Source organism: Chryseobacterium sp. Leaf201 (assembly GCF_001421435.1).
Taxonomy (GTDB): Bacteria; Bacteroidota; Bacteroidia; order Flavobacteriales; family Weeksellaceae; genus Chryseobacterium.
On sequence record NZ_LMKA01000090.1, the window covers coordinates 1 to 57671 of the forward strand.

The 57671-nt window shown below is 36.0% G+C and carries 52 protein-coding genes, 6 tRNA genes, 1 other RNA gene and 1 pseudogene (1 of these 60 running past the window's edge); 45 read left to right on the top strand and 15 right to left on the bottom strand.

The genetic code is table 11. The features are described 5' to 3' along the window. Positions 1-210: 210 nt before the first annotated feature. The 23 genes from ASE55_RS13485 to ASE55_RS13600 all read left to right on the top strand — a co-directional run bounded on the left by ASE55_RS13485 (position 211) and on the right by ASE55_RS13600 (position 22634). Entirely contained in the window at positions 211-735 is a 525-nt protein-coding gene (locus ASE55_RS13485) for a hypothetical protein (protein WP_056220614.1), read from the top strand. Then, complete coding sequence (locus tag ASE55_RS13490) at positions 736-1131, top strand: helix-turn-helix domain-containing protein (protein WP_056220617.1); 396 nt, start codon at positions 736-738, stop codon at positions 1129-1131. Continuing rightward, positions 1103-1579, top strand: a complete 477-nt coding sequence (locus ASE55_RS13495; RefSeq protein WP_056220620.1) for a hypothetical protein — start codon at positions 1103-1105, stop codon at positions 1577-1579. Before ASE55_RS13490 ends, ASE55_RS13495 begins: the two co-directional genes overlap by 29 nt. Positions 1580-2159: 580 nt before the next feature. Continuing rightward, on the top strand, positions 2160-2519 hold the full coding sequence (locus tag ASE55_RS13505) for a hypothetical protein (RefSeq protein ID WP_128414574.1): 360 nt from the start codon (positions 2160-2162) through the stop codon (positions 2517-2519). Positions 2520-2589: 70 nt separating this feature from the next. Beyond that, the gene (locus ASE55_RS13510) at positions 2590-3000 is read left to right on the top strand and encodes a hypothetical protein (RefSeq protein ID WP_128414575.1); all 411 of its coding nucleotides are present in this window, start codon (positions 2590-2592) and stop codon (positions 2998-3000) included. Positions 3001-3347: 347 nt separating this feature from the next. Then, complete coding sequence (locus tag ASE55_RS13515; RefSeq protein ID WP_056013289.1) at positions 3348-4589, top strand: tyrosine-type recombinase/integrase; 1242 nt, start codon at positions 3348-3350, stop codon at positions 4587-4589. Between the two features lie 14 nt (positions 4590-4603). Next, positions 4604-5338, top strand: coding sequence for a hypothetical protein (locus tag ASE55_RS13520; protein ID WP_056220632.1), 735 nt, complete (start codon positions 4604-4606; stop codon positions 5336-5338). 78 nt (positions 5339-5416) lie between these two features. After that, positions 5417-5695, top strand: coding sequence for a helix-turn-helix domain-containing protein (locus ASE55_RS13525; protein ID WP_056220634.1), 279 nt, complete (start codon positions 5417-5419; stop codon positions 5693-5695). A gap of 73 nt (positions 5696-5768) precedes the next feature. Next, on the top strand, positions 5769-7007 hold the full coding sequence (locus ASE55_RS13530; protein WP_056220638.1) for a primase-helicase family protein: 1239 nt from the start codon (positions 5769-5771) through the stop codon (positions 7005-7007). A 295-nt stretch (positions 7008-7302) separates the two neighbouring features. Next, the gene (locus tag ASE55_RS13535; RefSeq protein ID WP_056220641.1) at positions 7303-8151 is read left to right on the top strand and encodes a toprim domain-containing protein; all 849 of its coding nucleotides are present in this window, start codon (positions 7303-7305) and stop codon (positions 8149-8151) included. Between the two features lie 148 nt (positions 8152-8299). Further along, positions 8300-8746, top strand: coding sequence for a plasmid mobilization protein (locus tag ASE55_RS13540; protein ID WP_056220643.1), 447 nt, complete (start codon positions 8300-8302; stop codon positions 8744-8746). After that, positions 8743-9891 (top strand): relaxase/mobilization nuclease domain-containing protein, encoded by a 1149-nt coding sequence (locus ASE55_RS13545; RefSeq protein WP_082474552.1) that lies wholly within the window; start codon positions 8743-8745, stop codon positions 9889-9891. The genes ASE55_RS13540 and ASE55_RS13545 overlap by 4 nt, the downstream gene beginning before the upstream one ends. A 22-nt stretch (positions 9892-9913) precedes the next feature. Then, on the top strand, positions 9914-10525 hold the full coding sequence (locus ASE55_RS13550; protein ID WP_056220646.1) for a hypothetical protein: 612 nt from the start codon (positions 9914-9916) through the stop codon (positions 10523-10525). A 190-nt stretch (positions 10526-10715) separates the two neighbouring features. Continuing rightward, positions 10716-11042, top strand: a complete 327-nt coding sequence (locus ASE55_RS13555) for an ArsR/SmtB family transcription factor (RefSeq protein ID WP_002981116.1) — start codon at positions 10716-10718, stop codon at positions 11040-11042. Between the two features lie 55 nt (positions 11043-11097). Continuing rightward, positions 11098-11571, top strand: coding sequence for a DUF6428 family protein (locus ASE55_RS13560; protein ID WP_027377091.1), 474 nt, complete (start codon positions 11098-11100; stop codon positions 11569-11571). Between the two features lie 10 nt (positions 11572-11581). Continuing rightward, the gene (locus tag ASE55_RS13565; RefSeq protein ID WP_056013483.1) at positions 11582-12073 is read left to right on the top strand and encodes a GNAT family N-acetyltransferase; all 492 of its coding nucleotides are present in this window, start codon (positions 11582-11584) and stop codon (positions 12071-12073) included. Between the two features lie 27 nt (positions 12074-12100). Next, positions 12101-12874 carry a metallophosphoesterase family protein gene (locus tag ASE55_RS13570; protein ID WP_056013307.1) on the top strand — a complete coding sequence of 258 codons (774 nt, stop codon included), beginning with the start codon at positions 12101-12103 and terminating at the stop codon, positions 12872-12874. An 18-nt stretch (positions 12875-12892) separates the two neighbouring features. Beyond that, positions 12893-13270, top strand: coding sequence for a glycine cleavage system protein GcvH (gene gcvH / locus ASE55_RS13575; protein ID WP_056013310.1), 378 nt, complete (start codon positions 12893-12895; stop codon positions 13268-13270). A gap of 3 nt (positions 13271-13273) precedes the next feature. Continuing rightward, positions 13274-14299 carry an ACR3 family arsenite efflux transporter gene (gene arsB, locus ASE55_RS13580; protein ID WP_056013313.1) on the top strand — a complete coding sequence of 342 codons (1026 nt, stop codon included), beginning with the start codon at positions 13274-13276 and terminating at the stop codon, positions 14297-14299. Positions 14300-14473: 174 nt separating this feature from the next. Continuing rightward, positions 14474-14800, top strand: a complete 327-nt coding sequence (locus ASE55_RS20860; RefSeq protein ID WP_082474554.1) for a DUF6660 family protein — start codon at positions 14474-14476, stop codon at positions 14798-14800. A 142-nt stretch (positions 14801-14942) separates the two neighbouring features. Further along, positions 14943-19307, top strand: a complete 4365-nt coding sequence (locus ASE55_RS13590) for a CusA/CzcA family heavy metal efflux RND transporter (RefSeq protein ID WP_082474556.1) — start codon at positions 14943-14945, stop codon at positions 19305-19307. Position 19308: 1 nt separating this feature from the next. Then, entirely contained in the window at positions 19309-20565 is a 1257-nt protein-coding gene (locus ASE55_RS13595) for an efflux RND transporter periplasmic adaptor subunit (RefSeq protein ID WP_056220648.1), read from the top strand. A 17-nt stretch (positions 20566-20582) separates the two neighbouring features. Continuing rightward, on the top strand, positions 20583-22634 hold the full coding sequence (locus ASE55_RS13600) for a heavy metal translocating P-type ATPase (RefSeq protein WP_056220650.1): 2052 nt from the start codon (positions 20583-20585) through the stop codon (positions 22632-22634). Positions 22635-22898: 264 nt separating this feature from the next. Here ASE55_RS13600 and ASE55_RS13605 read toward each other — a convergent pair whose 3' ends face one another. Then, entirely contained in the window at positions 22899-23993 is a 1095-nt protein-coding gene (locus tag ASE55_RS13605) for a hypothetical protein (protein ID WP_056028970.1), read from the bottom strand. A gap of 1 nt (position 23994) precedes the next feature. After that, positions 23995-24810, bottom strand: coding sequence for an RNA polymerase sigma factor (locus tag ASE55_RS13610; RefSeq protein ID WP_056028938.1), 816 nt, complete (start codon positions 24808-24810; stop codon positions 23995-23997). Between the two features lie 387 nt (positions 24811-25197). On the opposite strand from ASE55_RS13610, the gene ASE55_RS13615 reads away from it, so the two are divergent. Beyond that, positions 25198-25431, top strand: coding sequence for a helix-turn-helix domain-containing protein (locus ASE55_RS13615; RefSeq protein WP_056028936.1), 234 nt, complete (start codon positions 25198-25200; stop codon positions 25429-25431). A 362-nt stretch (positions 25432-25793) separates the two neighbouring features. On the opposite strand, the gene ASE55_RS13620 is transcribed toward ASE55_RS13615, so the two are convergent. From ASE55_RS13620 to ASE55_RS13645, 6 genes are all read right to left on the bottom strand, one after another. Next, positions 25794-28343, bottom strand: coding sequence for a multicopper oxidase domain-containing protein (locus ASE55_RS13620; protein WP_117585817.1), 2550 nt, complete (start codon positions 28341-28343; stop codon positions 25794-25796). Between the two features lie 3 nt (positions 28344-28346). Further along, the gene (locus ASE55_RS13625) at positions 28347-30386 is read right to left on the bottom strand and encodes a copper-translocating P-type ATPase (RefSeq protein ID WP_056028934.1); all 2040 of its coding nucleotides are present in this window, start codon (positions 30384-30386) and stop codon (positions 28347-28349) included. 85 nt (positions 30387-30471) lie between these two features. Further along, entirely contained in the window at positions 30472-30942 is a 471-nt protein-coding gene (locus ASE55_RS13630; RefSeq protein ID WP_056028932.1) for a heme-binding domain-containing protein, read from the bottom strand. A gap of 1 nt (position 30943) precedes the next feature. Then, positions 30944-31603 (bottom strand): DUF3347 domain-containing protein, encoded by a 660-nt coding sequence (locus ASE55_RS13635; protein ID WP_056012968.1) that lies wholly within the window; start codon positions 31601-31603, stop codon positions 30944-30946. 39 nt (positions 31604-31642) lie between these two features. After that, positions 31643-32164 carry a DUF305 domain-containing protein gene (locus tag ASE55_RS13640; RefSeq protein WP_056012966.1) on the bottom strand — a complete coding sequence of 174 codons (522 nt, stop codon included), beginning with the start codon at positions 32162-32164 and terminating at the stop codon, positions 31643-31645. A gap of 12 nt (positions 32165-32176) precedes the next feature. Then, positions 32177-33046: a DUF3347 domain-containing protein gene (locus tag ASE55_RS13645; RefSeq protein WP_056028928.1), complete on the bottom strand. Its 870-nt coding sequence runs from the start codon at positions 33044-33046 to the stop codon at positions 32177-32179. Positions 33047-33744: 698 nt separating this feature from the next. Between ASE55_RS13645 and eno the strand changes: the two are divergent. Further along, a pseudogene (gene eno, locus ASE55_RS13655) lies at positions 33745-33942 on the top strand (phosphopyruvate hydratase); the annotation flags it as partial. Continuing rightward, complete coding sequence (locus ASE55_RS13660) at positions 33923-34492, top strand: phosphatase PAP2 family protein (RefSeq protein WP_034762205.1); 570 nt, start codon at positions 33923-33925, stop codon at positions 34490-34492. The pseudogene eno and the gene ASE55_RS13660, both read left to right, overlap by 20 nt. Before the next feature lie 173 nt (positions 34493-34665). Here the strand turns inward: ASE55_RS13660 and ASE55_RS13665 are convergent, their stop codons facing one another. Next, positions 34666-35070, bottom strand: a complete 405-nt coding sequence (locus tag ASE55_RS13665; protein WP_056220819.1) for a helix-turn-helix domain-containing protein — start codon at positions 35068-35070, stop codon at positions 34666-34668. Positions 35071-35248: 178 nt separating this feature from the next. Here ASE55_RS13665 and ASE55_RS13670 point away from each other — a divergent pair, with 178 nt between their 5' ends. The 4 genes from ASE55_RS13670 to ASE55_RS20780 all read left to right on the top strand — a co-directional run bounded on the left by ASE55_RS13670 (position 35249) and on the right by ASE55_RS20780 (position 39141). Beyond that, the gene (locus ASE55_RS13670; RefSeq protein ID WP_128414576.1) at positions 35249-35803 is read left to right on the top strand and encodes a hypothetical protein; all 555 of its coding nucleotides are present in this window, start codon (positions 35249-35251) and stop codon (positions 35801-35803) included. 69 nt (positions 35804-35872) lie between these two features. Next, the gene (locus ASE55_RS13675) at positions 35873-36514 is read left to right on the top strand and encodes a hypothetical protein (RefSeq protein WP_056220659.1); all 642 of its coding nucleotides are present in this window, start codon (positions 35873-35875) and stop codon (positions 36512-36514) included. Between the two features lie 4 nt (positions 36515-36518). Further along, positions 36519-38168 carry a hypothetical protein gene (locus ASE55_RS13680; protein ID WP_128414577.1) on the top strand — a complete coding sequence of 550 codons (1650 nt, stop codon included), beginning with the start codon at positions 36519-36521 and terminating at the stop codon, positions 38166-38168. Positions 38169-39006: 838 nt separating this feature from the next. Beyond that, positions 39007-39141 carry a hypothetical protein gene (locus ASE55_RS20780; RefSeq protein ID WP_262483825.1) on the top strand — a complete coding sequence of 45 codons (135 nt, stop codon included), beginning with the start codon at positions 39007-39009 and terminating at the stop codon, positions 39139-39141. 830 nt (positions 39142-39971) lie between these two features. Here the strand turns inward: ASE55_RS20780 and ASE55_RS13685 are convergent. The 3 genes from ASE55_RS13685 to ASE55_RS13695 form a co-directional block, all read right to left on the bottom strand. Then, positions 39972-40946 carry a YncE family protein gene (locus ASE55_RS13685; protein WP_202967110.1) on the bottom strand — a complete coding sequence of 325 codons (975 nt, stop codon included), beginning with the start codon at positions 40944-40946 and terminating at the stop codon, positions 39972-39974. 12 nt (positions 40947-40958) lie between these two features. After that, positions 40959-41924 carry a YeiH family protein gene (locus tag ASE55_RS13690; RefSeq protein ID WP_027387423.1) on the bottom strand — a complete coding sequence of 322 codons (966 nt, stop codon included), beginning with the start codon at positions 41922-41924 and terminating at the stop codon, positions 40959-40961. 77 nt (positions 41925-42001) lie between these two features. Then, positions 42002-42895, bottom strand: a complete 894-nt coding sequence (locus ASE55_RS13695) for a LysR family transcriptional regulator (protein ID WP_027387422.1) — start codon at positions 42893-42895, stop codon at positions 42002-42004. 388 nt (positions 42896-43283) lie between these two features. Here ASE55_RS13695 and ASE55_RS13700 point away from each other — a divergent pair, with 388 nt between their 5' ends. Next, a complete protein-coding gene (locus ASE55_RS13700; protein ID WP_157844655.1) occupies positions 43284-43502 on the top strand; it encodes a hypothetical protein in 219 nt (72 codons plus the stop codon). 564 nt (positions 43503-44066) lie between these two features. Here ASE55_RS13700 and ssrA read toward each other — a convergent pair. Continuing rightward, positions 44067-44468, bottom strand: a transfer-messenger RNA (tmRNA) gene (gene ssrA / locus ASE55_RS19925). 391 nt (positions 44469-44859) lie between these two features. On the opposite strand from ssrA, the gene rpsU reads away from it, so the two are divergent. From rpsU to ASE55_RS13750, 9 genes are all read left to right on the top strand, one after another. Then, on the top strand, positions 44860-45057 hold the full coding sequence (gene rpsU, locus ASE55_RS13705; protein ID WP_047399333.1) for a 30S ribosomal protein S21: 198 nt from the start codon (positions 44860-44862) through the stop codon (positions 45055-45057). Between the two features lie 81 nt (positions 45058-45138). Continuing rightward, positions 45139-46026, top strand: coding sequence for a tyrosine-type recombinase/integrase (locus tag ASE55_RS13710; protein WP_056220664.1), 888 nt, complete (start codon positions 45139-45141; stop codon positions 46024-46026). Then, on the top strand, positions 46023-46313 hold the full coding sequence (locus ASE55_RS13715; RefSeq protein WP_027387418.1) for an HPF/RaiA family ribosome-associated protein: 291 nt from the start codon (positions 46023-46025) through the stop codon (positions 46311-46313). Before ASE55_RS13710 ends, ASE55_RS13715 begins: the two co-directional genes overlap by 4 nt. Before the next feature lie 106 nt (positions 46314-46419). Beyond that, positions 46420-46493 (top strand) — tRNA-Thr (locus ASE55_RS13720). Positions 46494-46614: 121 nt separating this feature from the next. Beyond that, a tRNA-Tyr gene (locus ASE55_RS13730) sits at positions 46615-46695 on the top strand. 85 nt (positions 46696-46780) lie between these two features. Further along, positions 46781-46853 (top strand) — tRNA-Gly (locus ASE55_RS13735). Positions 46854-46909: 56 nt separating this feature from the next. Beyond that, positions 46910-46990 (top strand) — tRNA-Tyr (locus tag ASE55_RS13740). Positions 46991-47075: 85 nt separating this feature from the next. Further along, positions 47076-47148: transfer RNA gene (locus ASE55_RS13745), tRNA-Gly, on the top strand. Positions 47149-47189: 41 nt separating this feature from the next. Further along, positions 47190-47261 (top strand) — tRNA-Thr (locus ASE55_RS13750). 918 nt (positions 47262-48179) lie between these two features. On the opposite strand, the gene ASE55_RS13760 is transcribed toward ASE55_RS13750, so the two are convergent. Continuing rightward, positions 48180-48995: a hypothetical protein gene (locus tag ASE55_RS13760; protein WP_128414578.1), complete on the bottom strand. Its 816-nt coding sequence runs from the start codon at positions 48993-48995 to the stop codon at positions 48180-48182. Between the two features lie 344 nt (positions 48996-49339). On the opposite strand from ASE55_RS13760, the gene ASE55_RS13765 reads away from it, so the two are divergent. From ASE55_RS13765 to ASE55_RS13785, 5 genes are all read left to right on the top strand, one after another. Next, positions 49340-50020, top strand: coding sequence for a response regulator transcription factor (locus ASE55_RS13765; protein WP_056220673.1), 681 nt, complete (start codon positions 49340-49342; stop codon positions 50018-50020). A 3-nt stretch (positions 50021-50023) separates the two neighbouring features. Then, a complete protein-coding gene (locus tag ASE55_RS13770) occupies positions 50024-51388 on the top strand; it encodes an ATP-binding protein (protein ID WP_056220676.1) in 1365 nt (454 codons plus the stop codon). A gap of 152 nt (positions 51389-51540) precedes the next feature. After that, the gene (locus ASE55_RS13775; RefSeq protein ID WP_185116297.1) at positions 51541-52776 is read left to right on the top strand and encodes a TolC family protein; all 1236 of its coding nucleotides are present in this window, start codon (positions 51541-51543) and stop codon (positions 52774-52776) included. A gap of 1 nt (position 52777) precedes the next feature. Continuing rightward, complete coding sequence (locus ASE55_RS13780; RefSeq protein ID WP_056220680.1) at positions 52778-53866, top strand: efflux RND transporter periplasmic adaptor subunit; 1089 nt, start codon at positions 52778-52780, stop codon at positions 53864-53866. Positions 53867-53935: 69 nt separating this feature from the next. Next, positions 53936-57037 carry an efflux RND transporter permease subunit gene (locus ASE55_RS13785; RefSeq protein WP_056220683.1) on the top strand — a complete coding sequence of 1034 codons (3102 nt, stop codon included), beginning with the start codon at positions 53936-53938 and terminating at the stop codon, positions 57035-57037. A gap of 83 nt (positions 57038-57120) precedes the next feature. Here ASE55_RS13785 and ASE55_RS13790 read toward each other — a convergent pair whose 3' ends face one another. Beyond that, positions 57121-57671 carry the final stretch of a DUF4394 domain-containing protein gene (locus ASE55_RS13790; RefSeq protein WP_056220684.1) on the bottom strand. Its footprint extends 949 nt past the window's final position, so only the last 551 of its 1500 coding nucleotides appear in the window; the start codon falls outside the window, past its right edge; the stop codon is at positions 57121-57123.

Sequence of the window (57671 nt, forward strand, 5' to 3'; positions counted from 1 at the left end):
TCTTCATTGTTCAGGAATTCCTTATACATTTCCTTGCCGTTGGAGGCGTAAAACAGGGTTCCGCTTACCGTGGCATGAATCAGGTAGACCGGCGGGGTTTTCTTGAAAATCCCTTTTTCGATACCGCTTTCCACTATTCTTGAATACATGGAAATAAACCCGATTTTGAATTAACTTTTAAGTTAATTTAATATTGCCGAATTAAAAATAATGAGTAATTTTGCATTAGAAATATTTGATGATGAAGGGTCAAAATGTATTTTTTATACTGTTTTGATTGATGGCGAAGAAAAGTCTGAGGTAGAAAAGTTCTTTATTAAGTTCTATAACATACCAGAAATGAAGATGTATGCTTCTGAATTGGCTAGATTTTTGACAAACACTATAGGTGAAAAAAAAGGTGCAATAGATGCTTACTTTAGAGAAGAAAAAAACGCACACGCAGTTCCTCCATATCCAAGCGTTGAGATTGAAGAAATTAGTATATTAGACTTTTTTCCATTAAGATTATATTGTCTTAGGATATCATCATCTTGTGTTATTTTATTTAATGGTGGTGAGAAAACTAGTCGAACTGCACAAGGAGGTGCAACAAGTATGTCATTTCACGACGCTAATATATTTGCGGAAAAAATTTTAAAAGCTTTTGCAAATAATGAAATAAAATTATGTGAAAAAGAACGAGAGATTTTAGATTACTTTGAAAAAACTAAAATAACAGAAATACTATTCTAAATGAGAAATAAGTTCTTACAAGAAATAATAAACCAGACTCCAAAAGATACTGAAATTTTTGTTGACAAATATTCAGACATAGTTCTAAGAATTAACCAAATTCTGAAAGAGAAGAATATTTCACAAAAGGAATTAGCTGAAAGTATGGGTAAAAATCCTTCAGAAGTGAGTAAATGGTTAAGTGGAAATCATAATCTAACATTAAGATCTTTAGCAAAATTAGAAGCAGAACTTGGAGAAGTAATAATTGAAATTCCATTAAAATGCTATACAATCACTTATAAAGATGAATGGGAACAAACATCTGTTTCTTTCACTATTGAAAAAAAGATTAAAGTAGAAAAGAATATTAATAGAAAAAGTTGGGATGAGTCAAGAAAAATTAAATTCGCGTAATTTCAATCCTCTTAGTTTAAGCTTGATAGAATTTATTATAACTAATGAATCTATAGTTCAACCTGAATATTTTTCTATTGAATCAATTGTAGAGTATGATTCAAAAATTGCTATTGCTGTTGCTTTTAATATTGATGATGAATTAATCAGATTAGAATATGATATAGATTTAGAAACTAATTCTAAAAACAAGAGTGAAGCGAGAGCAAAATTTTCTTTTGTCTTTATTTATGAATATAATGATTTCTCACAGGTTGTAAAGATTGTTGACAATCAAGTAAAAGCTAGTGCCCAACTAGGAAGGGCAATATTTAGTGTCTCACATTCAACTGTTAGAGGAGTTTTATTAATGAAATTGTCTAACACAGTAATACGAGATTTTATTTTACCTGTTACAGATCCTGCAATGGAAAAATTTATGAATAATAATAAGAAAAATAAAGTTTAATAATATTGTACTTCTTAAATAATAATCACCTAATAAATAGGTGATTTTGTTTTTATAAATTTTCAAGGTTAATAGTTGTGTTTTTTTATGTCTTTCAGAACGTTTGACTCGGTAATAAAGAAAGCAGATCTTAACAAAAGAGAAAACGCAACGTTTTCTCTTCTATTTATCAGTGGATTCGAAAGGATTCGAACTCTCGTCTAAACAAGTAATACATAAGCTTTCTACATTATTATTCCGCCATTGGTTTGACATGAGGAACAGGACAGGCACCCAACTTCCAGCTTATCTTCTGAGGTTTCGAGCTTTACCGTTGCAGGTATGAAGCTTGTGAAGTTCTTCATTGTATTATAGCAAACACAGATCTTCATCAAGCAATAGTTTTTTTCCGGATCAAAAATGAATATAACTTTTAAAACAAACAGTTTTTATCTGTTTGTTTTTATTACATTGCTGCATGTTTGGGGTATCCTGTTGAATGGTAAGATCAGAAAACGGTTGTATCAATAGGATCATTTTGATCATTCAAGATTTTATGATTAAGTATGGCAATAAGCAGTAAAAACAACGCAGGGTTTCTGTGGATAATAAGGAATACCTGTGGTGGGTATTCGATGAATATGACCAGACCGAATTTGACGGCATACAGGTAAAGGCGGTCTGCTCTGATCAGACTCATTTTATAAAATATGGATTGCAGCAAGAACCGGATGATCGGAAATTGGTACTGGCATGGGAAAATTACACCAAACTGGTTCACCTGTCATCACCTCCCGTATTTGAAGATAACGAAGGGATAATAAGTACCGCAGGGATTAAGGAAATGATACAATGGTGTAAAAAGAAGGACACCAGATTCAGTATTCATGTGATGGAAATAAGAATGATCTTACCGAAACAGAGCAGCAATTGTTGCTCAAGGAAATACAGGAAAAATTAGGATAAAAGAGATGAAAATATATTTGGTATTCATGCTGGGTTTTTTGCTTTCATGTACAAAAGAACCGGAAATGAAGATAAGGAACGATCCCTGGGAAAAATTACAGGTTAATACTGATTTTCAGAAAATTACCATTGACCGTCATTCTGACAGTGCAGAAGTTGTAAATATAATCTGGAACAAAGAGATTTATAATATTCCGCCCAAATATATTGTTGAAGACACGGTAACAACAAAGATTTATCTGAGCAGGATTGAAAAAGACAGCTTAAAAAATTGGATCAGGTCTTCTATACTCAACCCTCAATTTACTGATTTATATGCTACTGATTATGTAGGAAATGTAGAGTTGAAGTACATTGACAGAGGTACCACTTTGAGCTGTACCTATAATTCTGTTGGAGAATGGGACAAAGTATCAGAAAACACAAAGAAAATTTATAATTTATTGAGTAGCAAAACCAAGTTATCCAGACAGTAAATTAGGTATGCTCTTCGCTGCCAAAAGCATCCATTTGTTCATATCAAGACAAACAAGAAGCAACGAATAAAGCAGATCCGTCTTAACCGGTCACGAGCAAAATGCTCGCGCCAACAGATAAGCTGAATGTAGCAGATAAAAGAATTCAAAAAACAAAAAAGAGAAAACACAATGTTTTCTCTTTTTTGTTCTCAGTGGAGTTGGAGGTTTTCGAACCTTATATATTTTAACATAACTTAAAATATGTAAGTTCTCTATTTATCAGCATTTTAACTATATTTGTATAAACTAATATACTTAGTTTTTATGTCTAAATATAGAAGAAGTAGCACCTAAACTGGCACCTGATGAATTACACTTTTAAACTCAAGCAACCCAATGGTACAAAGGAAACTCTGATTTATTTCCGTTCATTTTTCAACAATGAAAGTAAGAATTTTATCTATTCTACTGGTGAGAAAATAAAACCAACCGAATGGGATTTTGAAGGTAGGCAACCTAATGACCTAAACGGAAGAACTAAAAGGGCAGAGATTCATCGAAGTGTTAAAATGCAGTTGGATAGATATAGTAGTTTTTTTACAGAGATTGTTAATCGATATAAGAACATAAATGAAGAACTTACCGTTGATATTCTTAAACAAAGATTTGATGAAAAATTCAAAAAAATAACAGTTAAAAGTGATTTCTTTAGAATTTATCAGGAGTTTTTAGATGAGAAGGAAAACGACTATACCGGTAATTCGATTTCAAACTCAACTCTAAAGCGTTACAAATGCAATAAGAATTTACTCGAAGATTTTGAAAGCAATAGCAAAGTAAAGATCAGCTTAGGAAAATTTGACAATAAACTTTATAACAAATTTCTAAAATATTGTATTGAAGAAAAGAAACATTCTGCAAATACATTACATAGAAATGTTGGTCTGCTCAAGACTTTTCTTCTTTGGGCTCTAAATAAAAAATATACTTACAATAACAATTTTATTGCTTTCAAGAAACCTGCGAAATTTACAACTGATGAAATAGCTTTGAATTATGAACAAGTTGAACTCATATATAATTACAATCTCAGTGAAAACAAAAGATTAGAAAAGGTTCGTGATCTTTTTGTTTTTGGTTGTACTACCGGAATGAGGTTTGGCAATTACAGTACGATTTCCAGAAGTGATGTTGACGGAAATTTCATACGGGTTATTGATTTAAAAAGTAAATCTAAAAACTTAGCAATTCCTTTAAACAGTATTTCTAAATCAATACTGGAAAAGTATGATTATAATCTGCCAAGTATTACAAATCAAAAGATGAATGAATATATCAAAGAGGTTTTTAAAAAGTTAGAGTTTACTGATGAAATAAAAAAAACTATGAAATATGGTGATGAGCTGGTAGACCAAAAAGCTGAATTTTGGACGAGAATTTCCTCGCATACTGCAAGAAGAAGTTTTATTACTATAATGAAGAACAAACGAGTTCCGGATAAGGTAATTATGAGCTACACCGGTCATACCAGCTTAGAAGTGTTTAATGCCTACTACAGACCAAGCGAAGATGATAAGATCAACTATATGAATGAGGTTTTTAAATAATCACAATTATAATTATGGATCATAAAAAACTTTACGGACGTTGGAATTTTTGGGAGGAATTTGTCGGCTATCCGATGATGCTTTATCATTTGATAAAACGAGAAAAGATTCAGGAGCGGTTTCAAAAGAGAATAGAAAAAGCCAAGCAAAAATCTTCTAAAGTTGTACTCAATGAAAAATTGAGGAATGAGTATTTGATTAGATATGAAAAGTTAGACAACTTCTTCAGTTTTCATTTCAAAGATATTGATACATCACGAAATCATAATTTTGAAGACAAGATTCGCTATTGTTTAGATCATTATAAGAAAGAATCAAACAGCCTGATAAGTTCAAGTAATTTAATGAAGTTGCAAGGCAATTTTCTAAGTGGCGCCGAAACCACGCTTTTTCTATATTTTGCTTTACAAAGCAAAACAAATAGAGAAGTTCGTTTATCAGATATTATGATTGGTGAAGATAGTTCTAAAATTTTCATCGCTTTTTTAAAAGACAAAAAATTCATCGATGAAAATCACAATCTGCTCGTGGATCAGAAATCTTCTTTCATCAGAATCCACCGATTCTTAAAAGACCATCATATTATAAATCCGGATTTTCAAGACACCACTATTATTGAGGTTATGGAAAACGAATATAATTCCAATTTTGACAAAGGAACATTTTCACGGGCAATAACTGTGAAACCTAATGATTTTGAGGAAACTATCTATTACGAATTATCTAAGCTATTTAATATCAAGCATTAAACTTTACGCAATTGAGTAGAATTGCATTATTAGTTATTCTAATCATACAATTTTGTCTGCAAATAAATATCACAGATTATGCAGACAACAAATCCATTCCAAACCATTCTCGACGAATTAGGGGAAGTGAAAGACTTACTCTATTCTCTCAAAAAAGAACCTGAAATTGAGTTGAAAAAGACACTATACTCTATCAAAGAGTGTTCAGAAATTCTAAAACTCGATTATCAAACCGTACGCTCACATATTTTAAAAGGTAACATTAAGGCGGAACAAATAGGAAGATTCTACAGAGTCAACCATTTTGATCTTATGGATGCTTTAAACGAAGTCAAGTCGCTTAAGTATAGAAGATAGATAGAGACTTTTATTTATCAAGCATTCCAATTCACCCTTCCGTATTTCCTGTACGGAATCAAACCTTTAAAATATGAGCGAAAAAATCCCATATCTAAGAGTAGGGACAACCTACTATAAAACTATTGAGAAACCATTAATCTCAGGAGATAAGATCTCAATACTAACTCGATGGAATCGTGAAACCATTATCAGCGATCACGGAAAGATATACGTCTCAAAAGTTCCTAAGTATGACGGTTTCTGTTGTATACCATCCCATTTGCAATACCAACAAATTATCCAAGGATTTTATAATGTTTACAATGAGATTCCTTACCAGCCGATCAAAGAAACACTAGAGCAAACAAGCCTAAAAGAGAAGATTCCATTTTCACTTAGATTTATGGAGCATATTTTCGCAGAACAGTTGGAATTAGGATTGGATTACATCAAGATCTTACTGCAATATCCAACACAGATACTCCCGATTCTTTGTCTTGTAAGTAAAGAAAGATCTACTGGAAAATCCACGTTCATAAAATGGCTGAAATCTATTTTTGGACTTAATATGACCTATATCAAAGGTGACTCATTCAGCAGTCAGTTCAATTCGGATTGGACATCAATGCTAATCGTTGCTATTGATGAAGTATTCTTTGATAAAAAAGAAATTACGGAACGATTAAAATATCTTTCGACGACTGATAAAGACAAGAAGGAGGCAAAAGGAAAAGATCGTGAAGAAGTGGAATTTTTTGGAAAATTCATTCTCTGTTCCAATAATGAAGATAACTTCATTCAGATCGATGAAAATGAGATCCGATTCTGGATTATTAAAGTAAGATCAATCAAAAGCGAGAACACTGAATTTCTCCACAATCTAAACAAGGAGATTCCCTATTTCCTTCGTTACCTAATCCAAAGACCTTTTCACAGCCGTAAGGAGACAAGAATGTGGTTCACTGATTCGCAGATCAGAACAAAAGCCCTTCAGAAATTGGTTTGGAAAAATAACAATAAACTGGAATCTAAGATCATCGAACTTTTATATGAGTTTTTCCAAAGTACCGAAGACAAGATTATTAACTGTATTCCGCAAGATATTTTCAATATGCTTGGTAAAATGTTCAGCAAACAATATTGGACAGTAAACGATATACGGAAACTGCTGAAAGAAATCTGGAAGCTCGAGCCTCAAAACAATTCATTAGCCTATATCAAATACGACCTAGATTATGGCTTAAGTTTTTTTCAACAGAATAAAACAGGGCGGTATTTTACAATAGAAAGGAATTTTATTCTCCAAAAATTTGATGAAATGATGAATTAATAGATAATAAAAAGAAAATCAATGTGTTATCTCTCATCAAAAGCCTCATCAAACTTTTAAACCTTGATTTTTGATGAGAGGATGATGAGAAGAATATTTCCACTTTGATGAGGTGATGAGACTTTGATGAGAGTTTAAATTATTGTTAATCAATTTTTTAAAAGGCTTTCTCATCAATTCATCAAACATTAGACAAAACTAAATCCGTCTACTTTACCCATCAAAATTCATACGCTTATTACTAAAAACATTAAAAAGTACAACAATGAACTGCAAACAATTCAACAGCATATCGTTGGAAGAAGTCCTCCTTTCTCTCGGACACCTTCCAACGAAACAAAATGAAAAAGAAGCTTGGTATCTCAACCCTTTTGCCAACGAATCCCAAGCCTCTTTTAAAATCAATAAAAGTCTAAACTATTGGTATTTATTTTCAGAAGGGATCGGAGGAACGAATACCGACTTTATGAAGAAATACCTGAACGCTTCGGTCAATGAAGTTTTAGTATGGGCAGAAAATCAAAATTTTTCTTCATTTCATCAGCAAAGTATTTCAAATCAGAAAGCAGAAAATTTATCTAAACACTATGAGATCATTGAAATTAAAAACGTTCAGCATCCTGCACTTTTGGAATATTTAAGAGAAAGAAAAGTTGGAAATCAAACTCAGTTCTTAGACGAAATTCATTACCGAATGAAAGATAAAAACTATTTTGGAATTGGCTTCAAGAACTATTCTGGCGGTTATGAAATCCGCAATAAATATTCGAAAATTTGTTTGGGCAAAAAAGATATTTCAACCATAAAAAACGGATCAGAATCGCTTCGGATTTTCGAGGGCTTTTTCGATTTTCTTTCCTTTAAAAATGTAGAGAACTTTTTAGAAAAAGAACCTGTCGATTATCTCGTTTTGAATTCCGTTTCGATGATTTCTAAGATTAAAAATTCACTTGAAAATTATAAAAATATTGAGCTTTATTTTGATAATGACGAAGCAGGAAATCGTGCCGTTGAAATGATTAAAAATGAAAACAAAAACGCAGAAGATTGTCGGGTTTTATATTCAGATTTTAAAGATTTAAATGATTGGATGATTCACAAAAATCCATCACCTGAAAGGCAAGTGAAGCAAAGACGAAGGTGAGTAAAATAAATACAGGTAAAATATGGTGGTATGTTAGTGCAAAAAGTACCCAAAGTTTACAATAAGCGTACCCGCTGATTGCAAAATTGGGATTTTTGATTTCTTCCTATCGTCAGAAATGTTTTTTAAATGCAATAAAATTTACACAATGGAAAAAGACTTTTTACAAGAATTTATAAACCAAGCCACCAAAGAAAATGAAGTCAAAATTGCTCAGGAAAAGAGAAAAAAATATTTTCAGGAATTAGGTCGTAAAGGTGGTTTAAAAACCAAAGAAAATAAAAAATTGGACAAAGTTATTTCAATACGAATGACCAATGCTGAATATGAAATTCTACTTAAAAAACAAGAAAAACATCCGCTGAAATTGTCCACTTATATTCGGAATGTTTTGTTCGAAAAGGAACTTAAAATTAATGAATTCCAAACTGATGAAGTGTTGCTTCAATATGGAAATCATTTCAAAAAAATCACTAATCTTTTAAGAAATCGGGAATGGAATGTTTTTGAAAACAAGAAAGATATTTTAGTAAAAATTGAAAATCTGATCCAATTAATTCATCAATATTTATATTCTAAAAACTCAGAAAAATGAATAATTCGGCAACCACAAGAACCATTACAAAAATTGCTTTGGAATACAATGCAAACGATAAAGGAACAGCAGAAATGGTGGCTTCGAATTATCTTTTGAGTGACACTGCTGAAGGTCAATTTAACGAAATGAAGACCGTAGCTGAAAGAAATCTCAAAGTGAAGAAATGGGCATTGACGGGTTATATTTCTCAACCAGACGAGATAGGCAGAGTATTAAAAGATGAGGAATTAAAACAGATTGCGATGGAAACTCTTGCAAAAGTTGGTGTGACAAACAAAAATCAGTACCGACTGGATATTCACAATAGTACGAAACATAAGCATATTCATTTTATCGTGAACAGGATTGATATTTCGGGAAAGTGCACCGTGAAATCACACGATATCGGAAAGAGATTTGGTGAAGCTGTCAGAGAAGTTTGTAAAGAGAAAGGATTATTAACCGATGTTGAAATTGGAGTGCAAAAAAAAGCCGAGATGTTGAAAATCTTGACCGAAACTATCAGGGCAGAAGATAATTTTGATGATCTGATCTTATCAATGAAGAAAAAAGGTTACGAAGTTCAATTGTCTTCAAATGTCAAAGACGGGATTTCGGGAATGCGAATTGTGATGGAAAAAGACAAAAATTTTCAAACTGAAAGGATTTATATAGCTGGTTACAAATTGTCTGAAATTTCAAATCAATTGAAAATCTCTGAAATAAAATCTTTGTTTGAAGTTAAAACTGCGGTTAAGGAAGTACAAAAATACGCTAGCAACTTAAAGGAATTTCGGGAAAATATACAACAAAAAGGATTTTCTGTAAAGATGCAATACAATGGAGAATTTAAAGCCAATCAAAAAAATGAAATTCAAGGTATATGGATCAATAAAGTTGATAGTAATCAACAGAAAAGCGGATTCTTCTTCCTTAAAAATGTCGGATTCTCTCTGTCGGCAATAGATCCTGGTCTTGATGATCTGGTAAAATCATTAAGTCAAAATAGTGTAAATAATGATGCAAGTAATCATCTGAAATCAGACCCAAATGAAAGCTTAATAGATATTGCAGGCGAGTTAATAGGCGACTTCCTTAATCCAACCTATGTTTCTCAGGACGAAGATGAACTCTGGAAAAAGAAGCGAAAATTAAGAAGATAATTAAAAATATAAAACAATAAATATGGATAGTGAAAATAAAGAATCTAAAAGTAACGCAATGGAACTTTTAGAAAACGTGATCAAATCAAATATGGAAAATATTGAACAAAATATCAAACTTCAGTTTGCCATTGAAGATCATACGACTCTATTGAATGATTTAAAGATCTGCTTGGAAGACGGACAGTCACTCAATAATGAAACTGTGGTCTTTTTCAAATTAATGCAAGCCAAAATAACTGAATTTCTTGCCAGTATTCCTACCCAGACAGAAATGGTTCTTTCAAAAGAAACTAAAGATTATTTGGAGGGTTTAGGAAAGGATATACGATTGAAGAAGAAATTTATTTGGAGCGGAATTGGAGTTTTTGTCTTTGCGGTTTTAGTACTGATCGCCTCCATTAATTTCTCAACCAATTGGTACAAAGAAAGCATCAAAGCTAAAAGTGAACTACGCCAAGATATTTTAAATGAAATTGCTGATGAAGGAAAAAAAATCTACGATGAAAATGAGATAACAATTTTGAGAGAAAACACTCAAATAATGCAATTATGGATTAAAAATAATCCTAAAAAAGCGGAAGATTTTCTGAGGTTTAAAGATGGATATAACGCAAGTAAGGAAAATCATTAAAGAATTATCAATCAGCTGGAAAATTACTTTGGAGGTGAAAATTAAGGTAAAAACCTTCGGTGAATATATTTTCTACTATTTGAATTCTTTTTGAATTGGATCCCTAAGCTTCTCTTTAGACAATTTATTAAAAAATATTTTGCGAAGTAAATATTATATCGTAATATTGCGATATAATATTTTTGGAATTATGGGAGCTACTAAAACAGAACATTTTACAGACAAACAAAATCAAATTGCAACTATTGCAAAAGCATTGGGGCATCCTGCCAGAATAGCTATTATTGAGTATTTGATGAAAGTTAATGAGTGTATTTGTGGTGACATCGTGAATGAATTACCATTAGCTCAACCAACAGTTTCCCAACATTTGAAAGAATTGAAAAACGCAGGGATTATAAAAGGTAACATTTCCGGAAACGCTATCTGCTATTGTATAGACGAAAAGACTATCGAAATTTTAAACACTTATTTTTCCGCAATAGTACAAACCGTTACCAAATCAAAATGCTGTTAGCATTTTTTTATCAAAATATATCGTAATATTGCATTTAAACTATAAAGATTCAATTATGAAATTATCAGAAGTCAAACAAATTTTGCCAACATTAGAAAATGTTGAATTCCAATTAGAGAATGGTGCTTTTGTTCCTGAACATTTTCACGTTACGGAAGTAGGAATGATCAATAAAAACTTTATTGATTGTGGCGGTGTCATCCGTTCAGAGAAGGTTGTCAATTTTCAGCTTTGGAATGCAGACGATTTTGAACATCGTTTAAAACCTAACAAATTACTCAACATTATCAAACTTTCTGAAGATAAATTAGGAATAGAAGATTTTGATATTGAAGTTGAATATCAAAGTGAGACAATCGGTAAATATGATCTGGAATTTAACGGGAAAACATTTATTCTAAAAAATAAGACTACAGCTTGTTTAGCACAGGACGCTTGTGGAATTCCATCAGAAAAAGAAAAGAAAAACTTATCTGAACTTAATGTAAATCAAAACAATTCTTGCACACCAGGTGGCGGATGTTGCTAATTCAGTTGCTATGGAAATAAAGCCTATTACCAAAGAAAATTTTCCAGAGCTGGTAGAAATCTATGGTCAGGGATTAGAAACCAATATTGCCACTTTTCAAAATGATTTGCCAATATGGGAAGATTGGGATAAAGGACACCTTAATTTTTGCAGGATCAGTATTTATGAAAATAAAGAAATGCTTGGTTGGGCTGCATTATCTCCTGTCTCCAGCAGATGTGTTTATTCGGGCGTAGCTGAAGTAAGTGTTTATGTAGCAACAATTGCAAGAGGGAAAGGGATTGGTGAAATGTTGTTGAATGAATTGATTAAACAAAGTGAGTCAAATGAAATATGGACTTTACAATCCGGGATATTTGCAGAAAACCAAAATAGCATAAGATTACACGAGAAATGTGGTTTCAGGATCATCGGCTATAGGGAAAAAATTGGAAGAAAGAATGGGGTTTGGAAAGACACTGTCTTGATGGAATGCAGGAGTAAAATTACTGGAATAGATTAAAAATAAAAATTATAAAATCAACAAAAAATGAAAATTGCATTATTCAGCGACATTCACGCTAATCTTCCTGCATTGGAAGCATTCTTTACAGATGTTGAAAAAAGAAATCCCGACAGCATTTATTGTTTGGGAGATTTAGTAGGTTACAATATCTGGCCAAACGAAGTGGTCAATGAAATCCGTAAAAGAAGAATACCAACTATTGCAGGCAACTACGATTTTGGTATTGGGAGAATGAGCAATGAATGCGGTTGCGCCTACAAAACAGACGCTGAGAAGGACAACGGAAACATTTCCATTTCTTTTACTAATTCTTTGATGAAAGACGACGAACGTGCGTACCTGCGTACACTTCCAGCACATATAAAAGTAGAATTTCAATTGAATGAAGACAAACTAAACCTGCTTTTGGTACACGGGAGTCCGAGAAAAATAAATGAATATCTTTTCGAAGACCGTGAAGAAAAAAGTATGCTCCGCATTATGGAACAGGCCGATGCCGACATTATGTGTTTCGGACATACACACAAACCATATCACAGAGTTTTAAATTCGGGTATTGATGGTCAAGATCATTTTCGTCACGCAGTAAATATCGGTTCGGTTGGGAAGCCGAAAGACAATGATATCAGAGGTGGTTATGTGATGTTGACAGTTGATGAAAACAGTTCTATTTTGAACAAAGAAAGCATCAGTGTAGAATTTATCCGTTTTGACTATGACTTTGAAAAGGCAGCAAAGGCAGTGGAAGACAGCCCTCTTCCAAACGAGTATGCAGAAAATCTAAGACGTGGCTATTAATCTTCAAAAATCTAAAAAATGGAACTTTTAAAAGATTTATATTATTCTAAAGAACATACTTGGGTTCGTATTGAGAACAAAATTGCAACTGTCGGTATTACAGCATTCGCTCAAAAAGAATTGGGAGAAATCGTATACGTTGACTTGCCGAATGTTAATCATAACTTCAAACAAGACGAAGTATTTGGTTCTGTAGAAGCCATTAAAACCGTCAGCGACCTATTTATGCCTCTTTCAGGGAAAATAATTGAAACCAATGAGCAACTTTTAAAAGAGCCAACGATTGTAAATTCTAATCCATTTGATAATGGCTGGATGGTGAAAATTGAAATTGAAGACCTAAGAGAAACTGAAAATTTATTAACAGCGGAACAATACGCTCAACTCAATAATTAGACGATGCAACCAAAATTAAAATTCCTCGACCGCTTTCTTACCTTATGGATTTTTTTAGCAATGCTTTTGGGCGTTGGGTTGGGATATTTCTATCCTAATATCTCTACTGTCACAAATTCTTTGTCTGTCGGAACAACTAATATTCCTTTAGCAATAGGATTGATTTTGATGATGTATCCACCGTTGGCAAAAGTGGATTATACTCTTTTACCAATGGCTTTTAAAGACAAGAAAGTAATGTCGGTATCATTACTTCTAAATTGGATTATCAGCCCTATTTTAATGTTTGTTCTAGCTATCATTTTTCTACGAGATGAGCCGGACTATATGATTGGTCTAATTTTGATTGGTCTGGCAAGATGTATTGCAATGGTCATTGTCTGGAACGATCTGGCAAAAGGTAATCGGGAGTACGCAGCACTGCTAATCGCATTAAACAGTATTTTCCAATTGGTGTTCTATAGTTTTTATGTCTGGCTTTTCATTAATGTACTACCACAAAAACTAGGCTTAGGTAATTTCAATGTTGCTGTACCAATGAAAGACGTTGCCGAGAGTGTATTCATTTATTTAGGGATCCCATTTATTGCAGGATTTTTGAGCCGCTATTTCTTGATTAAATTGAAAGGAAAAGAGTGGTTCAATAGAAAATTCATTCCGGCTATTTCACCTATTACTTTGTATGCTTTGCTGTTTACTATAGTATTGATGTTCAGTTTGAAGGGAGACAAAATTTTAGAGCTACCAATGGACGTTGTTAAAGTTGCTATCCCATTAGTAATTTACTTTGTTCTCACATTCTTCATCAGCTTTTTCATTAGTAAGGCATTGAAGGTGCCTTACGATAAAAACGCATCGATTGCTTTTACGGCAACTGGAAACAATTTTGAACTAGCGATTGCCGTTGCTATAGCAGTTTTTGGAATCCATTCTTCACAAGCATTTGTTGGGGTCATCGGCCCTCTTGTGGAAGTACCTGTTTTAATTTTATTGGTAAGGGTTAGTTTGTGGCTGAAACAAAAATATTAGAATTCATCTTAATTGTAAACAGCTCGTAATACAGAAATAGTTATTTTTACAATTTTGATGATTTTCTAAAGTGTTTATCCATCTCATTTATCCCTTGACATAATGTAGTCCTACGATAATTTTTCGTTACAACCAAAGACACAATAATAAAATTATATTTAATACTTTTGTAAAGTGAAAGTTTTAAGACTCATATTGACATTCTATTTCATCGCATTATTGGTAATGCCTTGCAGTGATATCAATGCAAAGTCTTTATCAAATCATTCTTCCAAAACTTCGATGCAGGCGGAGGATACTCATTCTGACGAAAGTGATGATACCTGTTCTCCTTTCTGTTTTTGTAGCTGTTGCCAAATCACGGTTATTGCATTTAAGGTTGAACCTTTATTAGAAATTCCAACAAAGATTTCCTTCTATTTTTCAAAAAAGATTCTTTTTCACAAGAATAATATTGCCTATCAGGTTTATGACCACATTTGGCAACCTCCCAAAATTTAATTTTTTACCGATTTTTTGAAAGACACTGTAATTGATGCATTGTCTTCAATATTATGTTTGCTGTACTATTATTATTGATATTCGGACAGGTTCTGCCTATTATTCAACAGCAATTTCTATAAAAAGTTAAATTAAAAATTCTGTGTTAGATAAAATCATAAAATTTAGCATCAACAACAAGATTGTTATTGGCGTAATGACCTTGTTGTTGATTATATGGGGCTCGTGGAGTGCAACGAGATTGCCCATTGATGCAGTTCCTGATATTACCAATAATCAGGTTCAGATCATTACAGTTTGCCCGACATTGGCGGGACAGGAAGTAGAGCAGTTGGTAACGTTCCCAATTGAACAGAGCATTGCCAATATTCCCAATATCGAAGAAACCCGAAGTATATCAAGATTCGGTCTATCGGTTATTACCGTTGTATTTAAGGAAAATGTTGATGTCTATTTTGCACGTCAACTCATAACTGAAAAACTGAAGGAAGCTTCCGAAGAAATCCCGAAAGGCGTTGGAACGCCTGAGCTTTCGCCAGTCAGCACTGGTTTAGGGGAAGTGTACCAGTATATTCTCCATCCGAAAAAAGGTAGCGAGAAAAAGTATTCCTCCAAAGAACTGCGAACAATGCAGGATTGGATCGTAAGAAGACAGCTGAACGGAACTCCCGGTGTTGCAGAAGTCAATAGTTTTGGAGGAGAACTGAAACAGTATGAAGTAGCTGTCGATCCCAACCGTCTTAGGGCAATGGGAATCAGCATCACAGACCTTTTCACCGCTTTAGAAAAGAACAATCAGAATACAGGAGGGGCTTATATTGATAAAAAACCAAATGCCTATTTCATTCGTGGAATCGGCGTCGTAACTTCGCTTGAGGATATTAGAAATATTGCCATTGATAATAAAACTGGCAGTGTTCCCATCTTTGTCAAAGATGTTGCGGAAGTCCGTCTCGGCAGTGCAGTTCGCTATGGAGCAATGACCTATAATGGTCAGGTAGATGCTGTTGGTGGTATTGTTATGATGCTGAAAGGAGCAAACAGTAATGAAGTTGTCAATTTAATTAAGGATAAAATTCCGACGATCCAGAAGTCACTCCCAAATGATGTGATTATAGAGCCGTTCCTGGACCGTACAGATCTTGTTGGAAGAGCAATTAATACGGTTGAGAAAAATCTTATTGAAGGTGCACTCATCGTAATTTTTGTACTGGTCGTATTCTTAGGAAATTTCAGAGCAGGATTGATTGTTGCCTCTGCAATCCCACTATCACTCCTTTTTGCATTAGGGATGATGAATGTTTTCGGAGTCAGTGCCAACTTGATGAGTTTAGGCGCGATAGATTTTGGATTGATCGTTGATGGTGCCGTGATCATCGTGGAGGCTACACTCCATCATTTGGGACTTAGAAAATCTACTCAAAGACTGACACAGTCAGAGATGGATGAAGAAGTTTTCCTTTCCGCTTCTAAAATCAGAAACAGTGCTGCATTTGGGGAAATTATTATCTTGATCGTTTATATTCCTATTCTAACTTTGGTGGGTGTTGAAGGTAAGATGTTCACGCCAATGGCAAAAACAGTTGGCTTTGCAATTTTAGGAGCTTTGATACTATCGTTGACCTATATTCCTATGATGAGCGCCTTGTTCTTATCTAAAAAGATTTCGACAAAAGCAAGTTTCTCTGATAAGTTGATGGATAAACTGCAAGGTATCTACCAGCCAATATTGCAAAAAGCGGTAAAAATTAAAGGAGTGATTGTTTCAGTGACTATTGCTTTATTCGCATTGAGCCTAATTATTTTTAGCAGGATGGGAGGAGAATTCATCCCGCAATTACAGGAAGGAGATTTTGCTTTTCACTGCATATTGCCGCAGGGAAGTTCACTGTCGCAAAGTATTGAAACGTCTATGCAGGCATCCCGAATCATCAAAGGTTTTGATGAAGTGAAAATGGTAGTGGGAAAAACAGGGGCTGCCGAAGTTCCCACTGACCCAATGCCTCCGGAAGCGACTGATCTGATCATTGTTTTAAAGCCACAGGATGAGTGGAAGAGTAAAAAGTCTTATGATGAGCTGGCAGATGAAATTTCAGAAAAATTAGAATTGATTCCCGGTGTATTTTTCGAGAAGAACCAGCCTATACAAATGCGCTTTAATGAACTAATGACTGGAATCCGTCAGGATGTGGCGGTGAAAATCTTTGGTGAAAATTTGGATTCCCTTACAATTTACGCAGATCAGGTCGGTAAAGTCATTCAATCTGTTGATGGGGTTACTGCTCCACAAATTGAACGCATCAGCGGGCTACCACAGATCAATGTAGAGTATGACCGCACAAGAATGGCAAACTATGGGTTGAGTATTGAGGATGTTAACAATACTTTAAGTACAGCTTTTGCAGGTAAATCTGCTGGTCAGGTTTTTGAGAACGAAAGACGTTTTGACCTGGTTGTCAGACTCGACAGTCTTCACCGAACCAATATCGATGACGTCAATAATTTGATGATCTCAACTGGTACCGGAAACCAGATCCCACTTTCCCAGGTAGCGAATATCAGCTATAAACTAGGCCCATCTCAGATCAGCCGTGATGAAGGGAAACGTAGAATTGTGATTGGATTTAATGTGAAAGACCGTGATGTTGAAAGTGTAGTAAAAGATATTCAAACTAAGTTGGATAAGCAAGTAAAATTACCTTCAGGGTATTACTTTACTTATGGCGGTCAGTTTGAAAATCTCCAAGCCGCAAGCAAAAGACTGATGATTGCGGTTCCGGTTTCTTTACTCCTGATATTTTTTTTGTTATACTTCACATTCCGCTCATTTAAGCAGGCTGCATTAATTTTTACTGCGATACCGATGAGTGCAATTGGCGGAATTTTCGCATTATTGATAAGAGATATGCCATTTAGTATCAGCGCTGGGATTGGTTTTATCGCTTTGTTTGGCGTTGCCGTTCTTAATGGGATTGTTCTTATCGGAACCTTCAATCAATTGGAAAAAGATGGCGAAACCGATATTCTCAAACGTGTTTTTGAAGGAACCAAAACAAGACTTCGACCAGTCTTAATGACCGCAGCCGTAGCTTCATTTGGTTTTCTTCCGATGGCCATTTCAACAGGAGCCGGAGCGGAAGTTCAGAAACCGTTGGCAACAGTGGTTATAGGTGGCTTGATCACTGCGACTTTCTTGACGTTATTTGTTTTGCCAATGTTGTACATTATTTTCAATACAAAATTCAGAAAGAATCATTTTAAAATGAAATCTTTGACAACGATTGTCGTTGTAGGATTTTTACTTGTAGGGCAAACTTTAAATGCTCAAAATATAAAAACATTATCGGTGGAGCAGGCGACAGAAATGGCTTTGAGTAATAATTATTCAGTAAAAACGAAGGATCTGGATATTAAAGTTTCTGAAGCCTTAAAACCTACAGCCAATGAACTTCCAAAAATGAATTTTAGTGCGCAGCTTGGACAATACAACAGTCCGAAGTTTGACCAGTCGTTTTCCATTTCTCAAAGTATTCCTTTCCCGACTTTGTTTAAGGCAAGAAAGGAACTTATTGCTCAGGAAATCAAAGGGAAACAGATCAGCAGAGAACTAACTGTTAATGAGCTTGCAAAACAGGTCAGAACGTATTTTTATCAGATTGAATATTTACACTACAATCAGAAGAAACTAATGAAACTCGATAGTCTGTATCAGGATTTTATCAGGATTGCAACCGTCAGATTTAATGCAGGTGACATCAAGAAGATAGAAATCAGTACAGCGGAAACGCAGAAAGGTGAGATCAATCTATTATTAAATCAGAATAAAATCTATCTTGATAATGCTTACAAAAATTTGAAAACGCTTTTAAATACAGATGATCAAATCGAGATTCCGCTTAGTGAAAATTATCAGCCACTGAAATTTGAATATATATTGGACAGCACTACAATTGCCAATCATCCAACCGTCAAAGCATTCTATCAGGAAATGGAAATTGCCGAGAAAAATAAAAATGTAGAAAAATCCCAGGGCTTACCTGAATTCAGTTTGGGTTATACGAATCAATCGATCATTGGTTTTCATACCGTGAATGGGCAGGAAAAATATTACAATGCAGGGAACCGTTTTAACGTTGCCAACATTGGGATATCAATACCGTTGACGTTTGGAGCAACCAAAGCAAGAATTCAGTCCTTGGATTATCAAAAGCAAATGGCAAAATCCAATGCGAAACTTCAGCAAAAACAATTGTCCGCCCAACTTGAAAACGTATTGAACCAATACAAACAGGATATTCTGCAATATGAATATTATGTCGGTCAGGCTTTGCCAAATGCCGAAAAAATTGTGAAAGCTGGTCAGCTCGGTTATAAAACAGGAGAAATCTCCTACGTTGAATACCTTTTTGCATTGCAGACCGCAACCAATATTCAGCTCAAATATCTGGAATCAATTCAGCAGGTCAATCAGTCTGTGATCAACATTAACTCTTTAATCAATAAATAATATGAAACAACATATCATCTACATCGCCTTTGTCTTGGTTTTTTTCGTAGGCTGTGGAAAAAAGGATGCTTCAACTGAAGTGGAGGGCGAAGTGAAAACCGAACAAGCCGAAGAGCACGGCGAAGAAGCCCCACAGACTATCGCTAGCTTGACTGGAGAGCAAATGAAAGCGGTGGGCATCACTCTGGGCAAAATCGAGATGAAAGAACTGACTTCTACCATCAAAGCCAATGGAGCACTTAGAGTTCCGAACAATAATAAAGCGACCGTCACATCAATGTATGGTGGGATTATTAAAACTTTGAATGTGCAGATCGGGGATTTTGTAAGAAAAGGACAGGTAATTGCCTCCATTTCAAATCCGGAATACATTCAGTTGCAAGAGCAATACCTGACTGTGAAAAGTAGGATTGCATTTGCAGAACAGGAATACAGGAGACAGAAGGAATTATTTGATAATGATGCCGGCGCAAAGAAGAACCTTCAAAGTTCAGATGCTGAACTGAAAACCCTGAGAACACAAAGATCTTCTGTGCAGAGACAGCTTCAGATTATGGGCATCAATCCCGCCAATGTCAATAATGGAAATTTGCGATCCGGTTTAGTGATCACATCACCAATCAGTGGAACGGTCAGTACTATTTCTGCACAAATTGGAAGTTACGTTGACATCTCATCACCTGTTGCAGAAATCATAGATAACGGTTCCCTGCATCTCGATTTGCAGGTTTTTGAAAAGGATCTGCCAAAAATGAAAGTTGGGCAAATCGTCCATTTTAAATTAACAAATAATCCTGAAACCGAGTACGATGCAAAAATCTACAGCATTGGTTCATCCTTTGAAAACGACAGCAAAACAATTTCGGTTCACTGTTCTGTAACCGGAAACAAATCCGGACTGATCGACGGAATGAATATCACAGGAATTGTCAGCCTGGATAAAAGTACAACACCCGCAGTTCCAAACGAAGCCATTGTAGAAGCCGACAGCAAATATTTCATTTTTGTCAGAACAGACAAAAAAGCTGAAGAACATCACGAAGAGGCGGAAGGTGAACATTTAGATGAGAAGAAGATACCTGAGAAAGAAGAAAAAATGACAAATTTTGAAAAAATAGAAGTTGTAAAAGGTTCTTCCGATATGGGATATACTGCAATTACAACCGTTAATGAAATTTCTGCAAATGTGGAAGTTGTTATTAAAGGTGCATTTTTTGTCAATGCTAAACTGAGTAATTCCGGGGAACACGAACATTAATTTTAAAATCTACAACAATGGAACACAAACATATTTACGACAAGGAAGGAAATCAGCTTTGCTGCACACCTCAGGAAGGCAAGATCTACAATGATGCTGGAGCCAAAAAATTACTTGAGGATGACAAATGCTGTTCTACCAAGAATAACAAAGCTGAAGCGCACAGCGAGGACCACGGACACGACCACGACCATAGCACTGGTGAGAAAAATACATTTCAAATGTTTTTACCAGCAATTGTTTCTCTGGTTATTCTGTTGATAGGCATCGTACTGGATAACTTTTTTCCGCAGGAGTGGTTTCAAGGCTGGGTACGGATCGTATGGTATGCGGTGGCTTATTTGCCTGTGGGTCTACCCGTTCTAAAAGAAGCGTATGAAAGCATTGCCAAAGGTGACGTTTTTTCGGAATTTTTTCTAATGGGCATTGCTACTGTAGGCGCATTTGCAATCGGTGAATATCCGGAAGGGGTTGCTGTTATGTTATTCTACAGTGTAGGAGAGGTTTTCCAGACACTTGCTGTTTCGAGAGCAAAGAATAATATCAAAGCATTGTTGGATCAGCGTCCAGATGAGGTGACCATTCTTGAAGGTAACCAACCAAAGACCATCCCTGCCAAACAGGCGAAAATTGGAGATATTGTACAGCTAAAATCAGGAGAGAAGCTGGCTCTGGACGGAGAGTTGGTAAGTGAATCCGCATCGTTCAATACTGCTGCATTAACTGGTGAGAGTAAGCCTGATAACAAAAACAAAGGTGAGAGCGTGCTTGCCGGAATGATCAATCTACAGACTATTGCTCAGGTAAAAGTGACAACTGCTTACGAAGACAGTAAGTTGAGCAAAATTCTGGAATTGGTACAAAATGCGACGGCTCAGAAGGCACCTACTGAACTTTTTATCCGAAAATTCGCAAGGATTTATACACCCATTGTCGTCGGACTCGCAGTACTGATATGCCTACTACCATATCTGTTCGTGGAAAATTATGTTTTCCGTGACTGGCTTTACAGAGCATTAGTGTTCTTAGTTATCTCTTGTCCTTGCGCTTTGGTTATTAGCATTCCTCTAGGTTATTTCGGCGGAATTGGCGCAGCTTCAAAGAACGGTATACTGTTTAAAGGAAGTAATTTTTTAGACATTATCGCCAATATTAAAAATGTGGTAATGGACAAGACCGGAACAATGACCGAGGGCGTCTTTAAAGTTCAGGAAGTTACTTTAAAATCTGAATTTAATAAAGATGAAATTCTGAAGATGTTAAATGCTTTAGAAAGCAAGAGTACCCATCCGGTCGCTACGGCAATCCATCAATATGTCGGCGAAATCGACCATTCTATACAATTAGAAAATACAGAAGAAATTGCTGGGCGCGGATTGAAAGCCAGTATCAACGGAAAAGATCTACTTGTGGGAAATTTTAAATTGATGGATAAGTTCAATATCAAATATGATCTTGACCCTACTCAGATCGTTTATACAATAATTGCAATTGCATATGACGGAAAATTTGCAGGCTACATTACTATTGCAGACAGTATAAAAGCGGATGCACAGCTGAGCATTGATAAACTTAAAGCCTTAGGTGTAAAAACCACGATGTTAAGTGGAGACAAGAGCACTGTTGTACAATTTGTTGCAGATCAACTGGGAATTACTAACGCCTTTGGCGATCTGCTACCGGAAGATAAGGTCAACAAAGTAAAAGAGATCAAATCACAAAATGAAACAGTTGCCTTTGTAGGAGACGGCGTCAATGATGCTCCTGTTGTTGCCTTGAGTGATGTAGGTATTGCAATGGGTGGATTGGGAAGTGATGCAACCATTGAGACCGCAGATGTAGTTATCCAGGATGATAAGCCAAGCAAAATACCGATGGCGATCAATATCGGAAAGCAAACCCGCAAGATCGTTTGGCAAAATATTTTTTTAGCATTTGCTGTAAAAGCGATTGTACTGGTATTGGGAGCTGGTGGATTAGCAACAATGTGGGAAGCAGTTTTTGCGGACGTAGGAGTTGCTCTATTAGCTATATTAAATGCTGTCAGAATTCAAAGAATGACTTTTTAATAATGCTATTTATAAGTATTTAAAAAACAGAGATGCTGTAAAAGTACATTTGTAATTCATATTTAAGGCTCAACTAGATGGTTGAGCCTTAAATATAAAAGTTATTACCCTGAAGTAATCGTTTAATTTATTAATGAGCGTTTGAAGTATTTTAAAACATAAGTAAAAAAAAGAGCCCACGCCGTTGTATATACTCACTGAGTATTTAGTGAGTGTTCAACACCTCACCCTGCGGGTGTACAAGCACCCTCGTTATTTTTTTAGCTATCCAATGATCAATTCAATTCCTGCTTTTTCTGCTTTGTATTTTATTTTGGTCTGCAATTCATAATAACTCCAGTTGCGAAGCACAAATTCCTGTTCTCTTGCAATGCCTATTTTATCTTCCTGATTTTTAAGAATCAATGTGCCTGCCTGTTGCTGGATACAGAAATCGATAAGTTTACGGCTATAAAGGTGAAGCCGATGACTTACATATCTGCTTTCCAGATTCTCTGTCTTATACAATGCTTTCTGTTTGCGTTTAACTCCATTTCCTGAACGGGTATAGGCGATACCGTCTTGAATCCTTTTCTGACTTGCCTGAATAGCAAGCCTGCGATACAGGAACTCCTCTTTCGAGCCAATATTGATTCGCACATTGTTGGTCTTTACCACTATCGGGTGTTCCAAAGACAGGGAAGCCTCTGCAATGATTTCGGGTTTTAATTTATGTTCTTCTTTTTCAAATTCAAATACTGCAAGCCAATAGATCTTTCCGGCTTTCAGCTGGATCTGCGATGTGCAAAGCTTTATCTCTTCTCTTAAGAGGCGTTCCATTATCACTCGCTTATCAGAGTAGTCGTTTCCCAAATACGTTTTAACAGGAATAGCAAACATATTGAAGCTATATGCTTTCTTTTCGGGATCATACTTCATTTTGCTGATGCATTTGACCGGAAGCGGAATTGGAATATCTTTCTTAAAGTTTCGCAATGATTTTGTTCCCTGCCAATAGTCGGCTTTAGTTTTAGAGAAGGTTGATTGAATCGTATTGTTCAGGCTTCCCAGAATATCTGTAGGAATTTCTCCTTTGAAGCGATCAAAAACCATACGTGCAGTTGTGTGTGTTTTCGAACGGGTGAATATTCCCATTTTATCTTTGTTTTCATCAGCAAGTTTGTATTGGATATCTTCTGTGAGGTAAAAGAAATCTTTGATCATTTCCTGAACATACAGATGGGAAACAATAAAATTAGCAGCTCTGAAACAGCGGTTCTGATACCGGTAGAGTTTTTCCCACATCTCTTTTTGTTCATTTGCAGGAAGATCAATCAGTAGCTGAATTCTTCGGGTCAATGTCATCGTGGATTTTTCCATTTTAAAGAGGTATTTCAGAAGTGTTTTGATTTTGTAAATGTTGATATGCATACAGAAATTCCCGATGTACTTCCTTTTCAGGTAATTTGAGTTCTTGGGCAATAACTGCAAATGAAGATTTCTGCTCAAACCTTCTTTTCAAAATATCGAGTTGTTGACTACTGAGTTTTTCTGACTGCTTTTTATTATCGAGAGCTTTTCCCTTTGGCTGCTCAGAAGAACTTCTATTAAGAATTTTCCGAAGGTCATTTATAGCTCTGCTCACCTCATTGCTGATATCTTTCACACTGCTTCCCATTGCTTCTGCGATTGGTTTGTGCTGAAAGCCATATTCCAAGCAAAGTTCAATCAGGTGTTTTCTTTTGGGATCCAGAACGGGTAAAACCTTTTTAACTTCATCGAAATTTTTCTGATCGGATTCCTGACTGAGAAGATACTCTTTATCTTTTAGCGGGTCATAACCTGCAAGATAATCCTGATAATTCTCAAAACTGTCAAGAGAAGCCATTAAGCGGTTGAATTTATTTCTTGGAGCAGTAACATACGATATACAATCCCTTTTCATTACAAACCGTAAAAATCCTGTAATATGATCAGGCGTTTCAATGGTGTCGCGGTGCAGCCACAATTTGAGGAAGGTATCCTGAACAATAGTGTCCACTACAAAATCATCTTTAAGCACCTGCCATCCAACCCAAAAAAGAAGTCTTTTGTAACGCAGATGAAGATGTTCCAAAGCGGTCGGATTGCTTTTTTTTAGCAGTTCATACAACTGAAGATTGGTCAACTTTCGGGGCAAAGAGTTTGTTCTTTTCATAAACAGCGAATTTTAATTAAATTATTGCTGAAGGAATTGTTTAGATCTTTATATGAATTATCTGCAACATTCAAACATTATCTCACTACATATTGCCAAAAAGAATGCGTGGAACTCAACTTACCGACTGGTGGTACTGGCATACCGAGCAACGATAAGTGAGCCCTTGCCGAGGTCGTGGGCACATTTACTTAATAACTCGTTGCTTTTTGAAAAGTGCCAGTTTTCCAGTCGAGAATCTAAAGCAATAGCTTCTATATTTCTTTGACTATCACAAAATTACCTTTATAACTAATTTGTTCAAATATAAGAAATTTCCAATTTGTTACAAGAACTTGTAACAAAATTTGCAAATAAAATTACGCCCTTTGTATAAAATGTTAGCAAATGGATGTTTTAAAAGATGAAATACTAAAAAAATTTGGTGAACACGTTAAAGATTTAAGAATTAAATCAGGACTTACCCAAGACGAGGTTGTGCTAAATAGTAGTAAAATTACTAAAGGTACAGTAAGTGATATTGAAAATGGGAAAAGAAATTTTGCTTTTACTACTTTAATCGACTTAGCTAAAGGTTTAAATGTGTCTCCTAAAGATTTGCTGAACTTTAAAATTGACTAAAAAATTCTGAATAGTTGTAATTTCTCTAAAGGAAATTTTTAATTTTGACGAAAAGAGGATAGAAAAATTACTCTCGAACAATTTTTTAAACTATAAATGAATAAAATACCGATTATCATCGGTATTTTTTATTAGTGAAATTCTGGACTAAGTTCTTTCTTTATTTAGATTATCATGGTTTCATCACCGCATCACGCATTTGAAAAAGAAGAGTTAATCTAAAGTAAAGAAAGGAGGGATTGTTAATGATTGCTGTAAATTATAGCAACAAAATCCATCTCAAAAAGATGGATTTTGTTTTAACGTAAAATAAAGGTGTGCTAATATCTTTACATTACAGCATAACTCGCCGTAATTAGTAATTAATAATTAATCGAAATACCAAATCCCCATCCCATATCACTGTCATAATGTGTACGAATGCCCACATTTTTATTAATAATATATTTTAGTTCTGTCATATATTCCATATCGGTGTTGACCATAAAACCTGCTCTCAATCTTTTTGTAATGGGGATGTCTTCACGCATTAAGGAAAGACGTACAATACCATCGTGATAGACTTCCGCCTGAAAGTTTACTAGCATTGGCAAAGTGTACATCAAACCTAAACTTATGGCTCTACGTGTATCTTTTTCATTTTTCTGTCCAAATAAATTGGTTTCGTGTTCATCCATACCCATTTTACGATACCTCCAGTCAAAACCGATGAATGGCATAAACCATTGCATTTTACCAATATATCGTCCTAAATGAGTTTCTACTTCATAACCATGCATATCATTATAACCTAAACGCCATTCTGTACCTAAGCTCCATCTTGCATTCTGAAACATTGCATCACCATCATTTCCATTGGTAGCAAAATCGTTCTGAGCCATAAAGTGTGGCATATTGCTTTCTCTTTGCAACATATTATATGCTTGCCTTTTATCAGGCAAATTTGGATTTTGATAATCGTCAACTGCAAATACCCTATTCATTCCTGACATCATGTGATAAAGGATATGACAGTGGAAAAACCAATCTCCTTCTTCGTTTGCTAAAAACTCAATAGTGTCAGTTTCCATCGGCATTATATCTAAAACATTTTTAAGGGGAGATTTTTCACCTTTGCCATTAATAACTCTAAAATCGAAGCCGTGTAGGTGCATTGGATGTCTCATCATTGAGTTATTGTACATTGTGATGCGTAAAATTTCTCCTTTCTTAACAGGGATTTTATCAACTTCTGATAGGATTTTGTTATCCATACTCCACACATAGCGGTTCATATTTCCTGTAAGCGTAAATTTTAATTCTTTTACAGGTGCATCTTTAGGAAGTGAAGTACTATTCGGTGATTGTAACATTGCATAGTTAAGGGTTTTGATTTCTCCCAAAGCATTTGCATTATAACGGTTGGGATCATTTTCCATATTCATATTCATATTCATATTGTGTTGGCTATGGTCTTCTTTCTGCTTACTATCTCCTGTGATTTCAGGATACATTACTACGTTCATATCCATTTGGTTCAAGCTCATTTTCATTCCCATATCATCCAGATCTCCGTTCATCTTCATCATATCATTCATCATCTTCATCCCCTCAAAATATTTCAATCTAGGGAGCGGGGAAATTAACTGCTTTATGCCGTTGCCTACAAAATAACTTGCGGATTGTGTCCGGTCTTCGGTTGTAGCTAAAAATTCATAAGCAACACCATCTTCAGGAATTGTGACAACAATATCGTAAGTTTCGGAAACTGCAATGATTAATCTATCGACCTCTACTGGTTCTACATCATTACCATCATTGGCTACTACAGTAATTTTACCACCCGCATAACGCAACCAAAAGTAAGAAGATGCCCCACCATTTGATATTCGCAACCGCACTTTATCGCCTGCTTTCAGTGTTTTTCCATCAACTGTTTTTAAGTCGGTAGCATTATTTCCGTTGATTAATATTTTATCGTAATACACATCGCTAACATCCATTGCCAGCATACGTTTCCATTCGTTGGTTACTTTTGTTTTGAAATGACCTTCTTTGATAGCTTCTGCGTAAGATTGTGTAGCATTTTTTTTGATAGCCGCCCAATCATTGGCGTTGTGCAACATCCTGTTAATGTTATCAGGATTAAGGTTTGTCCACTCACTTAAAATGATGGGTTCGGTTGGCAAATCATCAATTCCTTCTCTAAAATTTTTATCATCCTCACGCTTTTTCATTACAAAACTGCCATACATACCGATCTGCTCCTGCAAACCCGAATGTGAGTGGTACCAATGCGTGCCATGTTGGATAATCGGAAAACGATAGGTATAAGTGTCGCCCGCCTTAATTGGCTTTTGTGTAAGCCAAGGCACACCATCCTCTTTATTGGGCAAGAACACACCATGCCAATGCAGTGATGTACTTTCTTTTAATTGGTTATGTACGACAATTTCGGCTGTATCGCCTTCAGTAAATGTCAACGTGGGCATAGGTATTTGACCATTTACGGCAATGGCTCTCTTTTCTTTACCTGCATAGTTTACTAGTGTATCTGTTACATATAATTCGTATCGAACTGTTTTTGGAGGTTTTGTGTTTACAATTCTTTTTACGGTTTGAGGCTTTTCTTTTGGCATAGACATATTGTTCATTTTGTCCACCTTTTTCGGCTGCTCTTTTGGAGGTATCTGCATTTCATCATTTTTTTTGTTTGATGACTGCTTTACCGTTTTAGCCTTTTCTTTTATCAATTTCATACCACACTTTGGGCAGTTGCCTGGTTTTGTGGCGTGGATTTCGGGATGCATCGAGCAAGTATAAGTTGCCTGTTGAACCTGTTCTTTTTTACTCATATCCATACCTTTCATATCCTGTGCTTGTGCAAAGGTGTACGTTGCAACGATGAATATTATTAATGTTATCTTTTTCATTTTTTATTTTTTTACTTTTAAAAAACTTGCATTGATTGCAACTACAACTGTGCTAACCGTCATTAAAACCGCACCTGCGGCTGGGCTTAACAATATGCCTTGCTTGTACAAAACACCTGCTGCCAAAGGCAATGAGATTACATTGTAACCCGTAGCCCAAATTAAATTCTGTATCATTTTACGATAGGTGGCTTTGCCAAATAAAATAAGATTTACAACATCCTTAGGGTTACTGTTTACTAAAACAATACCTGCGGTTTCGGCTGCAATATCACTACCGCTTCCAACTGCAATACCAACATCTGCAATTGCCAATGCTGGTGCATCGTTTACGCCATCACCTGTCATAGCTACGAATTCGCCATTGCTTTGCAGGTCTTTTATCTTTTCTAATTTTTGATGTGGTAATACTTCGGCAATAAAACTATCCATGCCCAACGTATCGCTTACACTTTTTGCTACCTTGTTATTATCACCGGTAAGTAAAATAGATTTGATATTATTTTCTTTCAAGGTCTTTATTGCTTCGGCAGCTTCAGGTCGAATTTCATCTGACAAAGCAATATAACCTGCCAACTCATTATTTACGATTACAAACACAACCGTTTCTGTGTCTTTGGCATTAAAGCCTTCGGGAATTGCTAAATTATTTTCTTTTAAATATCCCGGACTGACTATCAATATTTTTTCGCCTTCAACCATTGCTTCAACTCCTTTGCCTGTTATGGCATTAAAGTTTTCCGTTTCAGGAATGGTGATCGATAGGGCTTTTGCTTTTTGCAAAATGCCTGTTGCAATAGGATGTTCTGATTTTTGTTCTAATGCAGACGCAAGACGAATGATTTCATTTTCATTGAACTCTTTTTGCAGCGATACAATTTTTGACACTTCAAATCTTCCAACAGTTAATGTTCCTGTCTTGTCAAAAACGATAGTGGTTATTTTTCTTGAATTTTCAAACACTGTACGATTTTTAATAAGTAAACCATTCTTAGCTGATAATGCTGTTGATTTTGCAACAACCAATGGTACTGCCAAACCCAAAGCATGAGGGCAGCAAATAACAATTACGGTTACCATTCTTTCCATTGCAAAGGCCAATGATTGGCCTGTGAGATACCAATATAAAAATGTGGCCACGCCTGTAACCAATGCAATGATGGTTAACCACCTTGCCGCTTTGTCTGCCAGTAGCTGCGTTTGTGATTTAGATTTTTGTGCATCATCAACCAACTTTATAACCTGCGATAAATAAGAGTCTTTTGCAGCATGAGAAACGGTAACCTTTATTGAGCCATTACCGTTGATCGCACCTGCAATTACTTTATCGCCTTTTACTTTTTGTACAGGTTTGCTCTCGCCTGTAAGCATACTTTCATTCAGATAACTTTCGCCTTCTAATATTATTCCATCTGCTGCTACTTTTTCACCCGGCTTTACTAAAATAATATCATTCTTTTTTAATGTGTCGGTCTTCACATCATGCACCATGTTTGGCATTACCATGTGTGCATCGGCTGGCATTAACTGCACCAATAATTCTAATTCTTTTGAAGCTCCTGCAACGGATTTCATTTCTATCCAATGCCCCAAAAGCATTATGAGTATTAGGGTTGCCAATTCCCAAAAGAAATCCATACCCTGTAACCCAAACACAATTGCAACGCTGTAGATGTAAGCAACTGTTATGGCGAAGCCGATTAAAAACATCATGCCGGGGTTCTTTGCTTTTACTTCGTCAACCAATCCTTTTAAAAATGGAAAGCCGCCATAAAAAAACACAACGGTTGACAATGCAAAGAGTATGTATTGCGAACCTGCAAACTGCCAATCAACTTTCATAAAATGTTGTATCATGGTTGATAGCAACATGATTGGAATGGTTAGGATGAGCACAACATAAAACCTTTTTTTAAAATCGGCAATCATCATGGCATGGTGGTTATGTCCTGCCATGCCCATTGATGGGTTTGCTCCATGCTGCATATTGCTCATGTCATGCCCTGTATGGATTTCTTTATTTTCTGTATGTTGATGTTCCATATAAATAATTTTATTTGCAACAATCCTTTTTGCGAATATAGATTGTTTTAAGAATGGTGATTAATATTTTTTTTGTCCACTGCTTTTAATTTTCTATTGAAAGGCTGTCTGCTTTTTTGTTCATCCAATCCATTATCAAACTTTTTTGCTCTTTTGAGAGCTTTGCGTAGCTGTGCATTATTTTATATGAAGCTAAAGGCATTTCATCGTCTTTAATTTGGTTTGCTATTCCTTTCAATTTACTTATTTGCCTTCGACTACTAATACTGCCAAACTCACTAAAGTTTAATTTTTCTTTGCCATTATCAATATGCCTTTTCATCATCCACGCCATAGGCTGTATGTTGGAATACCACGTATTTTTGGTATTATTGCTATGACAATCGTAACAGGCATTTTGTAAAATGTTTTGCACATTTTCCGGAACGGTATAAACTTTTGCAAAATCGGTTTTGTCAACCTGCCCCTTATTTACATTGAGGGCAGGCTGATATAATTGTATAGCAATAAAAAAAAACAGTACTATTGCCAAAATTATCTTTATTACTTTTTTCATTTTATAAATCCTTTTTCACAGAACCGCAGGTAAGCATTTGGCTACCGTAATAAGGATTTTTAATTGCCTTAGCTTCGCTAATCCAAATAGCACCTTTGCCGTCATTGTACATTGGGCAGAAGTCCTGATACAGCTTTTGTGTAGTTCCAAACAAGGTAATAAGGTCGGAAACATCTTTACTTAAGGATGCGAAATGTTCTCTTTGGTGGTCTACCTTTCCTGCGTTGTCGCCAATATGTTCTGCATTTTCCTTGGCATCTTCAGCTATTTCCATATATTCTTTATGTTTATTTGCTGGGATAGCGTTCATATCCACATTTTTTAAGGTAGTAAACAATTGCTTTCCTGCATTAGCAGCTGTTTTGTCATTATCTGCAACAAGTGCATTTTTTAAAGCCAAATAATCCTTAATTATAGGTGCGATAGTAAACTTTTGAGTTTGCTTCACATCGGATTTTTCTGCCTCTTGAGAAGACGTATCCGTTGAAGTAACAGTTGCTACCGTATCATTGTGTATAGGTGATTGTAACTCCGGAGTTGCAGCAATTGTTGTGCTATCATTAGCTTGCTGGTCGCTATTTTTATTTGAAGATTGATTGCAGGAAATTGTTACCGTTGCAATTGTTACTAATGTAATGATTGAGAAAATTATATTTTTCATTTTATTTACTTTTGATATTATTGAAGAACTTTATCTTATTTATTTGTTTTCAAATTCATTTAGCTTATGCTTCATAAATTCGATTTCTTGTGCCTGTGTTTCCAGTATGTTTTTTTGTAACTGTATCAATTCGGGGTCGGTAAGTTTAGCTTTTTCAGACATCAATACTGCTGCTGCGTGATGCGGTATCATACCTTTTACAAACTCCTTATCGCCCACAAATAATTGCTCCCGAATACCAAACCAAGAAAAGATGCCAATCGCAAAGGAAACCGTTATGATTGCCCAGTTGATTTTTTTGTTTTCATACATTCCTTTCATTATCAATAGTTCTATGATCAACATTGCAGAAATCATCAGCAATGTCATATATAAATTATTGATGTTCAGGATAAGGTTCTGTAAGCCGTCAATCATAGCATACATAATGAAGTACATAGCTATGAACATAGCAACAGCCATTACAGTAAAGCGTTTGTACATTGCTAAAGAATGATTAGTATTATGCTTTTCATTCTTATGATTGTGTTGTATTTCGTGTTGGTTTTCCATACTTTCCATAACAATTGCGTTTTATTTGTTATTAATAGTTTCCTGTACGCTTCCGCAAGTAAGCATTTTGGAGCCGTAATACGGATTTTTAATTGCTTCTTCTTTGCTTAGCCAATTTGCTCCTTTACCATTATTGTACATTGGGCAATGCTGATAATAAACAGGTGTTTCTTGTTTTGAAACTTTGGCTAATTCGTACATATTATTAGCCAGTAAAGCGAAAATTTCTCTTTGTTTGGTAACATCTTTTGCTACTGCAATTTTTTCTGAATTAGCAGTTAAATCTTTCATTACTTTCATCCAAACGGTATGTTCTTCGTTGGAAAGTTTTGTCATTTCTACTGCTTTAATTGCTTTTATCAGTTCAGAAGCTTTTGCGGATGAAGTACCTGCGTCGGTTTTCACCAAAGCATCTTTCACAGAAAAATAATTATCGAAAACTGCTTTCAGTTGTGGTGCATTTTGGGTAGTTGTCATTTCTTTTGAGTTGTGGTTACCGTGTTCTGCTTTCATATCCATATTTGCAACTTCAACTTTTGCAACTGGTTTTAATTCTCTGTTGTATTGGCAGCATCCGGATAGTTTAGCATATACATCATCTGGAGCTAAAAATTTCTCGCTGTCGTACCCTGCTAAAGCAATACGTTTCAGTATTTCATCCTGGCTTGTTTTTTTATCATCGTATTTAAGTGTAGCCATTTTGGTGTCTTTATTCCATTCTACTGTGGCTACATTTTTTACGTTTCCTGCTTTTTCAATTGTGGTTTTACACATATCACAGTTACCATATATTTTTACGGTTTCTGTTTTTGCATTTTTGATTTGTGCAAAACTGTTTACTGCTGATAGTAATACGGTGATTACCATCAATATTTTTGATATTGACTTCATTTTGAAAATTTTAAAATTAATAAGATATATAAAAGGATTGCGAAAACCGGATTTAGTTCTCGACAAGACGTAACTGTGGCTAACAAGCCATAGTTTTATCCTATTTTAGGCGGTTGCCAAAAAGAATGGTAACCCGAAGAATAATAGGTTTGTTTGAAACCGAATTTTTGCGTTTTAATTTCTGCAAAGTGGTTTTCTGTTTTTATATCTACCAGTATAGGTAAACTTAATGGAGATGAAGAAGTGCTACATTTGCAAGAACTGTGTTTACACTTACCGTTGCAGTCGTGACCATCGTTGCACTTAGTACAGGACTTATCCTTACATCTGCTTTTATGTTCTGATTTTGAATATTGATCTTTAGAGCAACTTTTCTGTTCTGTATTAGCTGTTTTTTTTGCACAAGCATAGCTTAAGCTTGGAATTAGAAAAAAGCCCAAACATAGTAAGATAATAAAGCTGATATGTTTACTAAAAGTTTTCAACACAACAAAATTATGAAATTATTTCTTTTTGATAGTTATAATATGATTATTTTAATTAAGTAAATGCAATAAGAGAGCTGGATTTGTTATCATTGGCAAAGTATGATGGTAATTATTTGATAATTCTTAATAAAATAGAATTTAATATAGCACCTACACTAGCACCTTTAAAAATAAAACTCTGTAAATAAGCAATTTACAGGGTTTTAAGTGGAGTTGGAGGATACGACTATTGCCGACCTTACCGTTGCTGTAGGAGCAGGTCATTTAAAAACAGGAAGCGGCTGCCGAAGCGAGAGGGTTTCAAAATTCAATCAACTATTGAGAATTGAGGAGGAGCTTGGAAGTGCAGCAAAGTTTGCAGGAAATCAAAGCGTTCAAGTAAGGTCTTATGTTAGAAAAAATCAATGATCTCGACACCCAATTATTTCTGTTTATCAACGGAAAGCATAATTCATTTTTTGACCCAATAATGTATTGGGCAAGCGATAAATTATTTTGGGTGCCTTTTTATGCATTTCTTCTATTTATCTTGATCAGAGAATTTAAAAGAAAAAGTGTTTATGTCCTTTTAGCAGTCGCGTTTCTAATCACGATCTGTGACCAGAGCGCATCTCATCTTATAAAAAATGCGGTAAAAAGACTGAGACCATCACACGAACCATCTCTGGAAAATTTGATACATCTAAACAAAGCCGGACCAGGTGGTCAGTATGGTTTTATATCTTCTCATTCTGCCAACGCATTTGGCTTAGCTACTTTCCTTATCCTATTACTACCAAGAAAATATAATTGGCTCAAATATGTTTTAGGTTGCTGGGCAGTTTTGGTCGCATACAGTCGCATTTACAACGGTGTCCATTATCCTACGGATGTTATTGTGGCAGCATTCTTGGGTATATTATATGGAAGTACAATTGCTTACTTTTCAAAAAAATTCACTTTAGAGAAAAGTAAATAACTTATGTGATGATTTGAATAATTTTCAAGTTCAATATTATATAAGAAATCATACAATGGTACTATTACCAAACTTTAAATAGTAATAATTTTAAATTTAAACTATAAAAAGGCTCAACCAATTTGGTTGAGCCTTTCCTATGAAAAAGTAATTATCCCGAATTACTTATATTTTTATTTATTGATAAGCTTTTCAAGCCTATCCATCATTTCTTCTTTTTCTTTCAACATTCTTTCATACAGAGAAATCTTTTCTTCGTGTAGTTTGATAATTTCTTGCAATGGATTGACATTGTAAGTACCTCCTGAATTACCTATGAATGCTTCATCGTTAAATGTATTTGAAATGATATTAATTGCCTGCTCTTCATCAAAGTTTTGAAAAGCTTCTACCGGAATTTTCAATACTTCAGAAATCTTTTTCAACAAAGGATCTTCAATAATTTCTTTCTGTTCAAGCAGAGAAATTTTCTTTTGATTCCATTCATTAACCAAGTCAAGAGCTAAAGCTTCCTGCTTAATGCCCAGCATTTCTCTAAAGCGTTTTACATTTCGTCCCTGATGTATTTTCTGTTCCATAGCGGTTATCAAATTTTGAAGGCCTAAAGATAAAGCCATTTCTATTAAATCGTCTGAAATGTAAAGTTAAAAAATTATCCTGTAAAATATCCATTTCAGTAGATGTAATATCCAATTTCTGTATTGATTATCCACTTTGGATAACGGTAATTCGTACCAAGATAAAACTTTAAATATTATGAAAAAGAAAAAAATAGATTTTGAAGCTGAGTTCTGGGACAGCCATCAAAAGCATTCCTGTTTGACACTGATAGATGCATTTTTTCAGATGGATTTTCTGTCCGCTGTAAGAGAAAGACTAAATGATGTGATAAACTATTCAACGAAATGCGAAGTACTGATGAAGGATGATCCTTCGCTCATCTTTCATTATTACCTCTGTATGCGCTCATTTATTAGGGCAAGTTATGTATTACAATTCGAAGCAAAAAGATGGAAAGTGAAACGTCCCCCAAAGTTTCCATCCAGATTACTTCAAGGTTCGCTTTCGGATGAAGAATACCGCAATCCGTTTCTTGTCTTTCAAAAGGCGTTTAAAGAGTTTACTCTACAAGAATTTGAGTATTTCAATACGCAGATTGTTTATTTCTCATTAGGTGCATATTCTGATGAACCTGAAACAAATATCGTTACTCTTTTTATCCATCTTAATAAAATGCTTGATTCAGCGCAGATCATTCGTGAAAGAGGCGTAAAGAAAATAAAGGATAAAAAAACCACATCCTCAGAATAATTTATCCCTTGAAAAGCATTAGATACCTGACAATTACTGACCAACTTTATTTCACTAAAAAATTTTAATATGAGAGATAAAGAAAAAACAATCGGAAGAATCATAGACTCGATGGAAAAGGTTGATATAACTTTTAGATTGTTGTCAGATGAGAGGCAGATAGATGAACTTAATAAAGGTATTTATCTACTTATGGATAAATTGGGAAGTGAAGACATAAATGTACTTTTTGACCGATATCCTAGATTGATACAAAAGTATAGTATCAAAGAAATGTTTTCAGGAAATGTTGAAATTCCAAATATTGACCCACATAGCTTAAAGATTGCCGGATTACTTACCTGCCTGCAATTTTTGGTCTCAAGTTTTACCGATTTTATAGATGAATTTGGCAATAGCCTTCCTTTGAAGGAAACTAAAAATAGTAATTCATATCAAGCCGAAAACTATATCATTAGTTCAATTCCTTTGGATGATTATTTAAAAGAGCTTTTTCTGGGTATCCTCTCTGTTACTGGCGAAGAATACTACCAAAAATTTCTCAAAAAGATTGGCGATCCAGATTTTACTATTGATGATATTCTAAAAATTGAGAAAGATAAAGAATTACAGGAGTATATTGATTTAATGGTGTGGTTCTCCTTAATCCGAGTGTTTCTTGAGGCTATTTACTTCTACTTTAATGTCGAAAATCACAACTCAAAAATTTAATAAAATGAAAACTTCAAATCAACTTTTATTCTCAAAACTCGAAAACGAATTTTTAGAAGATGCCATCAAACAGCTTAACCAAAATTATATTATCATTCAGATATTTTATAACAAAAGCATACATTCTCAGGATTCCCATCTAATTATACATTTGGAACACAAGACGGATATTGATAACTTAAAACAAAAACACTGGATCAAAAAAGCCTACTCTGAACATAAAGTACACATCCATTTATTTTACAATACTCAACTCCATCAAAAGTTTGATTCAGGACATCCCTTTGTCGAATTTTACTGCAAACCATCAGCCTTGATATATCAAAATGAGCAGTTTGGAAATCACCTTTTGATTGACAGAAATTGGAAGAAGTTTAATAAAAAGTTTGAAAATTATAAGGAAAGATTTTACAACGATCACAATATATTGCTGTCTCAAACCCGTGAATTTATTAAGGATGAATCGTTTGTAAGTGTTTTCCTCAGCTATGAAAAGGTGATTAGGTATGACTTGGAATATCTTGAAAATCTATATAAAGGATCTTCCTCTGATACAAAAAACCTGCACGAGCGTATTTATCATTTAATACCCTACGCTCCTGAGATTCAAAAATATTTTATAAAACAAAATGGAAAGGAGTACTATCTGATCAGTTTATTTGACAAAGCAAAAATGTCAGCTCGTGAGGATGAACTTATGTATGATAATGAATTCTTTGAAGCCATCGGCATTGCAGAAGAAAGTATTTTCAGGATGATAGAAATACGCTTAGAAGAGTTAAAAATACACATCAAAAAATCAACTAGTAATATTGCAATACATACGGAAATAGCGGATGATTTGGTACATCAGAATGATAAAATCCTTGATAAGGCGGTTGAAGTAATTGTAAAATCTGAAAATACAGAAGAGATTTACCTATTTCATAAATCTACATACGGTAATAGTAAGATTTATTATCTGCTCGTAATTGCTCATAATGTGAGTAACGAAAAACTGAAAGATATACAGTATTATCTCAGAAATAAATCTGGGAAACAATATGATTTTGTATTGATCAGTCACGACCGATATTGGATTCAGCAACACCTATACAAATACCAAAATTTCTTTGCAAACATAATGCAGGGTAAAAACAGGATTTATGCTTCTAATCAATATCATCCTGAGCCACATTGGCAGTTTCCATATATTCTGGAACAAGACCTGAATTGTTATTATAAATCAGCAAAAGGCAATGGCTTACAGTTTTTAGCTATTGTTGGAAATGAAAGCGGAAACCATCAGGGAATACCTTTTCTTTTCGCTTTATTCTTCCTTTCGTTTTGCAGAACCTACATTTTTGTAAAGCTTTGCTATATGCCTAATTATTTGTCCTTTCAATCATTGTGGCAACTATGTCTATACGGCAATCCTGATCTGATACGCTATCAATATTTATTTGATGGATTCCTGCTGAAAATTATTCCAACTTTGGAATACCATAAGATTCTGCGCCATAAGTTTACTTGTCTTGATAAGGAAGTAGTGGATCAAATGAAAACTCTTGTGGAAAAGCTGATGAATGAACTTGATGAATTGGTCAAAAAAGAAGGATTTATCGATAAAATAAAAAAGGATTTTGAAAAATTTACATCTGAACTACATATGTAGTAATTGAATGTAAAAATCGGTGGTAGTGTTCACCGATTTTCAATTTTAGGGAGCATAAGTTCAGCTCCAACCGACCGTAGATTTGATTATACAAAAAAAGAGGTGAAAATAATGGAAGAGACAGAAAAGGATGTGTAAAATTGCGTCAAGAAGTAGGCTTAAATCTTTTCTATTTGAATATTATGGTATCAAGTGATCAACAAAACGTACTACTGAAGGTGTAGAAAAATAAGAACTTAATAGTAGACCCATAAAATAGTGTTATAGTGGATTTTAATTTTAAAATCAATGCTTTTGCTTTGTATTAAAGTATTCCTTACCTTCGTAATCGAAGACAAAGTCTCTCGCACTGCGAGGGGCTTTTTTTGTGGCATATATCAAGATATTTTGGTTTAAAAGAAGTTTTTAACGGGTGTCGATATCTTGCAGAACAGACTGTATTGCGAAAATTTATCTTCAAATTATAAATAGTGCATCACAACTTTATTTAAAGTTATGAAATAATATGTAAAGCCTTTATTAATATTAATTACAGAGAAGTGATAATTTATGTCCTTTCAGAAAATATTTGACTTTGGAAGTTTGAGCATTGATTTTTTTAGAGGAGCTGGAGGAATTTAGCAAACTTACTTTTAGTAAGGTCAAAGATAGAAAAGAGAAATTAATCAAAAAGGCAAAAGGTTAAATGGCTTGTATTTTAGTGCCGGCAGTTTTTCCGGATGAAAACCCTGAGCAATAAAATTGTTTAAAAAAGTTTTCTCCAAAAGTGATCTTTTGAGAATAACGTTAATATTTATAATAGAGACAAATTAATTAAAACAAAATAAATTTTTAAATTATGATTAGTACATTTAGTATTGTAGTGGTGATCGGATTGTTTATCCTTTTCACAGTGGGAATTCTCGGAAAGAGAAAATTTAAGGGATTCATTGAATATGAATCTTTTAAAATGGGGATTGAGGCGGAGGATTAACCGTTTTAATTTTAGATCAGGTTGGACTTCTGATCTTTTTATTTCACTGAATTATGTTTTTTTACAGAAAAACGATCGTTTTTTGAGATTATTTTAATTTCACGGTTATTTTTTCAACTCTATTCATAAAAATACAGACTTTTAAAATGGCGAAAATGATTAAAGAATAAAAACAAATCTGCGAAAAAATTGCTTCAAGAAATGTACACTAATTGTAATAATAGCTAATACCACTACCAGTTATAGAGTGTTCAGTAAATCAAAGTAAACCCAATAATTGCTATTGACATTAATAATCCAAATGTTCTTGGTAATAAAAGCAATAACATTATAAAAGAACATCCGACTAAAAAGAAACATATCAAAACAAAATGTATCCAAATATTAAAATCTTATCCTTGCTTCTCTTGTTCCAAAAAATTATTAAAAAAATGGCTAAAATTGAACTACAAAATAATGTAAAAGCTAACCACTCTTTGTCTGTATTTATAAAAGCGAATATGAATTCGCCTTTCAAATTAGAATAAAATTCAATCATCCTAATTCTTCAACACGTTTTTTAACTTCGGGATTGTCCTCAAAATATTTTTCGGTAAACCTCAATACTTTTGTCTGGTTCGTATATGTATGGCGAAAATTTCACTTTCAGTTGTGTTGTTAAAAAGTGGTTAAGGTTCCGCCGCTTCTCGTCAGTTGCCAAGTTCGGAACTTTTTATTTTCTGTTAAAGATAAAAATTCTTGCGAAACGCAAACGAGAACTTACCACAAAATTCGCAATTGCGAGAAACGGCTGTTAGTGGATAGCCCTTTTACCTTTTTTAGGAAATTTATTAATTCTGAATACTATATATTATTTTCTTTTCAGAAAGATTAACTACACTAATAGATAAATCTTTGTTTAGTACAAATACATTTTTACCGTTTTTAGAGTAAACAATCGCTTGTCTTGGTTCATTAAATCCTGTTATCACTCCAATATTAGTTAGTGTTGATACATCAATTATTGAAAGAGAATTATCTTCCTTATTTCCACTCAATAAAATGTTTTCATCTGAAGATAATGATGCGCCATAAGGATCTTTGCCTACAGAAATTGTTTGAGCGATTATACCTGTATTTAAATTAACTACTGCAATGGAATTGGAACCACTATTAGCAGCAAATAATGTTTCACCATCTTTAGTAATAGAGATAGCTCTTATTTTGCTAAAACCAGTAATAGTTGTATCGATTTTTAAAGTTGCTGCGTCCACAACCGAAATAGCGTCGCTGGCAAAATTGGTCACGTAAATCTTTGTATTTGTTGCGTTTAATTTAATACCTTGTCTTGGTTCGGCAAAACCTGTTATTATTTTTTTTACCGATTTACTTGAAAGGTCAATTACCGTTACGGTATTTGTTGCCTCATTATTAATATAAATTTCTTGACCATTGTTGCTAATTGCTGAACCAAATGCTCCAAAGCCTACCGCATATTTTTCAATGATTTTAAATTTCTTTGTTTCCAGTACAGTTAAAAATCCGGTACTGCTGTCAGTGATGTAAAACTTCATTCCATCAGGCGAAAAAATGATGTTTCTTGGACTAATGAATCCAAATATCTTTTTTATTAATTTATGAGATTTTAGATTATAAACACTTACGAAATTTACGTCGCTGTTTGATGCTAATGCAATATTTTCGGTTGGACTTATTGCTAAAGAATTATTTTTTATGTTACCGTCAAAGATTTGTTGCGCTTGAGTTTTGGTAGCAATAATACTAAAGAATAGTATTAACATTCCAATTTTGAATTCATTTTTCATATTTTTAATTTATTAGTTTGTTAAAGTTGTTACAGCCCAAAGTGCAGCAGTTGCTATAATCACCCATAGAATTACACCTTGAATTAATGGTTTAAATCCAACAGAAGATATTGTTTTTCTGTTCAATCCACATCCTATTAAAAACAAGGTAAGCGTTAATCCTGCTTTTGCAATATTAGTTAAATAATGATTGTATTGTTGAACAAAAGGAATATAGGTATTTGCAATCATTGCAAGAACAAATAATCCAATAAAGTAAGGAATTTTTATTTTACTTTCTTTATTTTTAAAAATAAAAGTTGATAAAAAAGCAACAGGAATTATCCATAATGCTCGTGCTAATTTAACAGTTGTAGCAATCTCTAAAGCTTGCGGACCATATTTACTTGCTGCACCTACAACTGAACTGGTATCGTGAATAGCAATTGCACACCACATTCCAAATTGTGATTGTGATAAATTTAACTGATGCCCAATAAAAGGAAATAAAAATAAGGCTGCAGAATTTAGAATAAATATGGTTCCTAATGCAACCGATATCTGTTTTTCCTCTGCCTTTATTACAGGAGAAATAGCAGCAATAGCACTTCCACCACAAATGGCTGTTCCAGCTGATATTAAATAAGAAGTCTTTTTTTCTATCTTTAAAAACTTACCCATAAAGAAACCAATTACTAATGTTCCAATAATAGAAACTATTGTAAATAAAATACCTTCTTTACCCGCTTTTAATGCACTTGTAACATTCATTCCAAAGCCCAAACCAACAACAGAAACCTGTAACAATATATGAGTTGCTTTATGATTTAGATGTAAATATGGATGTCCAATAAATTGCGCAATTATTAAACCCATAAGTAAGGCAATCGGCGGTGATATTAATGGAGACAAGCAGAGTACAACTGCTAATAAAAAAATCACTTCTCTAGTGGTTATACTTTTGTCTAATAAATTTTTGAATCCTTTTTGATTTTCCATCTTACTTTATATATTATTGTTAGTACAAATTTCTTGAAATAAAGGATATGTTGGAAATTGTAAAAAGTTATGCGTCATTACTTAAAGTTATAATGATTGGCAAATTTCATAAATAATTCAGGTAAAGCCTCAACTTGACCTTGTTGTTGGATAAAGTAAAAATTCCTTTCGATAGACAAATGTTGAACATCTATTATTGTAAATTTATTTTCTCTAAGTTCTTTGTATATGGAATGTAATGATATAAAAGCCATAGTGTTGCTGTGAAGTATATAGTTTTTAATACTTTCAGTGCTGCCTAATTGCATTTCAATTTTTAAATCTGAAATTTTTACATTCAAAGATTTTAAATGATGTGCAATTACTTCTAGTGTTCCTGATCCTTGCTCGCGAAACAAGAGAGGAATGTTTTTTAGCTCATCAATAGTAATGTTCTGTCTTTTTGAGAGAGGATTTGTGCTATTTGAAACTAAAACAATTTCGTCTTTGACAAATTCGGTATATTTTAGATAGGCTTTTTTGGATTTTCCTTCTATGATACCCAAATCAATTTCATTTTTTTGCAGCGCAATTTCAATTTGTTCTGTATTATTAGCTTCTAAAGAAACGATAAGTTGGTCAAATTTTTTATGAAACGATGCTAAAATTTCAGGTAAAAGATATTGAGCAATTGTTGTACTCGCACCAATTCTTAATTTTCCGTTGAAATTTTGAGAAAGAGAATTAATTTCAAATTCTAAATTACGATAGGTTTCAAATATTTTTTCGGTATGAGAAAATAATATAATTCCTGCTTTTGTTAATTTTACCTTTGAGCCATTTCTTTCAAAAAGTTTAGTTTTCAGAAAACTTTCAATTTCTTGTATGTGTTTTGAAACTGCTGGCTGCGTAATAAATAATTCTTCGGCAGCTTTTGTAAAATTAAGTCGTTTTGCTACTTTGTGAAATACTTGTAAACGAAAATCAAACATTATTATAGGATTAAGTTATTTTACTCATTTTTTCTTGAGTTCTCCAAGGGTTTAAATATACGCATTGCGCCAATACGAAATATATAATGTTGCGCTTATTCTTTTATATATTTTATTTAAGATTCTGTTTGTTAGTTGATTAAATATTGAATAATTTTTGGATAAACGCAATTATATGATGAATGAAAATCTGACCGATCAATTCATAGTGATCCTTCGAATGCAACGATATGCCGAGAAAAGTATTAAGACCTACGCTTCACATCTCAGCTATTTTCTTAAATTATCTTCCAAACATAAACCGGAAAATATAACCTAACAACAACTTGAAGATTTTATTGTCTGGCTTGTCGACAAGATGAAGATAGGGCAATCATATCAAAAAGCAATGATCGCCACTATTACCAAATTTTATAAGGAAATCTTCAACCGCCAGATCAGTTTAAAACATCTCTATCCCAAACGCAAAGAACATAAATTACCGAAATTTCTTACCCTTGAAGAGGTGAAACAGGTATTGGATGCTACGGAGAATTTAAAACATAAAGCTATTCTTACCACAATATATTCGTGCGGTCTGCGTCTTAGCGAGGTGTTGGAATTGTAGATCTCTGATATCAAAACTAAAGATCGTCTCCTGCTGATCCGCCAGTCTAAAGGAAATAAAGATAAATTAAAGAGAAAGATACTATATCTCTTTAATAGTAAATTTATGAGCCATAAGTTCCAAGACGGAACTAAAAACAAAGTAAGTCTATTAAAAGAAAATATTTGAATATAGCACAAATTAGAAATCTCAAATATCGTATTCCCCTTTTTGTTCCCCCTTAAAATAAAAAACTCTTTGTTAACAGTAGTTACAGAGAGTTTTAAGTACCCCAGAAGGAACTTTTATTTGTAAAGACAGTAGAGAATTTATTCGAGGGCTCTATACTTAGACTTCAATAAGAATGTAGATTTGTTGGTGAATTTTTGCTAAATGGTTTCTATGGGGGAAAAGTAAAAGGCCTCAACAGATACTCTATTAGATAAAACGACTTCCTTTTAGTGATAAGAATAAATCTTTGCCTCAAATTTTTTCATATAAGAGAAATATCCTATATTTAATATTAGCACCTAATCTAGCACCCAAAAATAAAAAACCCTGTAAATCAATAATTTACAGGGTTTTAAGTGGAGTTGGAGGGATTCGAACCCTCGTCCAAACAAGCAATACATAAGATTTCTACATGCTTAGCCTGCTGTTGGTTTTCGACTGGAGGCAGAGAGCAGACGCCCAACTTCCAGCTTATCTTCTGAGGTTTTCGATCTCGTTGCGAAGCAAAACGAGACTTATTCCTGCATTCCTATATCCCAGAATCAAACGCCGCAGGACGGGGCATTTGTGGGACATCTTGCTTCCCTACTGAAATCTTCGGGAAAACGCTTGATCTACTATACTTCGATATTAAGCTGCAAGAGCGAACTCTTCGTTGCCAGTTAAAATTTTGTAGCAAGGGATTTAAGAGATCGCGCTACGGTTCTCTGCATGCTTACTTACCCATTGGCCTTGCTGTCGAAACCAGTCAACCCCATGAATTAAGTGAAAACAAAGATACAAATTTTTGTTTAAATATCCTTAACATCACCGCGACTTTTAAATAATCACCTCAGGTAGTCGTATTATTTAATCTGGGTCATGAAAATTTTTGACCATGTCCTGATTTAAGTTATTTAAAAAAGTGTTGGGATGCCATATGTTTATATTCAAAGTGGCTCAATGCCATCTATTCGGTAATAGATTACTGAATGCTTATTGCTACTGGCTTGCCTTATTAATATGTATCAATAATATCCATGAAGTGATGAGGTATTTTGATGAGGTTTCCCACTGATAAATGATGACTGAAATCAATTTTATGCAATAAATATTTGTGTTTTAAGTAAAAATGTGTATTTTTGCCATCCAAAATGAGATGTAAAGTATGTTAATAATTCCAGTAAAAGATGGTGAATCCATCGACAGAGCATTAAAAAAATATAAAAGAAAATTTGATAAAACGGGTACGGTTCGTCAATTAAGATCCAGACAGCAGTTTATTAAGCCTTCTGTAACGTTGAGACAAGCCAGACTAAAGGCAGCTCACAAGCAAAGAAACCTTAGCAAGGAAGAGCAGGCTTAAGAATTTTCTTAACCCACATACGGATTCACTCTTTAAATAGTTATATTTGAAGAGTGAATTTTTGTTTTTATACCCTTCATTATGGTCGATAAATATTTAGAATACCTGCAGTTTGAGAAGCGGTGCTCGCCCCATACCGTAACGAGCTATAGAAAAGATCTTGAAGACTTTATGCAGTTCTGCCTGAAGACAGAAGCCACGGCAGATATTTCCAAAGCCGACAAAAAAGTCATCCGCAATTTCATTGTAGACCTCAGCGAAAACAATATTGCAAAACGGAGCATTAACAGGAAGCTGTCCACGCTCCGCAGCTTTTATCTGTTCCTCCTGAAAATAGGGGAGATCAGTGTTTCCCCGGCCGATACCATCCCGTCCCTTAAGTTTTATGCCGAAAAGCAGATCCCGATGTCTGAAGAAGAGATGCAGCGGTTAAGTGACTCCGTATTCAGCCAGGTAACTGATGTGCTGGAAAAATGCATTATGGAAGTGCTTTACCAGACCGGAATCCGTAAGGCAGAGCTTTGTGGTATGATGTTTGAAAGTGTTAATTTAAGCGAAAACGAACTGAAAATAACAGGGAAGGGCAACAAGCAGCGGATTATTCCCATTGCTCCGGAACTGTCCGGCCTGTTAAAAAAATATACAGAGATCAGAAGGCCGGAGCCGGAACATGCTTCGTACTTCTTTGTTAACAAAAAAGGGAAAAAACTCACGGAAAAATTTGTCTATCTTGTGGTTAATAAGTACCTTAGTATGGTCACGACAAAAGAAAAAAGAAGCCCTCATATCCTCAGGCACAGTTTTGCAACGCATGTCCTGGATAACGGGGCGGAGATCTCCAAGGTAAAGAAAATATTAGGGCATTCCAGCCTGGCGAGTACCCAGGTGTATACGAATGCCAATATCGAACAATTGAAAAAAGTATTTAATCAGGCCCATCCACGGGCCTCAAAAAATGAAGAGTTATGAAGATCACAGTACAGTCAATTGGTTTAACTCCACACGAACCATTAGAGTCACACATCGAGAAAAAAGTAAGCAAGCTGGAAACGTTTTATGACAAAATCCAGGACTGCAAAGTGTTCTTAAAAGTAGAAAACAATGCAGACCGGAATAACAAAACCACTGAAATTATCCTGGTGGTGCCCGGCGAAGATATCGTGGTAAAAAAGACCTCTGCTACTTTTGAAGAGAGTTTAGACCTTTGTGTTGATACCGCTAAAAAGCTATTAATCAAGAAAAAAGAATTAGCTTAACAAAAAAAGCTAAAAAAGTTAATAAAAAATTTGAGAATTCAAAAAATCCGTTCTATATTTGCACTCGCAAAAAGGAACAGCGATCTTTTGAATTCTTTTTTTATTTGCCTCCATAGCTCAGCTGGCCAGAGCACGTGATTTGTAATCTCGGGGTCGTGGGTTCGAATCCCTCTGGAGGCTCATTTTAATATAAAATATCTGGGGAGATTCCAGAGTGGCTAGTTGGCCAGAGCACGTGATTTGTAATCTCGGGGTCGTGGGTTCGAATCCCTCTGGAGGCTCATTTTAATATAAAATATCTGGGGAGATTCCAGAGTGGCTAAATGGGACTGACTGTAACTCAGTTGCTTCGGCTTCGTAGGTTCGAATCCTGCTCTCCCCACATTTTATATTAGAGAAAAAGTTGCATGGCTAAAGGATTTTTCTTAAGTTTGCACAGCGTTACCAATAATTTTGGAAACAGAATTGCGGAAGTAGCTCAGTTGGTAGAGCGTCAGCCTTCCAAGCTGAATGTCGCGGGTTCGACCCCCGTCTTCCGCTCAGCAATATCGGAAAGCAAACCCGCAAGATCGTTTGGCAAAATATTTTTTTAGCATGGGGAGATTCCAGAGTGGCTAAATGGGACTGACTGTAACTCAGTTGCTTCGGCTTCGTAGGTTCGAATCCTGCTCTCCCCACATTTTATATTAGAGAAAAAGTTGCATKRCTAAAGGATTTTTCTTAAGTTTGCACAGCGTTACCAATAATTTTGGAAACAGAATTGCGGAAGTAGCTCAGTTGGTAGAGCGTCAGCCTTCCAAGCTGAATGTCGCGGGTTCGACCCCCGTCTTCCGCTCAAAAAAAATCATACTGCACGGTGTGATTTTTTTGCTTAATGCCGACTTAGCTCAGCGGTAGAGTGCTTCCTTGGTAAGGAAGAGGTCACGGGTTCAAGTCCCGTAGTTGGCTCTCAGTATTGTCCCGAAATTCTTCGGGATTTTTTTTTGCCTTAAATTTAAACCTGTCCATTTTTACAAAAATTTATTCTTTGGCTATATGCCTTGGGTGATCCTGGAATAGTATTGATGCTGCGGAGCGTGATGTCTGTTATTTCAGCTTCCAAAATTGGATTCATATTTTAACTTAAAACTTTATATAAAATAAAAAACCCCTCTAATAAATAGAGGGATTTGGTGTAAGTGCAAAAATGAAGACCGTTAATTGATACAAATATACCATCCTGATGAGACTTGAATTATGATGTGTGTCATAAAGTGAAGAAATATCTTAAATTAGTTCAAAATCCATAAAGAATTGCATTAATACAATCATTATACTTAATTTTATAATAGCATTATTTGTATATTGCAGAATAATAACTAAAACATCAGATACCATGTTAGCAATATCTTATCAGCATATCTTAGTAGCTGTAATGGCAATTATCCCTTTTCTTTTTTTAGTGGGATATGGCGTATACCGGCTTATAAAGTATTCGGTAAGGAAAGGAATTCAGGAGTCCCGTGAGAAGTAGTAGTTCTACATAAAACCTTAACCTGATAAAGACCATACAATTGCTTTATGTTATTGTGTACGGCTTTTCATTTCAAAACCAGTTCTCTTAATAAGAAAGCACCTTAGGAGGTGATTATGATATCTTAAAATATTACTTTATGTGAACTGTGTGGTTTTTCTTTTCTGAAAAATAGATGATGGGACCAAAGAGTGGAAATCCGAACTGCAGCCAGATATAATTGTTCTTTTGCCGTTTGTTCAGATTTTTGTTTTTCAGGATATCTCTTATCGTATAGATATTTAATATAATGAATACCAAAAATGCAATAAGTAAAATTACAGGGTTTTCAATGAGTATCATAGTAGTAGTTTTTAAGTTATTGACGATATCACTGCACAAGCTACAGCAGTAGAAGCTCCGCATGATCCCCACCAGGGCATTCCCATTGCTCCATAAACATTACAGATGCCGGTTGATGTTGAATTTGCTTTAATTGCTCTAGTAATGCATCCATAACATTCTCCAAAAGAAATATTTCCATTGCCGTTGCTGTCACATAAATGTCTTGATGCTAAGTTATTAATTTTATTTGGATTTGTAAGATAAGCATATTTATCCTTTAATTCCTGGGATAATCCGTTTCCTTCTGCTTCTGTATAATATCCGTTTTGTGTTTTCATCCTGGTATGAAGAAAATTATCATAGTTAAGGTCATAAAGTTCAATGCTTCCTGTAAAGTCTTTCAAATCATAATCAGAAAGATCAGCGTAATTAAGAGCATATTTATCGCCATTAGGTAAGAACTTAGTATCTTTCCAATTGAGAATTTCAAGTTTTCCGGCTAAGCTGTTATTTTTTAGGATGGATACAATATAAAAGTCATAAGAATTTCCATCTACTGTTACGGTTTGATACTGCACAGTATTCAGATCCATTTCTCTACGATCAGAAATAAAATCAGCGTGTCTGACAAAAGTATCAGAACTTAAGAATTTTTCAAGGTTATTTCCTCGGGATTGGTGTAGAGAAAAAGTTGTTACTCGTGATAATACAACAGGATCTTTACCTATGTCTGTATTTGTTTTAGACATTAGGTTTTCATTAGATAGGGCATTGTCATTACTGCACGAATAAATAAAACCAATTGAAATTAAAACTAAAATAGCTGTTAAAGCAATTTTTTTCATGATATTAGTTAGTGTTCCCTATTATTATTGAGCAATGGTTGGAACTTTTCCAGGGCTCAGGTTAAACATATATTTATTTTTTACAATCTTCCGTTATTTTGCTGCATTCTATTCTATATCACCTCAGTTTCTATGCTGTAAAATTGATTTCTTTTTTTCTGAAAAAAATACGGGAATCCTTCATGCACTAAAATGTTCTTTTTAATTCTAATGGATATAAATTGAAATTGTGTAAGTTTCAACCGGGACAGATTACATTAAAATTTAATTAAAGTATACGTGCCGGCTTTCCGTTTCTTTCGTCCCGTAAAAATTTTCTTTACATTCGTATAAAATAAATATTGATGAATATCCTTTTACTGGAAGACGACCTCATCCTGTCGGCGGAACTCTGCAGGTTTTTAGAATCCAATCATTTTACGTGTGACAAAATATATGATGGAGAAACATTTCTGCGCCAGATCAGGAACAATACGTATGATTTTTACCTACTGGACATCAATGTTCCCAAGATCAACGGACTGGATGTCTGCCAGACCATCCGTTCTTTCGATAAAACGACACCGATCATCATTATTTCGGCTTACGGAGACCTTTCGGATAAAAAAGATGCCTTCACCAGGCTTGCCGATGATTACCTGGTAAAGCCGTTTCAGTTTGAAGAGCTTCTGCTGCGCATGAATTCCCTGCTGCGGAGAAAAGCCCCTTCAGAAAACAATGACCAGGAGATCATCAGGGTTGACGATCTGATCATCAATAAAACCGAACAGAAAGTATACCGCGGCGGAAATGAAATCGCACTGACGCTAAAGGAATTTCAGCTGCTGGTCTATCTGGCGGAAGCGCAGGGAAGGACGGTTTCCAAACAGCAGATTACCGAGCATGTCTGGGAGCATAACTTCAATACCAACACCAATACCGTAGAAGTATACATCAATTTCTTAAGAAAGAAAGTGGATAAGGATTTTAAGGTGAAGCTCATTCATACCCGTTCCGGCTTCGGGTATTACTTAAGCCCGTTGTAGAAGATGTCTTTAAAAAGAAAGATCGCGCTTAATCTCAGTATTGCCTTTTCACTGCTTTTCGGTATTGTGATGGCTGTCATTTATATGTCCTTTAATGATTTCAGGAGAGACGAGTTTAAAGAACGGTTCAGGCAGAGGCTGGAATTTACGTCCCATTTTATTGCCAAGTCAAAAGATTTTGAAGAAGAAGCACCTGTATTTTTTAATGAAAATTCAGACAACATCCTGCTTAATGAAACCATCCTGATTTTCAACGGACAGAAAGAACTGGTCTACAGTACCATCAAAGACCGGAATGTGACCTGGAACAATGCCCTGTTAAAGGAGCTTGATGATAAGAAAGTCATCTATTCTGAAAAAACGGTTCCCGAAATTTATGCTGCCCTCCGAAAGATTAACGGTGAAAATTACTATATCCTTACCAGTGCATTCGATACCAACGGAAAATCCAAGCTGGAATACCTTAAATACCTTTTGGTTACCGCCTATGTGATGAGTACGCTGCTGATTGGCTTTTTCAGCTATTATTTCATGGGGCAGTTCCTTCGTCCGCTGGAAGACCTGAACCAGGAAATATCAGAGGTAACGGCGCATAAGCTTACCACGCAGATTCCGGTCCGGCAGTCGAATGACGAAATCAACGTTCTCGCCCAATCGTTCAACACCATGATTGCAAGGCTGGACGACGTCTTCCAGTCACAGAAAGATTTCACGGCAAGTGCTTCGCATGAAATCAGGACACCGATTACCCGGATGGCCTTCCAGCTGGAAAACCTGATCAAGTTCGGGCAGCATTCCCCGGAAACCCTGGTTTCTTTAAAGCAGATCCAGAAAGATGTGTACCAGCTGTCTGACCTTACCAACTCTCTGTTGCTGTTAACAAAATTCGACAAGGAAAATATCCAGAGCATTTATGAAGAAGTAAGAATCGACGAAGTGATTTTTGAATCTTTTGAAGCGGTGGAAAAGAGTTATCCCAATCTTAAAATGGATTTCCTGATTTCCGAAAATACTTCTGAAAACGCATTGCTTACCATTAAAGGCATCCAGTCGCTGCTCGATATCGTATTTATTAACTTATTTAAAAATGCGGCCGTATATTCTGAAAATACGGAAGTGGATGTACTGATTACCGAAACCGATGAACACCTCGTTGTGGATGTCATATCCCGCGGAACCACCATTCCGGAAGAAGAGCAGCCGAGGCTGTTTGAAGCCTTTCAGCGGGGCATAAACTCCCAGAATATTTCCGGGTCCGGCCTGGGCCTCCGGATTGTCAAGCGGATTCTGGAATACCACGGTGCCGGAATCAGCTATACTTCTCCGGCAGAACTGCTGAATAAATTCAGTGTGGTTTTCAATAAGTAATTTTTTCAGAGATTAATAGTCGCTGTTTCAACTTATAATCGTCAAGACTCCTATTACTCAAAACCCATCTCAAAACCTAATTTAATTTTTTTTTAAGGATTCTTTAAGAGCATTTTAATCCTGTAAGGGCATTTTTGTAGCAAATCAGAAAAATGAACAAATTTGCAGGGCTGTTCATCGTCATTTCATCATGTATGACGGCACAACAGCAGATGTCTCTTTCAGAATGCGAAGAAGCGTTCCTGAAGAACAATTTGCAGCTGCTCGTTGAACAGTACAACATCAATAGGGCAGATGCCGATATCTTACAGGCTAAGATCTGGGAACTTCCGCAGGCCAGCGGATACATCAACGCCTACAACCCGGAAGGGAGGAAAGCTTTTGACATAGGCCAGGCAAAAGGGGCGGAAATTACCCAGTTGATCTACATGGGCGGCAAAAAGAAAAATGAGATCGCTTTCGCAAAATCGAATAAAGAACTGGCCCGGCTTCAGTTTTCCCAGCTGCTGGCAGATCTGAGAACACAGCTTCACGCCGGTTACTACCATCTTTATTATGAAAACCTCAAGCTTGGCCATACCAACAGGCAGTTAGGATATATGAACGATCTTCTGTCGGCCTATAAAGTACAGTCGGCCAAAGGAAATGTTTCTTTGAAAGAAGAAGTAAGACTGCAGAGCATGGTCATCCAGCTGAATAATGATAAAACCGCAATCAGCAAAAACATCATTGAATTTGAACAGGAGCTAAAGGTTCTGACCGGGATCACGGAAGACATCAAACCGCAGTTTCCAGACGCTGAACAGATACTTGCCGCGCAGCCTTTCGGAGACGAAACGGAACTTCAGAAAAAAGCACTGGAAAATAATGCAGATTATCAGTACTACTTAAAACTGATCGACAACAGTAAGCTGTACGCCCAATGGCAGAAATCCCTGAATGTGCCTGACCTAAATGTCGGGGCAGGGTGGGACCAGAACAGCGGCACCTTTAAAAATGAAGTCAACCTGATGGTAGGGATCCCTCTGCCTTTGTGGAAATCCAATAAAGGAAATGTTGAAAAAGCCGGTTTTGCGATCCGGCAGAGCCAGACAAGTGCTGATTTCCGGAAACTGGATCTTGAAACCCGGGTAGAAGCTGTTTACAGAACCTGGAAAGTACAGTATGAGCAGTTATCCATGATCACGTCCGCTGATCTTGAAAATACCGAACAGGTCTATAACGGAATGCTGAACAATTTCAGGAAAGGCAACATCAGCCTGATTGAATTTACTGATTTTATGGACAGCTACAGAGAAACGGCGCTGCAGATCTATGATATGAAAAACGGGATCATGCAGTCGGCAGAACAATTAAATCAACTGGTACAAACAAAAATCTTCTATTAAAATGAAAAAATATATAATCCCTGTTATGATGGCTTTATGCATCCTGTCGTCCTGCTCAAAAAAAGAGGAAGATATAAAACTACAGGCTAAAAAAGGTTTTGAGCTCAGCAACACGATGCTTAAGTCTATAGCCCTGGCAACAGTCGGGAAAAAAAATATAGAGGATGAGTACAGTTTTTACGGAAAGATTTCAGCCGATAAAAACAGCTATATCGATGTGTATCCGCTGGTCGGGGGAAATGTCCTGAGCGTTAATGTGGAGCTGGGAGACCATGTGAGAAAAGGGCAGGTGCTGGCAACCATCAGAAGTACGGAATTAGCCGAAGTGAAGAAAGATGTAAGCGATGCAAAAACCGACCTGCTGGTGGCACAGAACAACCTCCGCGTCGCCAAAGAAATGTATGAAGGAAAACTGAACACGGAAAGGGACGTGCTGGAAGCCAGAAGCCAGGTACAGAAAGCGCAGGACCAGATGCAGCGGGCAGGGGCGGTAAGCACCGTTTATAATGTAAAGAAAGGAAATATTTACAGTGTGATTGCACCGATCAGCGGGTATATCGTCCAGAAAAACATCAACAAAGACATGCAGCTGCGAAATGACAGGAGCGAAAATATTTTTGATGTGGCCAATACCACCAATGTGTGGGCTATTATGAACGTAAACGAATCCGATATTGATAAAATCAGTTTGGGGATGAAAGCCCAGGTGTCCACGCTGTCTTATCCGGATAAAGTTTTTGAAGGGAAGATTGATAAAATCTTTAAGATTATTGATCCGGAAACCAATGCCATGCAGGCCAGGGTAGTGCTGGACAACAAAAACGGCTTGCTGATCCCGGATAGCAAGGCAACCATTAAAGTTACCCGTTCTGAAAATACCACGGCACTGGTTGTTCCGTCAAAAGCCGTGATCTTTGATGATAACAGGAGCTTTGTGGTGATCTATAAATCCCGGACGGACATCAAAGTAAAAGAAATAAAAGTGCTGAAACAGGCCGGCGATAGTACCTATATCTCCGAAGGCCTGTCTGAAGGCGAACAAATCATCACCAACAACCAGCTGCTGATTTACCGCTCCTTGAACAGCTGAAATTCATTTTAAACGATTAAACATTCAGGTATTAATCTAATATCTGATGCCTAACTTCTAATTTCTACAATGAATAAATTCATAAAAAATATCATTGCTTTTTCATTAAAAAATAAAGCATTTACCTTTATCTGGGTAGCGGTACTGGCGGTTGCAGGATTCATAAGCTTCAAAAATATGCCTATTGAAGCCTTTCCCGATGTCACCAATACCCAGATTGTTATTATTACCCAATGGAACGGGCGGAGCGCAGAAGAAGTAGAGCGTTTTGTCACCACACCCGTCGAGTTGGCCATGAGTCCGGTTCAGAAGAAAACCAGTGTGAGGAGTACGACGATGTTTGGGCTTTCCATTGTGAAAATTCTTTTTGACGATGGGGTGGATGATACGTTTGCCAGAAATCAGGTCAATAACCAGTTACGAACCATTAGCCTTCCTGATGAGGTAGACCCTGAAGTACAGCCACCCTACGGACCCACCGGAGAGATTTTCCGGTACACCTTACAGAGTAAAACCAAAGACTCCCGCGAATTACTGACATTGCAGAACTGGGTCATCGACCGGGCTTTGAGAGGTGTTCCCGGTGTTGCGGATATCAACGTTTTCGGAGGCCGGGACAAAGTGTTTGAATTAAGCATTGACCCGCGCGCTTTGGACAAATATAACCTCACTCCGCTTCAGGTATATGAAGCCGTAACAAAAAGCAATCTTAATGTGGGCGGCGATGTGATCGAAAAGAACGGGCAGGCCTATGTGGTGCGGGGAATCGGACTGGTGAAATCAGTTTCGGATATCGGGAATATCACAATACAGAATGACAGCGGAAACCCTGTTCTGGTCAAGAGTGTGGCTGAAGTTCATGAAAGCTCAATGCCCAGGGTAGGGCAGGCCGGGCTTAACGGGCAGGAAGATACGGTAGAAGGGATTGTGGTGATGAGAAAAGGTGAAAATCCCCGGGAAGTACTGGTAGGCGTAAAAGCAAAAATTAAAGAACTCAATGAAAAAATCCTTCCGAAAGAGGTTAAAATGGTAACCTTCTATGACCGTGACCACCTGATGGATTTTACAACGGAAACCGTAATGCACAACCTGCTTGAAGGGATCATCCTGGTAACCGTAATCGTATTGATTTTCATGGCCGACTGGCGGACTACACTGATTGTTTCCATCATCATCCCGCTATCATTATTATTTGCATTTTTATGTTTAAAGCTCGCTGGTATGAGTGCCAATTTACTTTCTCTGGGTGCAGTGGATTTTGGGATTATCATCGATGGGGCCGTTGTCATGGTCGAAGGACTTTTTGTGATGCTCGATCATAAAGCACTTAAATACGGGCAGGAAAAATTCAATAAAATGGCGAAAGCCGGATGGATCAAAAAAACAGGGACCGGCCTGGGGAAAGCCATCTTCTTTTCCAAACTGATCATCATTACGTCATTGATCCCGATCTTCTCATTCCAGAAAGTGGAAGGCAAAATGTTCTCGCCGCTGGCATTCACCCTGGGGTTTGCATTGATCGGTGCGCTGATCTTTACCCTGACTTTGGTTCCGGTTCTGTCACACATCCTTTTAAATAAAAATGTAAAGGAAAAAAACAATCCTTTTGTAAACTTCTGGGACAGGATGGTTTTGAAAGGCTTCGGGTATACTTTCAAACATAAAAAAATGAGCCTGATGGTGGCTGTTTCATTCATGGTAGTGACTTTATTTTCGGGTAAGTTTTTAGGCACTGAATTCTTGCCGCAGCTGAATGAAGGATCATTATGGATTACTGCAGAAATGCCGATGAGCTCTTCATTAAAAGAATCCCTGAAAACCGCAGAACTCTTAAAGAAAGACCTCATGCGCTTCCCGGAAGTAACCGATGTACTGGCGCAGACCGGAAGAAGCAATGACGGAACCGACCCGAACGGTTTCGGGTTTGTGCAGTTTGCCGTGAACCTCCAGCCTAAAGAAGACTGGAAAAGGAACATCACGTATGACGAACTGATAGAAGGGATTGATAAAAAGCTGAGGGCATACCAGGGAATTACATTTAATTATTCACAGCCAATCTCCGACAATGTAGCCGAAGCAGTAGCCGGTTTCAAAGCCGAAAACGGGATTAAAATATATGGTGATAATCTGCAGACCCTGGACAGGCTGGCTGAAGAAGTGCTGAAACAGGTAAAAGATATCAGAGGCGTAAAAGATGCCGGAATCATTAAAAATATCGGGCAGCCGGAAGTGAGCGTAGTACTTGACCGGGATAAGATGGCTGCATACGGGGTGATGCCGGATGATGCACAGTCGGTCCTGGAAATGGCATTCGGAGGAAAGACGGCTTCGGAGATGTTTGACGGGGAAAGGAAATTCCCGATCCGCCTGCGCTATGCACAGGATTACAGAAAAGGTGAAAATGATATTGCTGCTTTGATGGTACCTACGCAGGACGGTGCAAAAATACCTTTAAAAGAGATCAGTACGATTGAAAAAGGTAACGGCGCGGCATTTATTTACCGGGATGATATCAAACGGTATATCGGGGTGAAGTTCTCGATCCGTGACCGTGATCTGGGAGGAACGATTGCAGATGCCCAGACGGCAGTAGCGAAAATAAACCTTCCGGATGGATATTCCGTAGGCTGGACCGGCCAGTTTGAAAACCAGCAGCGGGCTTCAAAAAGGCTTGCCCAGGTAGTCCCGGTAAGTATGCTGGGGATTTTCTTTCTTTTATTTGTTCTTTTCGGGAATATGAAAGATGCACTTCTGGTACTGGCCAATGTCCCGTTTGCCCTGATCGGGGGAATTATTGCCCTGCATCTCACCGGAATTAATTTCGGGATTTCTGCCGGTGTGGGGATGATTGCACTTCTTGGGATCTGTATCCAGAACGGCGTAATCCTCATTACGGAATTTCATCAGAATGTCCGGGACGGCATAGGTCTGGACGAAGCTATTTTCAGTGGAGTGAAATCAAGGACCCGGCCTGTTATTATGACTGCTTTAATGGCTTCCATCGGGTTATTGCCGGCTGCACTATCAACAGGCATCGGGTCAGAATCGCAAAAGCCGCTGGCCATTGTGATTATCGGAGGGCTGGTTACCGCCACCGTGCTGACCTTACTGATCTTCCCGATTATTTTCTGGATATTCAACCGGACGAAAAAATCGCAGCTGATCTCATAATCTTTATTAAATTGAGCAGATCCAAAAATAAGAAGCCCGGAAATAAATCCCCGGGCTTCTCCTATTGAAATAATATGATGAGTTTAGAATCCTAGTCCTACGGCAAAAGCTTTTACCACATTCGGGAAATCTGCTACGGAAGTAGCGGCTCCGGTGGTGGTATTAATGCTGTAGATTTTTGTTGAGGTCCCTACAGTGGCCATCAGGTATGCTTTCTGGCTCATGCTGCCGATATCAAATCCGTTGGCATTGGAAATATTGATTCCCAGTGAACCTGTTTCTACCAGCGTACCGTCGTTAGGAGGTATCTGCTGATATAGTTTATCGGTAGTATGGTCGATCACAAATAAAGTGGTTGAAGTGGCTCCGGCCATGTTATTGGTATAGGCTGCAGCGCTTAATGTAGCTCCCAAAGGATTGATGGCGCCATCTATTGCCGTAACCGCTCCGGTTACCGGATCAAGACGGAGGTTTTGCCCTGTATTGCTCACTACCCGTATTCTATCAACCGTAGGATTGAAATCAAATCCGAAATCTGCCCCGACCAATAAAGTGGATAAAGGTGAGGTTCCGACTGCTGTTGCGGCTCCCGTTCCTAAGTTAATGGTATACATCCTACTGGAACTTCCCAGCG

Excerpts from the sequence above, each read along its gene's own strand:
- ASE55_RS13605 (WP_056028970.1), bottom strand. The coding sequence starts at position 23,993 with ATGGAAAAATCCACGATGACATTGACCCGAAGAATTCAGCTACTGATT.
- ASE55_RS13695 (WP_027387422.1), bottom strand. The coding sequence starts at position 42,895 with ATGTTTGATTTTCGTTTACAAGTATTTCACAAAGTAGCAAAACGACTT.
- ASE55_RS13630 (WP_056028932.1), bottom strand. The coding sequence starts at position 30,942 with ATGAAAAAAGTAATAAAGATAATTTTGGCAATAGTACTGTTTTTTTTT.
- ASE55_RS13515 (WP_056013289.1), top strand. The coding sequence starts at position 3,348 with ATGAATTACACTTTTAAACTCAAGCAACCCAATGGTACAAAGGAAACT.
- ASE55_RS13770 (WP_056220676.1), top strand. The coding sequence starts at position 50,024 with ATGTCTTTAAAAAGAAAGATCGCGCTTAATCTCAGTATTGCCTTTTCA.
- ASE55_RS13775 (WP_185116297.1), top strand. The coding sequence starts at position 51,541 with ATGAACAAATTTGCAGGGCTGTTCATCGTCATTTCATCATGTATGACG.
- ASE55_RS13540 (WP_056220643.1), top strand. The coding sequence starts at position 8,300 with ATGGAAAAAGACTTTTTACAAGAATTTATAAACCAAGCCACCAAAGAA.
- ASE55_RS13780 (WP_056220680.1), top strand. The coding sequence starts at position 52,778 with ATGAAAAAATATATAATCCCTGTTATGATGGCTTTATGCATCCTGTCG.
- ASE55_RS13595 (WP_056220648.1), top strand. The coding sequence starts at position 19,309 with ATGAAACAACATATCATCTACATCGCCTTTGTCTTGGTTTTTTTCGTA.
- ASE55_RS13670 (WP_128414576.1), top strand. The coding sequence starts at position 35,249 with ATGAAAAAGAAAAAAATAGATTTTGAAGCTGAGTTCTGGGACAGCCAT.
- ASE55_RS13675 (WP_056220659.1), top strand. The coding sequence starts at position 35,873 with ATGAGAGATAAAGAAAAAACAATCGGAAGAATCATAGACTCGATGGAA.
- ASE55_RS13510 (WP_128414575.1), top strand. The coding sequence starts at position 2,590 with ATGAAGATAAGGAACGATCCCTGGGAAAAATTACAGGTTAATACTGAT.
- arsB (WP_056013313.1), top strand. The coding sequence starts at position 13,274 with ATGCAACCAAAATTAAAATTCCTCGACCGCTTTCTTACCTTATGGATT.
- ASE55_RS13685 (WP_202967110.1), bottom strand. The coding sequence starts at position 40,946 with ATGAAAAATGAATTCAAAATTGGAATGTTAATACTATTCTTTAGTATT.
- ASE55_RS13690 (WP_027387423.1), bottom strand. The coding sequence starts at position 41,924 with ATGGAAAATCAAAAAGGATTCAAAAATTTATTAGACAAAAGTATAACC.
- ASE55_RS13615 (WP_056028936.1), top strand. The coding sequence starts at position 25,198 with ATGGATGTTTTAAAAGATGAAATACTAAAAAAATTTGGTGAACACGTT.
- ASE55_RS13530 (WP_056220638.1), top strand. The coding sequence starts at position 5,769 with ATGAGCGAAAAAATCCCATATCTAAGAGTAGGGACAACCTACTATAAA.
- ASE55_RS13625 (WP_056028934.1), bottom strand. The coding sequence starts at position 30,386 with ATGGAACATCAACATACAGAAAATAAAGAAATCCATACAGGGCATGAC.
- ASE55_RS13490 (WP_056220617.1), top strand. The coding sequence starts at position 736 with ATGAGAAATAAGTTCTTACAAGAAATAATAAACCAGACTCCAAAAGAT.
- ASE55_RS13550 (WP_056220646.1), top strand. The coding sequence starts at position 9,914 with ATGGATAGTGAAAATAAAGAATCTAAAAGTAACGCAATGGAACTTTTA.
- ASE55_RS13485 (WP_056220614.1), top strand. The coding sequence starts at position 211 with ATGAGTAATTTTGCATTAGAAATATTTGATGATGAAGGGTCAAAATGT.
- ASE55_RS13660 (WP_034762205.1), top strand. The coding sequence starts at position 33,923 with ATGTTAGAAAAAATCAATGATCTCGACACCCAATTATTTCTGTTTATC.
- rpsU (WP_047399333.1), top strand. The coding sequence starts at position 44,860 with ATGTTAATAATTCCAGTAAAAGATGGTGAATCCATCGACAGAGCATTA.
- ASE55_RS13680 (WP_128414577.1), top strand. The coding sequence starts at position 36,519 with ATGAAAACTTCAAATCAACTTTTATTCTCAAAACTCGAAAACGAATTT.
- ASE55_RS13570 (WP_056013307.1), top strand. The coding sequence starts at position 12,101 with ATGAAAATTGCATTATTCAGCGACATTCACGCTAATCTTCCTGCATTG.
- ASE55_RS13640 (WP_056012966.1), bottom strand. The coding sequence starts at position 32,164 with ATGGAAAGTATGGAAAACCAACACGAAATACAACACAATCATAAGAAT.
- ASE55_RS20780 (WP_262483825.1), top strand. The coding sequence starts at position 39,007 with ATGATTAGTACATTTAGTATTGTAGTGGTGATCGGATTGTTTATCCTT.
- ASE55_RS13645 (WP_056028928.1), bottom strand. The coding sequence starts at position 33,046 with ATGAAGTCAATATCAAAAATATTGATGGTAATCACCGTATTACTATCA.
- ASE55_RS13545 (WP_082474552.1), top strand. The coding sequence starts at position 8,743 with ATGAATAATTCGGCAACCACAAGAACCATTACAAAAATTGCTTTGGAA.
- ASE55_RS13525 (WP_056220634.1), top strand. The coding sequence starts at position 5,417 with ATGCAGACAACAAATCCATTCCAAACCATTCTCGACGAATTAGGGGAA.
- ASE55_RS13560 (WP_027377091.1), top strand. The coding sequence starts at position 11,098 with ATGAAATTATCAGAAGTCAAACAAATTTTGCCAACATTAGAAAATGTT.
- ASE55_RS13710 (WP_056220664.1), top strand. The coding sequence starts at position 45,139 with ATGGTCGATAAATATTTAGAATACCTGCAGTTTGAGAAGCGGTGCTCG.
- ASE55_RS13610 (WP_056028938.1), bottom strand. The coding sequence starts at position 24,810 with ATGAAAAGAACAAACTCTTTGCCCCGAAAGTTGACCAATCTTCAGTTG.
- ASE55_RS13555 (WP_002981116.1), top strand. The coding sequence starts at position 10,716 with ATGGGAGCTACTAAAACAGAACATTTTACAGACAAACAAAATCAAATT.
- ASE55_RS13715 (WP_027387418.1), top strand. The coding sequence starts at position 46,023 with ATGAAGATCACAGTACAGTCAATTGGTTTAACTCCACACGAACCATTA.
- ASE55_RS13765 (WP_056220673.1), top strand. The coding sequence starts at position 49,340 with ATGAATATCCTTTTACTGGAAGACGACCTCATCCTGTCGGCGGAACTC.
- ASE55_RS13700 (WP_157844655.1), top strand. The coding sequence starts at position 43,284 with ATGATCGCCACTATTACCAAATTTTATAAGGAAATCTTCAACCGCCAG.
- ASE55_RS13620 (WP_117585817.1), bottom strand. The coding sequence starts at position 28,343 with ATGAAAAAGATAACATTAATAATATTCATCGTTGCAACGTACACCTTT.
- ASE55_RS13495 (WP_056220620.1), top strand. The coding sequence starts at position 1,103 with ATGAGTCAAGAAAAATTAAATTCGCGTAATTTCAATCCTCTTAGTTTA.
- gcvH (WP_056013310.1), top strand. The coding sequence starts at position 12,893 with ATGGAACTTTTAAAAGATTTATATTATTCTAAAGAACATACTTGGGTT.
- ASE55_RS13785 (WP_056220683.1), top strand. The coding sequence starts at position 53,936 with ATGAATAAATTCATAAAAAATATCATTGCTTTTTCATTAAAAAATAAA.
- ASE55_RS13520 (WP_056220632.1), top strand. The coding sequence starts at position 4,604 with ATGGATCATAAAAAACTTTACGGACGTTGGAATTTTTGGGAGGAATTT.
- ASE55_RS13760 (WP_128414578.1), bottom strand. The coding sequence starts at position 48,995 with ATGAAAAAAATTGCTTTAACAGCTATTTTAGTTTTAATTTCAATTGGT.
- ASE55_RS13635 (WP_056012968.1), bottom strand. The coding sequence starts at position 31,603 with ATGAAAAATATAATTTTCTCAATCATTACATTAGTAACAATTGCAACG.
- ASE55_RS13665 (WP_056220819.1), bottom strand. The coding sequence starts at position 35,070 with ATGGAACAGAAAATACATCAGGGACGAAATGTAAAACGCTTTAGAGAA.
- ASE55_RS13600 (WP_056220650.1), top strand. The coding sequence starts at position 20,583 with ATGGAACACAAACATATTTACGACAAGGAAGGAAATCAGCTTTGCTGC.
- ASE55_RS13565 (WP_056013483.1), top strand. The coding sequence starts at position 11,582 with ATGGAAATAAAGCCTATTACCAAAGAAAATTTTCCAGAGCTGGTAGAA.